This window comes from Streptococcus sp. 27098_8_73, from assembly GCF_041432495.1.
GTDB lineage: Bacteria > Bacillota > Bacilli > Lactobacillales > Streptococcaceae > Streptococcus.
Genome location: NZ_JAPVZT010000002.1, coordinates 173,014 through 230,684, shown reverse-complemented (window position 1 = coordinate 230,684; position 57,671 = coordinate 173,014). Strand labels below are relative to the sequence as shown.

General features: G+C 42.3%; 57 protein-coding genes, 1 tRNA gene, 1 other RNA gene and 1 riboswitch (2 of these 60 only partly in view). Of the genes, 10 read left to right on the top strand and 49 right to left on the bottom strand.

Features of this window, described 5'->3' with window-relative positions; all coding sequences use genetic code 11:
• Nucleotides 1–647, bottom strand: the 5' portion of a protein-coding gene (gene miaA, locus O3651_RS02455; RefSeq protein ID WP_371609454.1) for a tRNA (adenosine(37)-N6)-dimethylallyltransferase MiaA. It extends 238 nt beyond the left edge of the window; the window shows 647 of its 885 coding nt (coding positions 1–647); it begins with the start codon at nt 645–647; its stop codon lies beyond the left edge, outside the window.
• Between the two features lie 82 nt (nt 648–729).
• Between miaA and O3651_RS02450 the strand changes: the two genes are divergently transcribed.
• Complete coding sequence (locus O3651_RS02450; RefSeq protein ID WP_005590510.1) at nt 730–900, top strand: DUF3042 family protein; 171 nt, start codon at nt 730–732, stop codon at nt 898–900.
• 245 nt (nt 901–1,145) lie between these two features.
• Here O3651_RS02450 and O3651_RS02445 read toward each other — a convergent pair whose 3' ends face one another.
• The 7 genes from O3651_RS02445 to O3651_RS02415 all read right to left on the bottom strand — a co-directional run bounded on the left by O3651_RS02445 (nt 1,146) and on the right by O3651_RS02415 (nt 8,241).
• On the bottom strand, nt 1,146–1,544 hold the full coding sequence (locus O3651_RS02445) for a hypothetical protein (RefSeq protein WP_371609453.1): 399 nt from the start codon (nt 1,542–1,544) through the stop codon (nt 1,146–1,148).
• A 350-nt stretch (nt 1,545–1,894) separates the two neighbouring features.
• Nucleotides 1,895–3,055, bottom strand: a complete 1,161-nt coding sequence (locus O3651_RS02440; protein WP_371609452.1) for an ABC transporter permease subunit — start codon at nt 3,053–3,055, stop codon at nt 1,895–1,897.
• Nucleotides 3,052–3,915, bottom strand: a complete 864-nt coding sequence (locus O3651_RS02435; RefSeq protein ID WP_371609451.1) for an ABC transporter ATP-binding protein — start codon at nt 3,913–3,915, stop codon at nt 3,052–3,054. Before O3651_RS02435 ends, O3651_RS02440 begins: the two co-directional genes overlap by 4 nt.
• 1,128 nt (nt 3,916–5,043) lie before the next feature.
• Nucleotides 5,044–6,378, bottom strand: coding sequence for a sensor histidine kinase (locus tag O3651_RS02430; protein ID WP_371609450.1), 1,335 nt, complete (start codon nt 6,376–6,378; stop codon nt 5,044–5,046).
• 32 nt (nt 6,379–6,410) lie between these two features.
• A complete protein-coding gene (locus O3651_RS02425; RefSeq protein ID WP_125405508.1) occupies nt 6,411–7,142 on the bottom strand; it encodes a response regulator transcription factor in 732 nt (243 codons plus the stop codon).
• Nucleotide 7,143: 1 nt separating this feature from the next.
• Nucleotides 7,144–7,485 (bottom strand): LytTR family DNA-binding domain-containing protein, encoded by a 342-nt coding sequence (locus O3651_RS02420; protein ID WP_371609449.1) that lies wholly within the window; start codon nt 7,483–7,485, stop codon nt 7,144–7,146.
• Nucleotides 7,486–7,668: 183 nt separating this feature from the next.
• Complete coding sequence (locus O3651_RS02415) at nt 7,669–8,241, bottom strand: TetR/AcrR family transcriptional regulator (RefSeq protein WP_015605159.1); 573 nt, start codon at nt 8,239–8,241, stop codon at nt 7,669–7,671.
• A gap of 126 nt (nt 8,242–8,367) precedes the next feature.
• Between O3651_RS02415 and O3651_RS02410 the strand changes: the two genes are divergently transcribed.
• Both O3651_RS02410 and O3651_RS02405 read left to right on the top strand, forming a co-directional pair.
• Nucleotides 8,368–9,210 carry a DegV family protein gene (locus tag O3651_RS02410; protein ID WP_371609448.1) on the top strand — a complete coding sequence of 281 codons (843 nt, stop codon included), beginning with the start codon at nt 8,368–8,370 and terminating at the stop codon, nt 9,208–9,210.
• Nucleotides 9,211–9,300: 90 nt separating this feature from the next.
• A complete protein-coding gene (locus O3651_RS02405) occupies nt 9,301–10,077 on the top strand; it encodes an XRE family transcriptional regulator (protein ID WP_371609447.1) in 777 nt (258 codons plus the stop codon).
• A gap of 17 nt (nt 10,078–10,094) precedes the next feature.
• Here the strand turns inward: O3651_RS02405 and O3651_RS02400 are convergent, their stop codons facing one another.
• The 6 genes from O3651_RS02400 to O3651_RS02375 form a co-directional block, all read right to left on the bottom strand.
• Complete coding sequence (locus tag O3651_RS02400; protein WP_371609446.1) at nt 10,095–10,577, bottom strand: hypothetical protein; 483 nt, start codon at nt 10,575–10,577, stop codon at nt 10,095–10,097.
• A 64-nt stretch (nt 10,578–10,641) separates the two neighbouring features.
• Nucleotides 10,642–10,776, bottom strand: a complete 135-nt coding sequence (locus O3651_RS02395) for a hypothetical protein (protein ID WP_371609445.1) — start codon at nt 10,774–10,776, stop codon at nt 10,642–10,644.
• A 340-nt stretch (nt 10,777–11,116) separates the two neighbouring features.
• Entirely contained in the window at nt 11,117–11,662 is a 546-nt protein-coding gene (locus O3651_RS02390; protein ID WP_148888498.1) for a DUF1697 domain-containing protein, read from the bottom strand.
• Between the two features lie 35 nt (nt 11,663–11,697).
• Nucleotides 11,698–12,195 carry an N-acetyltransferase family protein gene (locus O3651_RS02385; protein WP_371609444.1) on the bottom strand — a complete coding sequence of 166 codons (498 nt, stop codon included), beginning with the start codon at nt 12,193–12,195 and terminating at the stop codon, nt 11,698–11,700.
• A 21-nt stretch (nt 12,196–12,216) separates the two neighbouring features.
• Nucleotides 12,217–14,205, bottom strand: coding sequence for an excinuclease ABC subunit UvrB (uvrB, locus tag O3651_RS02380; RefSeq protein ID WP_371609443.1), 1,989 nt, complete (start codon nt 14,203–14,205; stop codon nt 12,217–12,219).
• Between the two features lie 159 nt (nt 14,206–14,364).
• The gene (locus tag O3651_RS02375) at nt 14,365–15,291 is read right to left on the bottom strand and encodes a CPBP family intramembrane glutamic endopeptidase (protein ID WP_371609442.1); all 927 of its coding nucleotides are present in this window, start codon (nt 15,289–15,291) and stop codon (nt 14,365–14,367) included.
• A 166-nt stretch (nt 15,292–15,457) separates the two neighbouring features.
• Here O3651_RS02375 and O3651_RS02370 point away from each other — a divergent pair, with 166 nt between their 5' ends.
• The 3 genes from O3651_RS02370 to O3651_RS02360 all read left to right on the top strand — a co-directional run bounded on the left by O3651_RS02370 (nt 15,458) and on the right by O3651_RS02360 (nt 20,268).
• Nucleotides 15,458–17,632 carry an ABC transporter substrate-binding protein/permease gene (locus tag O3651_RS02370; RefSeq protein ID WP_371609441.1) on the top strand — a complete coding sequence of 725 codons (2,175 nt, stop codon included), beginning with the start codon at nt 15,458–15,460 and terminating at the stop codon, nt 17,630–17,632.
• Nucleotides 17,632–18,372, top strand: a complete 741-nt coding sequence (locus tag O3651_RS02365; RefSeq protein ID WP_223367432.1) for an amino acid ABC transporter ATP-binding protein — start codon at nt 17,632–17,634, stop codon at nt 18,370–18,372. Before O3651_RS02370 ends, O3651_RS02365 begins: the two co-directional genes overlap by 1 nt.
• 369 nt (nt 18,373–18,741) lie before the next feature.
• Nucleotides 18,742–20,268, top strand: coding sequence for an ATP-binding cassette domain-containing protein (locus tag O3651_RS02360; protein ID WP_371609440.1), 1,527 nt, complete (start codon nt 18,742–18,744; stop codon nt 20,266–20,268).
• Nucleotides 20,269–20,343: 75 nt separating this feature from the next.
• Here the strand turns inward: O3651_RS02360 and O3651_RS02355 are convergent, their stop codons facing one another.
• The 7 genes from O3651_RS02355 to O3651_RS02325 all read right to left on the bottom strand — a co-directional run bounded on the left by O3651_RS02355 (nt 20,344) and on the right by O3651_RS02325 (nt 28,654).
• Nucleotides 20,344–22,080: an ABC transporter ATP-binding protein gene (locus tag O3651_RS02355; RefSeq protein WP_371609439.1), complete on the bottom strand. Its 1,737-nt coding sequence runs from the start codon at nt 22,078–22,080 to the stop codon at nt 20,344–20,346.
• Complete coding sequence (locus O3651_RS02350) at nt 22,070–23,812, bottom strand: ABC transporter ATP-binding protein (RefSeq protein ID WP_371609438.1); 1,743 nt, start codon at nt 23,810–23,812, stop codon at nt 22,070–22,072. Before O3651_RS02350 ends, O3651_RS02355 begins: the two co-directional genes overlap by 11 nt.
• Before the next feature lie 96 nt (nt 23,813–23,908).
• A complete protein-coding gene (locus O3651_RS02345) occupies nt 23,909–25,096 on the bottom strand; it encodes an MFS transporter (RefSeq protein WP_371609437.1) in 1,188 nt (395 codons plus the stop codon).
• Between the two features lie 156 nt (nt 25,097–25,252).
• Nucleotides 25,253–26,599, bottom strand: coding sequence for an asparagine--tRNA ligase (gene asnS, locus O3651_RS02340; protein WP_371609436.1), 1,347 nt, complete (start codon nt 26,597–26,599; stop codon nt 25,253–25,255).
• Between the two features lie 20 nt (nt 26,600–26,619).
• Nucleotides 26,620–26,988 (bottom strand): VOC family protein, encoded by a 369-nt coding sequence (locus O3651_RS02335; RefSeq protein WP_313963153.1) that lies wholly within the window; start codon nt 26,986–26,988, stop codon nt 26,620–26,622.
• Nucleotides 26,989–26,990: 2 nt separating this feature from the next.
• Nucleotides 26,991–28,169, bottom strand: a complete 1,179-nt coding sequence (locus O3651_RS02330) for a pyridoxal phosphate-dependent aminotransferase (RefSeq protein ID WP_371609435.1) — start codon at nt 28,167–28,169, stop codon at nt 26,991–26,993.
• Entirely contained in the window at nt 28,166–28,654 is a 489-nt protein-coding gene (locus tag O3651_RS02325) for a DUF5590 domain-containing protein (RefSeq protein ID WP_371609434.1), read from the bottom strand. Before O3651_RS02325 ends, O3651_RS02330 begins: the two co-directional genes overlap by 4 nt.
• An 85-nt stretch (nt 28,655–28,739) precedes the next feature.
• On the opposite strand from O3651_RS02325, the gene O3651_RS02320 reads away from it, so the two are divergent.
• Entirely contained in the window at nt 28,740–29,186 is a 447-nt protein-coding gene (locus tag O3651_RS02320) for a MarR family winged helix-turn-helix transcriptional regulator (RefSeq protein WP_371609433.1), read from the top strand.
• 87 nt (nt 29,187–29,273) lie between these two features.
• Entirely contained in the window at nt 29,274–29,822 is a 549-nt protein-coding gene (locus O3651_RS02315) for an NADPH-dependent FMN reductase (protein WP_371609432.1), read from the top strand.
• A gap of 55 nt (nt 29,823–29,877) precedes the next feature.
• Here the strand turns inward: O3651_RS02315 and O3651_RS02310 are convergent, their stop codons facing one another.
• The 13 genes from O3651_RS02310 to O3651_RS02250 all read right to left on the bottom strand — a co-directional run bounded on the left by O3651_RS02310 (nt 29,878) and on the right by O3651_RS02250 (nt 39,860).
• Complete coding sequence (locus tag O3651_RS02310) at nt 29,878–30,573, bottom strand: LrgB family protein (protein WP_061422692.1); 696 nt, start codon at nt 30,571–30,573, stop codon at nt 29,878–29,880.
• The gene (locus tag O3651_RS02305) at nt 30,566–30,946 is read right to left on the bottom strand and encodes a CidA/LrgA family protein (RefSeq protein WP_005590547.1); all 381 of its coding nucleotides are present in this window, start codon (nt 30,944–30,946) and stop codon (nt 30,566–30,568) included. The genes O3651_RS02310 and O3651_RS02305 overlap by 8 nt, the downstream gene beginning before the upstream one ends.
• Before the next feature lie 210 nt (nt 30,947–31,156).
• Nucleotides 31,157–31,244 (bottom strand) — tRNA-Ser (locus tag O3651_RS02300).
• A 38-nt stretch (nt 31,245–31,282) separates the two neighbouring features.
• Nucleotides 31,283–32,107, bottom strand: a complete 825-nt coding sequence (locus O3651_RS02295; RefSeq protein ID WP_371609431.1) for a DUF695 domain-containing protein — start codon at nt 32,105–32,107, stop codon at nt 31,283–31,285.
• Between the two features lie 27 nt (nt 32,108–32,134).
• Nucleotides 32,135–32,483: a transfer-messenger RNA gene (ssrA, locus tag O3651_RS02290) on the bottom strand.
• Between the two features lie 108 nt (nt 32,484–32,591).
• Nucleotides 32,592–33,077, bottom strand: coding sequence for a thioesterase family protein (locus O3651_RS02285; protein ID WP_371609430.1), 486 nt, complete (start codon nt 33,075–33,077; stop codon nt 32,592–32,594).
• A 247-nt stretch (nt 33,078–33,324) separates the two neighbouring features.
• Nucleotides 33,325–33,660: a YlbF/YmcA family competence regulator gene (locus O3651_RS02280; RefSeq protein ID WP_048765128.1), complete on the bottom strand. Its 336-nt coding sequence runs from the start codon at nt 33,658–33,660 to the stop codon at nt 33,325–33,327.
• 18 nt (nt 33,661–33,678) lie between these two features.
• A complete protein-coding gene (locus tag O3651_RS02275; RefSeq protein ID WP_371609429.1) occupies nt 33,679–34,785 on the bottom strand; it encodes a prephenate dehydrogenase in 1,107 nt (368 codons plus the stop codon).
• Nucleotides 34,786–34,801: 16 nt separating this feature from the next.
• Complete coding sequence (aroC, locus tag O3651_RS02270) at nt 34,802–35,968, bottom strand: chorismate synthase (RefSeq protein ID WP_371609428.1); 1,167 nt, start codon at nt 35,966–35,968, stop codon at nt 34,802–34,804.
• A gap of 89 nt (nt 35,969–36,057) precedes the next feature.
• Nucleotides 36,058–37,125 carry a 3-dehydroquinate synthase gene (gene aroB / locus O3651_RS02265; protein ID WP_371609427.1) on the bottom strand — a complete coding sequence of 356 codons (1,068 nt, stop codon included), beginning with the start codon at nt 37,123–37,125 and terminating at the stop codon, nt 36,058–36,060.
• Nucleotides 37,126–37,178: 53 nt separating this feature from the next.
• Nucleotides 37,179–38,033: a shikimate dehydrogenase gene (locus O3651_RS02260; protein ID WP_371609426.1), complete on the bottom strand. Its 855-nt coding sequence runs from the start codon at nt 38,031–38,033 to the stop codon at nt 37,179–37,181.
• Complete coding sequence (gene aroD, locus O3651_RS02255; RefSeq protein ID WP_371609425.1) at nt 38,023–38,700, bottom strand: type I 3-dehydroquinate dehydratase; 678 nt, start codon at nt 38,698–38,700, stop codon at nt 38,023–38,025. The genes O3651_RS02260 and aroD overlap by 11 nt, the downstream gene beginning before the upstream one ends.
• Nucleotides 38,697–39,860 (bottom strand): class I SAM-dependent rRNA methyltransferase, encoded by a 1,164-nt coding sequence (locus O3651_RS02250; RefSeq protein ID WP_371609424.1) that lies wholly within the window; start codon nt 39,858–39,860, stop codon nt 38,697–38,699. Before O3651_RS02250 ends, aroD begins: the two co-directional genes overlap by 4 nt.
• Nucleotides 39,861–40,221: 361 nt before the next feature.
• Here O3651_RS02250 and O3651_RS02245 point away from each other — a divergent pair, with 361 nt between their 5' ends.
• Nucleotides 40,222–42,423: an LTA synthase family protein gene (locus O3651_RS02245; protein ID WP_371609423.1), complete on the top strand. Its 2,202-nt coding sequence runs from the start codon at nt 40,222–40,224 to the stop codon at nt 42,421–42,423.
• 134 nt (nt 42,424–42,557) lie between these two features.
• Here the strand turns inward: O3651_RS02245 and pulA are convergent, their stop codons facing one another.
• The 4 genes from pulA to O3651_RS02225 all read right to left on the bottom strand — a co-directional run bounded on the left by pulA (nt 42,558) and on the right by O3651_RS02225 (nt 48,413).
• The gene (gene pulA, locus O3651_RS02240) at nt 42,558–44,855 is read right to left on the bottom strand and encodes a type I pullulanase (protein ID WP_371609481.1); all 2,298 of its coding nucleotides are present in this window, start codon (nt 44,853–44,855) and stop codon (nt 42,558–42,560) included.
• A gap of 14 nt (nt 44,856–44,869) precedes the next feature.
• The gene (locus O3651_RS02235) at nt 44,870–45,829 is read right to left on the bottom strand and encodes a diacylglycerol kinase family lipid kinase (protein ID WP_371609422.1); all 960 of its coding nucleotides are present in this window, start codon (nt 45,827–45,829) and stop codon (nt 44,870–44,872) included.
• Between the two features lie 8 nt (nt 45,830–45,837).
• Nucleotides 45,838–47,796, bottom strand: a complete 1,959-nt coding sequence (gene ligA / locus O3651_RS02230; protein WP_371609421.1) for an NAD-dependent DNA ligase LigA — start codon at nt 47,794–47,796, stop codon at nt 45,838–45,840.
• Nucleotides 47,797–47,897: 101 nt separating this feature from the next.
• Complete coding sequence (locus tag O3651_RS02225) at nt 47,898–48,413, bottom strand: QueT transporter family protein (RefSeq protein WP_371609420.1); 516 nt, start codon at nt 48,411–48,413, stop codon at nt 47,898–47,900.
• Nucleotides 48,411–48,533: riboswitch (PreQ1 riboswitch) on the bottom strand. Its footprint overlaps the gene before it by 3 nt.
• A 28-nt stretch (nt 48,534–48,561) precedes the next feature.
• On the opposite strand from O3651_RS02225, the gene O3651_RS02220 reads away from it, so the two are divergent.
• Complete coding sequence (locus O3651_RS02220; RefSeq protein ID WP_371609419.1) at nt 48,562–49,002, top strand: GtrA family protein; 441 nt, start codon at nt 48,562–48,564, stop codon at nt 49,000–49,002.
• Between the two features lie 71 nt (nt 49,003–49,073).
• Here O3651_RS02220 and O3651_RS02215 read toward each other — a convergent pair whose 3' ends face one another.
• The 11 genes from O3651_RS02215 to O3651_RS02165 all read right to left on the bottom strand — a co-directional run.
• Nucleotides 49,074–49,781 (bottom strand): B3/4 domain-containing protein, encoded by a 708-nt coding sequence (locus O3651_RS02215; RefSeq protein WP_371609418.1) that lies wholly within the window; start codon nt 49,779–49,781, stop codon nt 49,074–49,076.
• Between the two features lie 8 nt (nt 49,782–49,789).
• Nucleotides 49,790–50,239 carry a MarR family winged helix-turn-helix transcriptional regulator gene (locus O3651_RS02210; RefSeq protein ID WP_371609417.1) on the bottom strand — a complete coding sequence of 150 codons (450 nt, stop codon included), beginning with the start codon at nt 50,237–50,239 and terminating at the stop codon, nt 49,790–49,792.
• A 418-nt stretch (nt 50,240–50,657) separates the two neighbouring features.
• On the bottom strand, nt 50,658–51,461 hold the full coding sequence (locus O3651_RS02205; RefSeq protein WP_371609416.1) for a hypothetical protein: 804 nt from the start codon (nt 51,459–51,461) through the stop codon (nt 50,658–50,660).
• Between the two features lie 13 nt (nt 51,462–51,474).
• On the bottom strand, nt 51,475–51,627 hold the full coding sequence (locus tag O3651_RS02200; protein WP_371609415.1) for a hypothetical protein: 153 nt from the start codon (nt 51,625–51,627) through the stop codon (nt 51,475–51,477).
• 47 nt (nt 51,628–51,674) lie between these two features.
• Nucleotides 51,675–52,493 carry a hypothetical protein gene (locus O3651_RS02195; RefSeq protein ID WP_371609414.1) on the bottom strand — a complete coding sequence of 273 codons (819 nt, stop codon included), beginning with the start codon at nt 52,491–52,493 and terminating at the stop codon, nt 51,675–51,677.
• An 82-nt stretch (nt 52,494–52,575) separates the two neighbouring features.
• On the bottom strand, nt 52,576–53,424 hold the full coding sequence (locus O3651_RS02190) for a hypothetical protein (RefSeq protein ID WP_371609413.1): 849 nt from the start codon (nt 53,422–53,424) through the stop codon (nt 52,576–52,578).
• Between the two features lie 10 nt (nt 53,425–53,434).
• Nucleotides 53,435–54,355 carry a YihY/virulence factor BrkB family protein gene (locus O3651_RS02185; protein ID WP_371609412.1) on the bottom strand — a complete coding sequence of 307 codons (921 nt, stop codon included), beginning with the start codon at nt 54,353–54,355 and terminating at the stop codon, nt 53,435–53,437.
• 47 nt (nt 54,356–54,402) lie between these two features.
• Nucleotides 54,403–55,260 carry a methionyl aminopeptidase gene (locus tag O3651_RS02180; protein WP_371609411.1) on the bottom strand — a complete coding sequence of 286 codons (858 nt, stop codon included), beginning with the start codon at nt 55,258–55,260 and terminating at the stop codon, nt 54,403–54,405.
• Nucleotides 55,261–55,274: 14 nt separating this feature from the next.
• Nucleotides 55,275–56,552, bottom strand: a complete 1,278-nt coding sequence (gene spxR, locus O3651_RS02175; protein ID WP_371609410.1) for a CBS-HotDog domain-containing transcription factor SpxR — start codon at nt 56,550–56,552, stop codon at nt 55,275–55,277.
• Entirely contained in the window at nt 56,545–57,096 is a 552-nt protein-coding gene (locus tag O3651_RS02170) for a GNAT family N-acetyltransferase (protein ID WP_371609409.1), read from the bottom strand. The genes spxR and O3651_RS02170 overlap by 8 nt, the downstream gene beginning before the upstream one ends.
• Nucleotides 57,097–57,129: 33 nt before the next feature.
• A protein-coding gene (locus O3651_RS02165; protein ID WP_371609408.1) for a UDP-N-acetylglucosamine 1-carboxyvinyltransferase crosses the window boundary here: on the bottom strand, nt 57,130–57,671 show its final stretch. 718 nt of this gene lie beyond the right edge of the window; the window shows 542 of its 1,260 coding nt (coding positions 719–1,260); its start codon lies beyond the right edge, outside the window; it ends in the stop codon at nt 57,130–57,132.

Sequence of the window (57,671 nt, the reverse complement as noted above, 5' to 3'; positions counted from 1 at the left end):
TCATACAGCCAGCGGGCTTCTTCTAAAAGTTCGGCTTCTAGCATCAGATCTACTCGCTGATTAATTCGCTCATAAAGTTTTTGTCGCTCATCATCTAGACAAATCAGCAGGGCTTCATAGTCTGGTTGATTGTTTTCTAACGAACCGCCCAGATGGGCAATTTCCAGCGTCCTCATAGCTCTGCGTCGATTTATCTGTGGAATCTCGATACCCAGCTCTGCTATTTTCCCAAACAAAGCCTCATCTGACCAAGTATCCAGCTGCGCCCGATAGGCTAGAATCTCCTCATGAGAGGCAGAGCCGCCCAGATGATAGCCTTCGAGCAAGCTCTGGATATAGAGCCCCGTGCCACCGCAAATGATGGGAAGCTGACCTTGAGCCTCAATCTCACGAATAGCCTGAGCCGCCTCAGTCACAAAATCATAGGCCGAGTAGCTTTCTCCAACCTCCCGCACATCCAGCAGATGATGGGGAATGCCCTCCTGCTCCTCCGGACGAATCTTAGCCGTTCCAATATCCAAGCCACGATAAACCTGCTGGCTATCACCGCTGATAATTTGGCCATTGAAGCGCTTGGCTACCTCGATACTCAGAGCCGTTTTTCCGACCGCCGTCGGCCCCACTATCACAATTATTTTGGTTTTCATCTTTTTTCCTTGAAAAAATTTTGATTTTTCGTTACTATTAATTATAACATAAATAATAAAAGTTCAGAAAAGGAGAAATCACATGGCTAAAGGATTTGGAAAAGGCGTTCTTACAGGTGTAGCAGGTACTGTCGCTGCTCTTGCTGGTGCAGTCTATGCCTTTAAGAAAAAAGTTATCGAACCTGAGGAACAAAAAGCAGCTTTCATCGAAGAAAACCGTAAGAAAGCCGCTCGCAAACGTGTAGCACACTAAGCCTGCACATTTTACAAAAGAGAGTGGGAAAAAAATCGGTAATTCGTTAGAATTCGATTTCGTCGTCCCACCCTCCGCACAGTTGAGTAGGGCTGTAAAAGCTGATGAAATCAGCCTAGTAGAGCCCACTCAACCACTGCGTCTTGCTCGACATTCCAAAGACAATTGAGAGGCTAGGACTTTTGTCCCAGCCTCTTTTCTTTTTTAGAAAACAGCAAGCTGAATAACTGCTACAGATAAAACAATTAATCTTTTACATCAGTCTCTTTTTTAGATGGCTGAATGCCATGAGTGCTAAAGATATAATTGCTTAAGAGCGAAAATACTAACAACCCAAGCACAAAAAACAAATCATAAGTGGGGTCAGAAGACAGGGAAACGAAAGGAATCGAAAGACACAAAATTGTGACATAAAAGATTTTCAACTGCTTGATATAGAGACAAAAGAGTTCAATACTCCGACTGCCACTGATCTGCGACTTAGACTTACTTTTCGCGTACCAGATGATAAAGGCTTCCGCATAACAGAATAGACTTAGCAAAAAGACCATGCTCCCAAAGCGAATCCGCAGTAGAATTCCCACTGCTAACAATAAGATGAAACCTAAGCTCGTAGCAACTACTGCTCGCCTAGTATTCGTCATAAAATCAACTCCTTTAAAGGATAAATTCAAAGAATGTCTTTAACAGTTTTTCTCTTTTTATTCTCAAGTAATCAAAAAATCAATCCTTATTTCTATGATGAGAACTAAAAAAATATAAGCAAAACCATTAAAAACGAGACAATTAGACCTACCGTAGTTTGGTTTAAAAACGGATAATTAAAAAATAAATAATTACAGAGTGTTAATAATAGACCTCCTGCCGTTAACACAAAAGATATAAGCAGAGAAATTTTTAAAAACAATTTCTTTTCCATATTAGTGATCTCTTTTTTCCTTGTATATTCCATTAGAAAAGCGGAACTGCTTTTCTAAAATAGACAACAGTTAGTTTAAAGTCCTCTTTTTCGGATGATCCGATAAGTCATCAGACAGCAGAGGAGCATGAGAGAGAGCCGGATCATGATCACGCTGACACCATTTGCGGTAAAATCATTGAAGAAGAATCCTTTGCTATTGGAAAGTTTCAATAAGATTCCTTCCGTTCCATCGGTTGAAATTGAAAAAATAGTTAGTATCTTATTCATCAGACCATCTCTGAAGATATTCATCAAAAAGTCTGGAGCCAAGAACATTCCTACAGAACTCGCAAATGTTGCTAGAGGCGACTTTGTCACACTAGATATGAGGACCATCACCCCAATAATAAAGAGCAAACCAACAAACTGGAATAGGATAAGGCGAATTAACAATTCTGAGAGATTCATCTGGACAGGAAATTGCAAAATATTATAAATAGTCGAAATCCACTCCAAGTTCATCTGGACGCTGGTATCCCAACCGCTCCAACCGAAGTAGGTCCCAAACACCAGCAAAACAAGGCTATTAATAAGGACAAATGTTACAATAGCAATTCCAAATACAGATAAGATTTTTGCAATCGTTAACTGATTGCGACCATATTTAGTTGTCAAAAGTAATGAATCCATCTTTCTTGCTCGATCACCTGAGAAAACAGAGCAGCAAATATAGATCACAAATACCACCATTAAGCTAAAAGCAGCAGTTAAGGTATTAAACAACTTATGCCAAGGAGCAAAATTTCCCAGCTTTAACGTTTTTAAAGGGAAATGAGACTGCAGCTCTTCTTGCGACTTGAGGCTAATCCCGTCATAATGTAAGACATCGTCAGATTTATAGGTATCTGTTAGAATTTCTTGAGAATTTGAGACGAGGCGATCAATGGCATACCAGGAAAACATATCATACAAATCATTCTGTTTAAAATAGGGCATATTAGCTGCATAGTCATTAACGATTTTACCCATTAAATCATCCGATAAATAACCAGTATGCTCTTCAGCAATCTTTTGTTTGATCACAACTGCTTGTTTTCCATGTATTCGATCAGCTGAAGATCCGCTAATTTGACCATCATTAAAAAAATTTGCATAAAACAATCCAGCTAAAACCAACATAATAGCCAAGACTGCACCTAAAACTGATTTCTTTTTTAATAATTTTTTCAATTCAAAAGGAACTAAAGCTATCATCCATTTACCTCCTCTCTAAAGTAATAAATATACAAATCTTCCAGACTTGGCACTATCCGTTGCGCCCCTTCGACAGGACTATCATCGCTAATAACCCGCAAGACGATACCGCCTGGTTCTATCCGCTCATTCACAATGACATAATCCTTTGCAAAACGCTGCCAATCACGCTCGGAAACACGAAATTCCCAAACTTGCCCCTCGATAAGTGAAAGAAGTTCCTTGGCACTTCCTCTCTCCACAAAGTTTCCATCTTTTAGGATTAGGATTTCCTTGGCTATCGCTTCTACGTCCGATACGATATGGGTAGATAAGAGGATGATTTTATCAGCCGATAGCTCACTGATAATATTTCTGAATTTCACCCTTTCCTTGGGATCCAGACCCACGGTTGGCTCATCTAAAATCAATATTTTGGGATTATTGAGAAGTGCCTGCGCAATGCCGAGTCTTTGCTTCATACCACCCGAATAGGAAGCAATCTTCTTTTTCCGAACATCATATAAACCAGTAAGTTTCAAAAACTTATCACTCTCTACTCTGGCTTGTTTCTTCGTCATTCCCTTAAGAGCAGCCATATATAAAAGGAAATCGACCCCAGTAAAGTTATGATAATAAGAAAAATCTTGAGGCAAGAATCCGAGATACTGGATATACTCTTCGGCATGCGAGGCGTCATCAAACTTTATCCTTCCTTGGCTCGGCTTTATGAGATCACAAATGATATTCATCAAGGTCGTCTTACCTGTACCATTTGCCCCAAGTAAACCATAGACTCCCTCAGTAAATTCACAGGAAATATCTTTGAGCACAGACTTAGAGCCATAGCTCTTGCTAATGCCTATCATTTCTAACTTCATAGATGCCCTCCATTCCAAAAAGCGCCATTAGAGATAGCAAACCACCTTTTTCCAAAAATCACAAACATTATTATACTGTTATTATAACATAAATTTTTGATTAAAAGTTTTTTTAATAGACTTCAACCATTTATAAAGTCAATCTTAACCTGCTTAGATTATAGCGCACTTTCTTCAAATAACAAGCCGAAAATCATAAACAGTCAGTATTTCATCCTAAATGGTCATTTGAAGAAAAAACAGCACTTGCTGGAAGCAAATGCTGTTTTTACTAAAATAATAAAATTTAAATTACAAAGAGCATAAGAAAGAATTGACCAGCAAGCATTCCACCTCTTCCAGTAGATATAAGAAAAGCACTTGGCAGGATATTCCATATCGTCTTCTTGGAAAAATTCTATAAGAAATATTCTTAGAAAACATTACGAAAAAGTAAGACAGAGAGAGTATAGCGATATTCCGTTCAATTAGCAAATTTAATTTGTTTTATGTTTTCTACTAGCTACCTTGGCATATTTTATTCCCCAAATAAGTAGAATAAGTAAGATAAATAATAAAATAGTGGATATCAGAGTAATTAATTTTTGAAAGTCATCACTAATCGTTATCAGTCTGTAAGAACTAAATATAAACAGAGCCAAAGTCAAAATAGTAAAGAAAATTTGGTTTGATAAGATGTCGGAACTACTTTCTTTTTTTATTTTGTTCATAAAATAAAGATTCAACACAAGATTGCTCACAAGTATCAAATAAAAACAAATCTGGACTAGAAGCGATGCTTTAAAAACCTGGTTACTTAAAATTATAATGAATAGAGCCAGACTAGGAAGCTGGGCAGTTAAAAATCGCATTAGATATGTATTGCTATATAATTTCTTCATTTCTTGTCACTCCTAACAATTAAATAACAAAAAACCAGACAACAGTTTGAGTTTAAGTTATATTTGTCTCTAAACAAGGCATTTCTCTTATTTCCTTCGTATTCTTAAACCCTATATTAATTATAGCACTTTTAAACAGGTGTGGCATTCAAAACCTTAAATTGTCTTTTTTTACTCATAAACAGTTGTTGTTACTCTCATTGAGTTAAATCAAGTGGCAAATCTAATCATTCGCAATCTAATAAATTCATTTTATCTCCAATTCTTGTCTAAAAGAGTAATCATGACTAGTGGTACGCAGAGAAACATTGGGATAGTGGCTGATAATATTTTGAACATTGGAGAGACCAAGCCCTCTATTTTCTCCTTTAGTGCTAAATCCCTTTTTAAAAATAGTATCGGAATGGATAGAAAACTCTTTTATAGTATTCTCAACAATAAAAATCTGTCTATTTTCCTGCTCCAAAAAGGCAAAAGAAACCACTGGATGACTAGTCTCCACTGCTGCTTCCATAGCATTATCAGCCAATATGGAAACAATCGTGATAAAATCAAGCAACTCCATTCCTTGAGGTTTGATTTCTTGCGGAACTTCCAAGCCAATTTCTATTCCCTTGCTCTGAGCTTCTAGAAATTTTGCTGACAAGACGCTCTTGAGAGCATCATTGTGAATATTGGACAGGCGACCTAAATCATATTTAGATTGGTTGAGTGCTTGACCTGAGTCTTTAAGAACTTGGTTATAAATCTGCTCGATGGCTGGTAAATCATGCGTATCAATTCCCAACTTCAGACTCCTTAAAATATTGATGTAATCATGCCGGAAACTTCGCAACTCATTATAAAGTTCTTCGATATGCTGACTGTAATCGGACATATTTCTCAATTGTAACTCTCTTTGTTCACTTAACTGCTGTTGAATTCGCTCTCGCAAATTACGGTCTAGGATATTTACTGAACTGAGAAAAAGAATAATATAAATTATCACAATTAATTTTCTATATGGCAAATTAACCACATTATGAGTTATTTCTAAATAAGAGAAAAATTGTACAAATACAATATAAAAAATCATGGATATATTAAGGAAAATGACTAGGTGTTTATCAGCCTCATTTAATCTAAATTCTCTTAACCGCTTAAATTTATAATGTAGTAAACTTGGGATCCATAACGATAGTAAACTAGCTACAAAAGCCGTAATATTTAAAATAAGCTGTTCTTCGTTTATTAGTTGGTTATATTCCAAACCGAAAATAGGAATAACAAAAAAAGTTAATATACGATATAGAAGATTCCAAAGAACAACTGGGAAAAGACCATAAAAGATAGATAACGTTATAGGAATAGAACTCTGTCTAGTTAATAATAAAGAAAAAATTAAAAAATAAACTGGAAGATCTAAGTAAGTTAAAAAAGTTTCACTAAATAAGATAAAAAGTAGAATATTAAAAAATATATAAACAAAAGGTATTAAGACGTACTTAATCCATGTCAACTTAATTCCACTGATACGTGAAAATAAGAAAGACAGAGCTATCATTTCGAAAACAAGTAAAATAACTTGTATTATTCTTGGCATAATTCCTCTCCCACTTCTATCATCCTACTTCCCTACTGCCTTAAAGCTGTCCGTAATCCTTTCATCTTGAGGCGTGATACATAGCAGCTAGCGCCATTCGGGAAATAGGCTATGTTTTCTATCTTATCCAGCTGAGAGATATTCGCTGGATTGACCACATAAGAGCGATGGCAGCGATAGAGACGCTTGTCCTGCTTTGTAATCTCAGAAAGCTGTCCGTAAAATTCGATGCGCTCTTTCTTGGTATAGAGAACTAGTCTATGAGGCACTTCTGATGTCTCAAAATAATAGATCTCATTAAAAGGCACCTGAAAATCCGACTTAGAATTTTCAAAGAGAAAAGTTTCCTCTGCTTGAAAACTGTCCTTTCTCTCGTAAAGATAGGCCAAGTCCTGCTCAATCTGCTTGATAAAATCCTCCTCAGGCAAACCTTTATCAATAAAGTCAAAAGCTGATACCTGATAACGAAAAGTCAAGGGCATAAATTCTGAGTGAGTCGTCACAAATACAATCAGAGCATAGGGATCCAACTTGCGAATCTTTCCTGCCACCTCGAGTCCCTTCTGCGTCTCTTGCTTAATCTCAATATCCAAAAAGAAAATCTGATGACTCCCCCGTTCCCTTACTGCATCAATCAGCATGTCCGGCTTGCCGTAGATTTCTAAAAACTGACATTCCCAGCCGTTCTTTTTCAAAATTCCCTGAATGGTTGACTCCATATAGGCTTGTTGCTTAAGATCATCTTCTAATACAAAAATTTTCATCTTATTTTCTTCCTTCCTGAGACCAGCGCTTGATGAGACTGGATAAATGGCGCCTTGAGCAGACAATATCTCCTAAGTCAGACTGCACAAAGAACAAGCTTTTACGCTCCCTGTCAAATCCTTGAACCTTAGCTAAATTGACCAGTGTTTGACGATTACAGTGAGACAGCTCATCAGGATAGAGCTTAGCCAGCTCAGTCAGAGAAGCCCTAAGGCTGTAGTCGCCTTGTCCAGTGACGATAAGAACGATGTGAGGCTTTTGAGGATGGGACTGGATATAGTAAATTGTCGAAAGATCCAGCTTTCGAAGAGTGCTGCCGTCTTTGATTATGATAGTAGCCATTTGTCTACCTCCTTTGCTCTAGCATAGCACAGGTCGCATAGCAAATGACTCCCAAATCCTAAATGGTAGCTGAGAAGTCTTAAATGGTCTCAGAAGCGCTAAGTAAAAACTTACTTGTTAGGTAAGCTTTTACAATCTATTATTTCAGTCTGATGTATTGATGCCAAACAGTTATACGAACTCTTATTTTTTCTTTTTCTGTGGAAAAAGTGGCATGCCCAAAGCAGCAATCTTTTCAGCTGGAACCTTCATGCCTTCTTTGATCCATTTGGAAAGTACGGAGACAACCGCAGAACTCCAGAATGAATTCATATAGGAATTGGCTGTCTTCTTCCCACCTTTGCTGCGTTTTTCAAGGAAATCAAAAACCGCCTGCGTCAGCAACTTTTCAAAATTATAGTCAATGGCCAGACTAATGACACGCGCTTCCTTCTTGGCTTCCTTAAAAAGAAAAAGCCAAATCTGGTACATTTCTGTCTTGAAATTAAACTGCTCCAGCTTGTCGACAATTCCCTGAACCGTATTTTTGAAAATTCCCTCTAGAATTTCTTCTTTGGAGCTATAGTTACGATAAAAGGCTGCGCGCGAAACCCCAGCTCGCTCGACTAATTCAGAGATGGTAATCTTTTTCAAATCTTTCTTCTCTAACAGTTGCATTAGAGAAATTTCCAAGGATTCCTTTGTAATTCGATTAGATTCTTGATTATAAGTTTTTAAATTTGCAAGGGATTTTTCTGATATTTTCTTTTCCGCCATAACAATTTCTTTCTTCCTGTATCAGCTGAGAATTAAGGCTTTATATCAAAGCATCTTCATGTTATAATTGTAAGAAAAGACATGTTTTTTGTCAATGTAGAGAACTGATAGAGCAGGAGAAACTAAATGACTTGGAAAATTGTTGCCGATTCTGGCTGTGACTACCGTGAGATTGCTGATTTGGCTAACCAGACAAGGTTTGAGAGTGTGCCACTGACCATTCAGATTGATAATGAGATTTTTGTGGATAACGCTCATCTCGATATTGATAACATGATGGAAAAAATGTACGCTACTTCAACCGCTTCAAAATCAGCCTGCCCAAGCCCTGATGACTACCTCAGAAGCTTTGAAGGAGCTGAAAATATCTTTGTCGTGACGATTACAGGCTCCCTTTCTGGTAGCCACAATAGCGCCCAGCTAGCCAAAAAGCTCTTCTTAGAAGAACATCCAACATCAAATATCCATGTCATTGATAGCCTTTCGGCTGGTGGCGAGGTCGATCTGATTGTCAAAAAATTGAACGACCTCATCAAAGAAGGGCTTTCTTTTGAGCAAGTCGTGGAAGCCATCACCCACTACCGAAAAAACACAAAGCTTCTCTTTGTACTGGCTAAGGTAGATAATCTGGTCAAAAACGGTCGTCTCAGCAAGCTTATCGGTGCGGTTGTCGGCCTCCTCAATATTCGCATGGTCGGCGAAGCCAGCGATACCGGTACTCTGGAACTTCTTCAAAAGGCTAGAGGCGCTAAAAAGGCTCTGACTGCTGCTGTCAATGAAGTTCTGAAAGCTGGATATAAGGGTGGCCGCATTATCATTGCTCACCGCAATAACGAGAAATTTTGCCAGCAATTTACAGAAGTTATCAAGGAAAAATTCCCAGCTGCCGACATTTCATTCCTACCAACTTCTGGACTTTGCAGCTTTTACGCAGAAGAAGGCGGCCTCTTGATGGGCTACGAAATTTAATCCTCTCCTTTTGAGCTGAATATCCGTATTCAGCTCTTTACTTTTTCGATTTAATTCGTTAAAATAGAAGAAAGAAAAGGAGTGAATATCATGGCAAGAGGACGCGGTGTAGCCAGCCCCCAAGATAAGGAGGCAATGCGACTCATCTCTAAAAAAATTAAAACTTTATTGAAGCAAAAGCAAATCAAACAAATTGAACTTTCCCGAGGAACAGGAATCCCAGCCAGCACTCTTACTGGCTATATCAAAGGAAATTCCCTGCCTGTCCTCGAGAATATGCAAAAAATTGCAGACTTCTTTGATATGGATGTTCAAGAGCTGGATCCTCGCTATTTATCAGTTCATAGCCCTACACCATTTTCGCTAGAGTTCACGGATATTTTCCAATCTCTAGACCAAAGCCGCAAGCAAGCTGTGACAGACTTTGCTAAAAAAGAGCTGGAAAATCAAACGACTGAGGAAAGATTAAAAGATGATTATTTTCCTTACAAGGTCTATGAAAGCTACCAGACTTTCTTGAATAAGCCTGAACAAGCTGACATCGTCTGGTTAGACAAAGAGCTTGACTATGATATTGCCCTCTGGATCCGGACAGATTCGCTGGAACCCAAGTATCCGCAAGGTTCTGTAGCACTCATCAAGAATACACACTTTGAATTTGCAGGCGCTATCTATGCAATTGATTATGACGGGCAAACCATTTTGAAAAGAGTTTTCAACGATCCAACTGGCATTCGCCTCATCTCTCTCAATAAAAAATACAGCGACAAATTCATCCCGCATCAAGAAGAACCCAAGGTCATTGGCCGTGTCATGGCCGCCTTTATGCCCTTAGATTTATCAGAACAAGAACAAAAGCCACTTTAGTACATGAAGCGGCTTTTCTATTTCTTCTTACTCCCTTTGCTTGCAATCATGATGACTGCTGCTATCAGAAAGAAAATAATATAAGTGGCAATCGGGAACCAGATATAGCGATGATCCAAAGTAAGCAATGGTAACAAAATAGTTCTATGACGGCGGCTCTTCACTCCAAAGTAATGAAACAAAAGAGCTAGAGGATTGATATAAAGAAGGGGTGTGACTAAGTCTTTCAAAGAAGTGACCCTCTTTGTACTATTTTCACGTAGGATAGAACCATAGGCATAGTACAGTAAAACAAGAATATTTATAAACAAAGGAAAAACATAATTACTCTTTAAATATGTAGGAAGAAAGGGAATTTGAAAAACTAGGATGCCCGTAATCATTGTAAAAAGCATAAGGACGGAGAAATCCAATACCCAAGCTAGAAAACCATGGCGCTTGAGCCATGTATTCACTTTATCTAGCCACATCCACTCGTTCCTATTTTTATTCACATCCATATACCTCCCTCTACTAGCTTGTTTGAACGGACTTTGGAACTAGATTCCATTGACAAGACCTGCATCAATCAATATAACGAACACGATTGACCTTGGTTTTCATGATATAGGAATTGACTAAATCATGGTATTCATCATATTCACCTAATAAATAGCCTTTTCGTAAAATAACTTCTCTCCCCTCTATCCCGTAATCCATATTGATTGGGACAGAATTTTCTGATTTGACTATAGAGAAATGAAAGAAAATTGCAAACCATATAAACAATGCAAGAGGTATACTCAGGATCCCCCAGATGAGATGGAACCAGCGAAGCTCTCTCTTTTTCAAAAAAAGAAACCACAAGTGACAAAATACGACCACTGACAGAAGAAAAAGCCAATTGTTCCACAGCAGGGGAGTAAAGGATAGGCCAAACGAACTCAAACTAAAATGCAGCAAGACAAAGATAAACAACAAGATATAGAGCACTAGCCAAATAACTTTAGAAAACTTCCAGCGCTTCACTTTTTCTCACCTCTCATCTTCCAAATTTAGCTTACTCATTTCCAACCAACTCCACAATCTTTTGGAAAGTCTTGCCATTTCGGATGGTCAGCTGCTTGTAGAAACTGGACTTGAGCAGTTTCTTATGGTAGTTGGACTTGAGATAGTCCGCTTGGTCAGCATTGCTATAAAAGAAAGCCGTCTGCCCAAAATGTAGTTGCTCCTTGTCATTCGCCCAGCTGCCTGCCAGCTCTTGAACGCTCTCCCTATCTGTCTCTGGCAAATAAAAGAGAACATCGCGCCGAAAGGCTGTCTCATCTTGCCACCAAGTAGGCAGATTTGCTATTTCTTTTTCAAGCATGGCAGAGCTGACAAGGACAAAAGGCAGCGGAAAATCGTAAGACCGACTGAAATAAGCCGACAAGATCTCCCGAATCCTCTCCTCCCGCTCCTCGCTATCAAAGAAAAGATTGCCGCTATTGATGTAGGAAACTGGATTTTCAAAACCCAACCCAGCCAAATCTTTCTTCAAATCAGCCATAACGACCTTGTTTTTTCCGCCAACATTGATGCCGCGGAGTAAAAGTGCATAACGCATGTGTGCTCCTTAAAAATATACCTATTATTTTCAGACTAACTGCTCGAGTTTCTCATGTAAATCATCCGTTTTTCTTTCACGGCTTTTCCTAAGTCAATGACCTTTTCCTCGCCGTCAAAAACAAAACCCATTTTTCCATAGAAAGCGATGGCACGTTTGTTATCCTCTAACACCCATAATAAAATCTCTGGATAACTATCCAAGGCAGCAAATGCAGCCTGCATGAGCTGATGTCCTACACCCTTGCCATAATAATCTTTTAAGACATACAAAGCGATAATTTCACCCGCTATCGTAGCTGGATCTCGAAAATCACCGTAGCTAACAAAACCGACCACTTTAGCATCATCCAAGGCGATCAAGGTATTTTCAGGATACTTTTGACTATAAAATCGGCACTTATCTAAGGTCATTTGCTCTTGAAATTCCGCAGGCAAAATCTCATCATAAGCTTCTCGCCATGTCTGCCAATGAACTCTGGATTTCCCTTCTATCTCCTCAGCTGTTTCCATTGTTTTGATAGTGATGACCATTATTTTTCTCCTTGATATCCCTCAATCCATCGCCTTTATTTCCAGAATCATATCGCGAATCTGTGCCGCCAGCTCGAAGTCCAGAAGTCCGGCAGCTTCTTGCATTTGGCCTTCCAGTTTCTTGATCATGTCCTTGCGTTCTTGCTTGTTAAGGCTTTCGATTTCGACAGTTTCTTCCTTGTCTGGCAGGGCTGCCTTGGTCACACTGATCAGATCTCGGATTTCTTTCTTGATGGTCTGCGGTACAATGCCATGCTCTTCATTATATGCCATCTGGATTGCCCGACGGCGAGCCGTTTCATCAATAGCGCGCTGCATGGACTGGGTCATGGTGTCCGCATACATAATCACATGCCCTTCACTGTTACGGGCTGCCCGTCCGATGGTCTGGATAAGACCACGTTCGTTGCGGAGGAAACCTTCCTTGTCTGCATCAAGAATTGCCACCAGACTAACCTCAGGAACGTCGATTCCCTCGCGTAGCAGGTTAATCCCAACCAAAACATCAAAGACACCCAAGCGCAGGTCTCGGATAATCTCGGTTCGCTCCAAGGTCTTGATATCTGAGTGCATATACTTGACCTTGACCCCCATTTCCTTGAAGTAGTCCGTCAAATCTTCCGCCATCTTCTTGGTCAGGGTTGTGATAAAGGTCCGCTCATTCTTTTCGACACGAGCATTGATTTCGCCCAAAAGATCATCGATTTGCCCCATGGTTGGACGGACTTCCACTTCTGGATCCAGAAGCCCTGTCGGCCGGATAATCTGCTCAATAACCGTATCTGTCTGCTCTTTCTCATAGTCACCCGGCGTAGCCGATACATAGACAATCTGGTGAACATGGCTTTCAAACTCCTCCCGACGAAGCGGGCGGTTGTCCAAGGCAGATGGCAAGCGGAAGCCATAATTAACCAGCATCTCCTTCCGAGAGCGGTCCCCATTGTACATACCCCGAATCTGTCCCATGGTCATGTGACTCTCATCAATCATAATCAAGAAATCATCAGGGAAAAAGTCCAGAAGGGTATAAGGCGGCTCTCCTTCGCTCCGACCATCCATATGGCGGGAATAGTTCTCAACGCCATTTGTATAGCCCATCTCGCGCAACATTTCGATATCATACTCCGTACGTTGCTTCAAGCGCTGAGCTTCCAGCAGTTTGCCTTCCTTCTCAAAGGTAGCAAGCTGCTCCTCCAGCTCCGCCTGAATTTTGGCAATGGCTACTTCCATGTGGTCTTCATTAGTCACGAAGTGAGTGGCTGGGAAGATGGCCAAATGATCCACCTCACCCAAGACTCGACCTGTCAAGGCTTCAACTTCACGAATTCGGTCAATCTCGTCTCCGAAAAACTCCACCCGAAAGGCATGCTCATCCCGAGAAGCTGGGAAAATCTCCACCACATCGCCTCGAACTCGGAATTTCCCACGCTGAAAGTCAATGTCATTACGCTCAAATTGAATATCCACTAGATCATTGAGCAGCTTGTCACGGGAAATTTCAAGGCCTGGACGCAGACTAACCACGCTATCAGAGTATTCCTTAGGCGATCCTAAACCATAGATACAAGAGACCGAAGCCACGACAATCACATCATTGCGCTCCAAGAGGGCTGATGTCGCTGAGTGACGGAGCTTGTCAATCTCGTCATTGACCGAGCTATCCTTTTCGATATAAGTATCGCTGGAAGGCACATAGGCCTCAGGCTGGTAGTAATCATAGTAGGAAACGAAGTATTCCACCGCGTTATTGGGGAAAAACTCCTTAAACTCGCCATAAAGCTGGCCAGCCAGCGTTTTATTATGGGCGATAACCAGAGTCGGCTTGTTGACCTGAGCGATAACCTGACTCATGGTATAGGTCTTACCAGTACCAGTCGCCCCCATGAGAATTTGAGCTTTCTCGCCACCTTCGATATTGTCCACCAGCTGCTCAATGGCTTGAGGCTGATCTCCTGAAGGCTCGTACTTGGAAACCAATTCAAATTTATTATCTGTAATTCTGTTAATCATCTTTTATTCCTCAACTTGTGCTTCTATCATTTTACCATATTTGACATATTTTCTCTGGGTTTGGCTCTGGTTTAGTAGCTACATCTCCAAGAACGGCTAGTCTTGCATTCTAATCATTCATTCGCATCAAAAATCGCCCAGCTAAGCTGAGCGATGTCTTTATTTCTTAAACATCAATGCCTGAGGTAGGCGATTTTCCTTCTTGAGCGACCAGTAAAGATAGACAATGCAGCCAATCAGGACGATACTGGAAAAAATAGATCCTTCAGCACCGAAAGCTCCACCGGACAGCAAATCCACAGAAGATTGTGAGCTATAGTTCAAGATTGAGGTAGATGCTCCTTGGCCACTGACCTGAATGCCATAGATATTTCCTTGCACAAAATTCCAAGCGCCGTGCATGCCAGCCAGTACCCACATATTGTCATACTTGAGCATAAGGAAACAAGCAAAGATACCGTCTAGTATGATATTGACAATCGAAAGAATGGTCACACCAGGGTTAAAGAGGTGCAGAGCCCCAAATAGAGCACTGGAAATCAAGATACCAATGAAGATATTTGACTTAGCGCTAACGGCTGGAAAGAGCCAACCACGCGTTACTAGCTCTTCTGTCCCACCTTGAAGAATCCAGAAAGGAATGATAGCTAGGACGAAAATAAAATCTTTCAAGTTAACCTGACCAAATTTCAGACTGCCTGTCCCCGTTACCAAGAGCAAGACAACAACCAGTGAAAACTGAACGGCTCCAATAAGGAAGCCTCTGCCCAGTTCTTTCAGCCATCCTTCCTTAAAGAAACCCAGGCTGGAGAAAGCTCTCTTTTCTCGAAACTTGACCCACAGAAAAACAAGTAAGGCCATAAAGAAAAAACTACCCAGCTGAAAAAAGATATAATAATGCCCGAACACTTCCATAAGTGTAGCCCGGTCAGCTATCGGATTTACCATGGCAAGCACAGTTCCAATGATGATCCCTGCAAAGATTTCTCCTACGTGGATAAAGCCAATGGAGATCAGAATTGCTAACCAAATAGGAGGAATGTAGCGCGACAGCTTCACATTATCTAACATGCGTGATTTAAACATAGAAATCTCCTTTCATCATTTATTTATTATAACATATTTTATCATAATAGTATAATAGGTAATATTCATCGTTATGTCAGAAAATATAACATCAAAATAGAAAATATTTGCCTTTCTTAAATTTTTCTGATATAATCAAAAAATATTCAACTAAAGGAGAGAAAATATGAAGAAAAAGATCATAGCTTTTCTGCTAGCGTTATTCCCTATCTTTGGACTAGGGACAACCACTCATGCAGATACCATCAAAATCGTATCTGACACGGCTTATGCCCCATTTGAATTTAAAGATTCCGATCAAACCTATAAAGGAATTGATGTTGATATTATCAATAAAGTAGCTGACATCAAAGGCTGGGAATATGAAATGTCCTTCCCCGGCTTTGATGCGGCTGTTAATGCCGTTCAAGCAGGACAGGCCGACGCCATTATGGCTGGTATGACCAAGACTGCTGAACGCGAAAAAGTCTTTACCATGTCTGACACATATTATGACACAAAAGTTGTCATTGCAACGACCAAGGCGAATACAATAAAGTCTTACGATCAACTCAAAGGAAAAACAGTCGGTGTCAAAAACGGTACTGCCGCGCAACGTTTCCTTGAAAAAATTAAGGACAAGTACGGTTTTACTATCAAAACGTTTGATACAGGCGACCTCATGTATAACAGCCTAACAGCCGGAGCAGTTGACGCAGCTATGGATGACCAACCTGTTATCGAGTATGCAATCAGCCAAGGACAAGATTTGAAAATCTCAATGAAGGGTGAGGCTGTTGGTAGCTTCGCATTTGGTGTTAAAAAAGGCAGCAAATACGAATACCTAGTCACTGAGTTTAACGAAGCCTTGGCTCAGATGAAAAAAGATGGCACCTTGAAGGACATCATCAACAAGTGGACTGCTGCTTCCAAAACTTCAACAAATTCAGCAGTACCAGAGACCACAACCAAGTCTGGACAAAAAGCCACTCCAGTCAAAGCTAAATATACGATTGCCAGCGACTCATCCTTTGCTCCTTTCGTTTTCCAAAATGATAGCAACCAATACACTGGTATTGACATGGACTTGATCAAAGCCATTGCCGAAGACCAAGGTTTTACACTTGAAATTTCTAACCCTGGCTTTGACGCTGCCATCAATGCCGTTCAATCTGGACAGGCTGACGGGATGATTGCTGGGATGTCCGTGACAGAGGCCCGCAAAGAAACCTTTAATTTCTCTGAACCATACTACACTGCTAACTCTATCCTTGCGGTGACAGAATCAAGCACTATTAGCTCCTATGAAGACTTGAAAGGAAAGACCGTCGGAGTCAAGAACGGTACAGCCTCTCAAACCTTCCTCGTCGAAAATCAAAGCAAATACGGCTATAAAATCAAAACTTTTTCAGACGGTTCTTCTATGTATGATAGTCTGAATTCTGGCTCTGTCGCTGCCATTATGGACGATGAGCCCGTAGTAAAATATGCTATCAACCAAGGCAAGAAAATGAAAACGCCAATCGAAGGAACCCCTAGTGGTGAAGTTGCTTTTGCAGTAAAAGCAGGCACTAACCCTGAGCTTATCGAGATGTTCAATAACGGTCTGGCTAATCTGAAAGCCAATGGTAAATATCAAGAAATTCTTGATAAATATCTCTCAGCTGAGAAGGATAATTCCACAACCGTTGATGAAACAACTATCTGGGGACTTCTCCAAAACAACTACAAACAACTTTTGAGCGGACTTGGAATTACCATTGCTTTAGCACTGATCTCCTTTGCCATTGCCATGGTGATCGGGATTATCTTTGGAATGTTTAGCGTCAGCCCTATCAAAGCGCTTCGCATTATTTCAGAAATTTTTGTTGACGTTATTCGTGGTATTCCACTTATGATTCTGGCTGCCTTCATCTTCTGGGGAATTCCAAACCTCATTGAATCTATGACTGGTCAGCAAAGTCCAATTAACGACTTCGTTGCAGGAACAATTGCTCTATCCCTCAATGCTGGTGCATATATCGCTGAGATTGTTCGCGGAGGGATTCAAGCCGTTCCAGTCGGACAGATGGAAGCTAGCCGAAGTCTAGGTATCTCGTATGGAAAGACCATGCGCAAGATTATCCTGCCTCAAGCAACCAAGATCATGCTACCAAACTTTGTCAACCAGTTCGTCATCGCTCTCAAGGATACAACTATCGTATCAGCTATCGGACTTGTTGAGCTCTTCCAAACAGGTAAAATCATCATTGCCCGTAACTATCAGAGCTTCAAGATGTATGCTATCCTAGCAGTTCTTTACTTGGTCATCATCACACTCTTAACAAGATTGGCTAAACGCTTAGAAAAGAGGATTCACTAATGGCTAAATTAAAAATTGATGTTAATGATTTACATAAATACTATGGGGAAAATGAAGTCCTAAAAGGGATTAGTGCGAAGTTTTATGAGGGAGATGTTGTTTGTATCATCGGTCCTTCTGGATCAGGTAAATCAACTTTCCTACGCAGCCTAAACCTGCTTGAAGAAGTGACCAGTGGAACCATTACTGTCAACGGTTATGATTTGACAGACAAGGCTACCAATGTGGACCATGTTCGTGAAGATATTGGGATGGTCTTCCAGCACTTCAACCTCTTCCCACACATGACTGTCTTGCAAAATATCACCTTCGCTCCTGTTGAGCACAAGCGAATGAGACAAGCTGATGCAGACAAGCTTGGTATGGAGCTCTTGGAGAAGGTTGGGCTGGCAGACAAGGCTGATGCCAAACCAGACAGTTTGTCAGGAGGACAAAAACAGCGGGTGGCCATCGCTCGAGGATTGGCTATGAACCCGGACATTATGCTCTTTGACGAACCGACTTCTGCCCTTGACCCTGAAATGGTCGGCGACGTTCTCAACGTTATGAAGGATCTAGCTCAGCAAGGTATGACCATGCTGATCGTGACTCACGAAATGGGCTTTGCCCGTCAGGTTGCTAATCGCGTCATCTTCACTGCTGACGGTGAATTCCTAGAAGACGGCAAACCAGATCAAATCTTCGATAACCCTCAGCATCCACGTCTCAAGGATTTCTTGGACAAGGTGCTTAATGTATAAACATGACGAATCCTGGAAGTAATCTTTCAGGATTTTTATTGACTTATGCTGCCCTTTTTGCTAGACTAAGGGTAGAATGATTTCGGAGGTATACGGAGACATGAAAAATTAAGTCTATTTTTTAAAGGAAACTTTATTTAGTAGATTTTGTCATGTTTCTGCATATCCGCGGGACTTTCGTTTTTTTGTGCTTTCAAGCATCTATGCCTTATCTTTAGATTAATCCTGACACTCCTATGACAGTGCAAGATGAAAGCCTACAAACGAATGCCCTTATTTGGACACTTCTGTGTCTTATTTGTGCAATCTCAACAGCTCTGCTAAATAAAGCAGGGCTGTATTTTGTTTTAAAAAATAAAGGAGATATCTATGCTGCAAATAAGAAATCTAACCATTACCCACTTAAAAGACCTGAAGGAACTAGTCAAAGATTTGTCACTGACTGTCAACCAAGGAGACAAGGTCGCTATTATCGGCGAGGAGGGCAATGGCAAGTCCACCCTGCTCAAGCTCCTGCTAGACGAGCGACTGGTCAGCTCCTATGTCAGCTACAGCGGGCAGATTGATAAGTCCTATACTGCTGCTGTCTACCTGCCCCAGCAGCTGCCTTCAGAGGATGCCCAACTGACGCTCAATGACTATTTCTTTGCTGATTTTGAGACAGAACTGGACTATGCCAAGCTCTACCGCTATGCTGGAGAGCTCAACTTTGACAGCCAGCGTTTTGCCAGTCAGCAGCAGCTCTCTAGCCTATCTGGAGGAGAAAAGCTTAAAGTTCAGCTCATCAAGAAACTAGCCAGTGATTGGGATATTCTCTTTCTTGACGAGCCCTCTAATGACCTTGATATCGAAACTCTGACTTGGCTGGAGAACTTTATCAGCCACAGCCAGAGAACGGTCCTTTTCGTCTCTCACGACGAGCACTTTCTCGCTCAAGCTGCGACCAAGATTGTTCATCTGGAGCGAATCAAAAAGAAACAAGAGGCTAGAACCAGCGTCAAAAGTCTGGACTATGAAAATTACCGCCATCAGCGTCAGGAGGCTTTTGAAAAACAAGGTCAATTGGCACGGAAAGAGCGGGAAGAACATGCTAAGACCATGGAAAAACACCGACAGGTTAAGCAAAATGTTGAGAATGCCTTGAGAAATACCAAAAATGATGTCCAAGGCCGACTACTAGCCAAGAAGATGAAAAACGTCCTCTCGCAGGGCAAACGATTTGAAAAGGCAGGTGCTGAAATGACCGAAATCCCGACACAGGAAGACGCCATCAGCCTTCACTTCTCAGACATAGAAGCTCTGCCATTGACCAAAAGAATCCTAAAATTAGAAGGAATGAAACTGGAAACAGACGGACGACAGTTAGCGGAAAACCTGACTCTGGAGGTCTGCGGTCAGGAAAAAATCGGACTGATTGGTGCTAACGGGGCAGGGAAATCTACTCTACTTAAGGGAATATGGAAGATTCTGCGTGAGCGGACAGACATGCGAGTAGGCTACATGCCCCAACATTATGGAGACTTGCTGACTGATGAGATCAGTCCTTTGGACTTTCTGGCTCCCTCTGGCGACAAGTCCCTTGAAGAGAAAATCCTGACCCATCTAGCCAGTCTCCAGTTCACGCGCGACGAGGCTCGCCACCCGATTGGCCAGCTTTCCGGCGGTCAAAAAGCCAAGCTCCTCCTGCTCAAACTAGTCCTAGACCGTCCCAATGTCCTCCTTCTGGACGAACCAACCCGCAACTTCTCTCCCACCTCTCAGCCTCAGGTTCGCCAGCTTTTGGCGACCTATCCTGGCGCCATCATAGCTGTCTCCCACGACCGCATCTTTCTCAAAGAAGTCTGCCAGAAGATTTACCGACTGACGGAGGCTGGGTTGGAGGAAGTTGAACTATAAGCAAAAAGAGTTGGAAATTCCAACTCTTTTAGTTTTATTTAGTATCAATCTGTGAGCTTTAATAAAGCTCCCCTTCTACTCCTGCGCCGTCTGCATTTGGTAATAAATACCTCTGGCTGCCATGAGCTCCTGATGATTCCCATGTTCGACGATATCACCGTCTACCATGACGAGGATGATGTCAGCATTTTGAATAGTAGACAGGCGGTGGGCGATAATAAAACTAGTACGCCCCACCATGAGCTTGCTAAAAGCCTCCTGAATCAAGACTTCTGTCCGGGTATCGATTGAGGAAGTCGCTTCGTCCAAGATTAGGATTTTAGGAACAGCCAGGAAGACGCGCGCAATGGTTAAGAGCTGCCGCTGACCTTGAGAAAGGGAGGCCCCGGCATCCGCCAGATAGGTATCATACCCCTGAGGCAGTTGCTGAATAAAGAAATGAGCATTGGCCGCCTTGGCAGCTGCAATGACCTCTTCTCGGCTAGCGTCTGACCGGCCAAAAGCTATGTTGTCATGAATGGTCGCCGTCTTAAGCCAAGTCTCTTGCAGTACCATACCGAACTGCTGACGATAAGAAGCTCTGGTGTAATGCGTGATGGGAATACCGTCTAGCGAAATAAGACCACTGTCTACATTGTAAAAGCGCATGAGGAGATTGATCAGGGTTGACTTGCCAGCACCAGTCGGCCCGACAATGGCGACCTTGCTAGCTGCTGGAATCCTTATATTCAAATCCTGAATCAGCTCTTTGCCAGGCTCATAGCCAAAAGCCACATGCTCAAAGCTAATCTGTCCTTTGACATCTTCAGACTGGAGGATTTCCTGACCAGATTCCGCTATTTCTTCTTGGTCCAAAACGCTGTAAATTCGCTCCGCACAAGCTAAAGCGCTCTGCAATTCTGACATGACTGACGATATATCATTGAAAGGCTTGGTGTACTGGTTGACATAGTTGAGAAAGGTTACCAGCTGTCCAACCGTAAAGCCTGTTCCCTGAATGATTCGGACAGCCCCAAAGCCCACAATCAAAGCATAGATCAGGGCATTGATAAAACGAGTCGAAGGATTGACCGTCGAAGAATAGAAAATGGCCGCCTGAGAATAGTCTGCATAAGTTTGATTACTGCGAGTAAAAGCTGAGTCAAACTGCTCCTGAGCATTAAAAACCTGTATCAGACTTTCCTGGGTCAGACTTTCCTCAATCAACTGGGTCTGTGCCCCTCTAGCCTGCGTCTGCCGTTGGAAAAAGCTAAAACTCTTTTTTGCAATAAAGCGAGCTAAGAAGAGAGAAAGGGGCGTCAAAAGCAAAACTAAAAGCAAGAGGAAAAAGTCCAATCTGGCCATGCTAATGATAGTCACTAAAATTGTCAGCAAACCCACAAAAAACTGATTAAAAACCATCAGTAGGCCATTGCTGAGCTGCTCCAAGTCCGTCGTCACCCGACTAACCAAGTCACCGGTTCCCTGCCGATCCAGATAGGCCAAAGGCAGATAGTGAACTTTCTTGATGACACCTTGTCGGAGCTGCTGGCTATAACGATAGACCAGCTGATTATAGAGCAAGGGATTGATCCACTGAATCAGCGTATTGGCTAAGATAACCAGCAACATCTGGCCCAAAATCGGCATCAAATGTTGCTCCGCTTGAGGAAGAAGAACACTATCAACCGCATTCCCGATTAAAACTGGGAGAAGAACAGTCAGAGCCACTTGAGCCACCGTTCCCAGACTAGCTAGGAGAAAGAGCCAGCGCGCCTGCAGCAAATCTCGAGTCAAACGCCTCAAGCTGCTAGATGATTTCTTATGCTTCATGCTTGCCCTCCTCTCCTTGACTATGCTGTGAGTGATGAATTTCTCGGTAAATGGCAGAGCTGACTAAGAGTTCCTCATGGCGACCAAGAGCCACCTGTTCTCCCTTATCCAGGACCAAAATTTGATCCGCCGAGCGCAAGCTATTGGTTCGCTGAGAGATTAAGACCAGACTGGTCTCTGTCAATTCTTTCTTAATAGCCTGCAGGAGTCTAGCCTCTGTCAGATAGTCCAGAGCCGAGGTTGCATCATCTAAAATCAAGAAAGGCGCCCTCCGCAAGACAGCTCTGGCAATGGTTAAACGCTGACGCTGACCTCCAGAAAAATTCCGTCCAAAGACCTCTACAGTCGCATCCAAGCCACCTTCCTTCTGAGAGACAAAGCCTGCTGCCTGAGCAATCTCTAGAGCCTGCCACAAGTCTGCGTCTGTTGGCTTGTTTGACAATCCTAAAGTCAGATTGGAACGGACGGTTCCTTGGAAAAGCTCCGCGTTCTGAGGCACCAGACTAATCCAGGACCTCCATTCGCTCAGATTTTTAGGACTGCGTCCTTGGGAAAAGATGGTCAACTGACCAGCAGCCACAGGATAGAGATGAGCCAGCAGCTGAACCAGAGTAGACTTCCCTGAACCTGTCCCGCCGATAACACCTAAAGTCTGGCCGTTTTTCAAATCAAAAGTCAGACCAGTCAAGGCTGGACTAGCTGCATTTGGATAAGAAAAACTAACCTGCTGGACTTTAATGGCTTGATTTGGCAGAGCTGTTTCCTGCACTAATTCCTGCAGGACATCTTCTTCTGCTTGCTCGAAGACCTGATTGATGCGCCCTGCACTGATATAGCTTTGATTGAGAGAATTGACCAGCATAGCCAGCTTGAGCAATTCCACCAAAATTTGCAATAAATAATTAACCAAGGCCACTAGCATCCCTTGGGTCAGCAACCCTTTGCCAATAAAAGCATTTCCCTGCCAAATCACAGCAATCAGAGTAGCATTGACCGTAAGAAAGGTCAGAGGGCTAATCAGACTAGCCAGAGCTCCCGTCCTGATTTGCCAGGTTTTATAGAGCTCGTTGCGATTGCGAAAGGTCTGAACCTCGCGTTGGGTCTGACCGAAAGCTCGTATAACCCTCATGCCCTGTAGCTGCTCACGCGTCAGATTGACCAGCTGATCAGTCAGCTGACGAATTTGGGCATAGAGAGGATTCATCAGACGAGACATGAGGACAATAATAGCCGTTAAAATTGCCACCATGAGCAAGAACCATAAGGTAATGGCTGGACTGATAGTAAAGGCCATGATGATAGAGCCAAAAACGATAATGGGCGCCCGCAGAAAGAGACGAAGAAATTGATTGATGCCCGTCTGGATCTGATAGGTGTCGCTCGTCAGCCGGGTCACCAAGCTAGAAGTCGTCAGCTCATCCCGACTAGCCTTAGGCAAACGCAGGACTTTTTGATAGAGGTCACTTGTCATCTGGCGAGTAAAGCCCACAGCTGCCTTTGACGAATAATATTGGGCTACGACTGCTACCACCACTCCCAACGCAGCCAAGCCCATCAAAAGAAAAACCATCCAGTAGAGATGGGAGCTGTCGCGTCTAGGAATGGTCTCGTCCACAATCCCCGCAATCAAAAGCGGAACCAAGAGTTCAAAACTAGCTTCCAAAAGCTTGAACAAAGGCCCCAGCAAAGACTCCCTGATATAGCCTTTGAAATATCTCAATAAATCTTTCATACTGCCTACTTCTCCATTAAACTGTTTCTATTTTATCATAATTTTCAAAGGGAAAAAAATATTCTCCTTCTGACCAGCAGAAAGAGAACATTGATATTAGACTTCTTGTAAGTTCTGGCTTATTTTCTTTAGACCCATATGCAAAAATGGCGTTACAGCTAGTAAGAAGCCACCTAAAACTATAAAAGTCGAGTCGAAGCCAAGATTATCAATCAGCCAGCCAGTCAGAGGGAAAATGACAATCATGCTCAGGCTGAACATCATAGAATAAACACTGAGCATGGTCGCCCGTACTTCACTTGGCAGCTGCTTTTGTAAATCATTGTCAAAAATCGGCTGGAAAAGAGCATACAAGGCGTTGCTGATTAGATAAATCAAAATATAGATGATTGGCGTTCCAAAATAGGACAGCAGGTAGCTTGCTCCAGTTAAAAGAACTACTGAAGGAAAGAGTTTTAAGGCAGAATACTTCTTTCCAATCATACTCGCCAGATAGACCGATAAAATATTCAAAGCACTGCCAATTAGCATGACTACCGAAATCTGCCAATCTTTTAAGTCGAGCAATTGATTTTGATAATAAAAATAAAACATACACATCAGTGTTCCGATGATTTGAGAAAGAATCATCCAGATAAAAAGGCTGGGATTTCTCTGCAACTCCTCTTTGACTGCCCAGATAATCTTTTTCATAGTCAGGCGTTCTGCTTTCTCTGCTTTGACACTTGGCTCTTTCAGCATCCAGGTCAAGAAAAGAACGACGATAGAGGTGCCAATCATGATATAGTAGGTCAGATGCAATTGTCCATGGACAAAAAATCCAGCCCAGACCGTTCCCAAAGACCGAGTCGCTTCAGCCACCCCCGACATAAAACTGGAGATGGATAAGTAACGTTCCTTGAGTCCGGCCTCCACAGATGAATCATAGACCATGGCTACGCTTGTCCCCGAATCAAAATTATAGGACCAAGCACTAATCACCATAGCCAATGCATAAACCCAAAAGTTCCCCTGCCCGGCCAACATGAGAACAGAAGACACAATCCCAGCTATCCGACTCAGATAAAGATTGGTCTTGTAGGAAAAACGATCCGCCAACATCCCAGAAGGAATTTCACAGATGACACTAGTGGCATGAAAGATACTTTCCAAAAGGCCAATCTGCCAAAGGGACATGCCATTTTGACTTAGAAATAAAATCCAAAAACTAGTAATGCCTAGAAAGGCAAAAAATTCTACTCCGGCCATCAGGCCGATATTTTTCCGATAACTTCTTTTAAACATTTTTTCTCCTTTAACAAGTGTTTTTTAATTTCTATCCTTTATCACTTGTTAATCTGCTGTTTACATGACTCCTACCTCTTCTTTCTCTAAAATTTTGTATTTGGATTATTTCATAGTTTACTGTTGAAAAAACGCCCCATGGGCGTTTGATTCGTTTTACGGTTTAATACGGTGCAACATACGTGGGAATGGAATGGCTTCACGGATATGCTTGGTACCTGCTACAAAGGTTACCATACGCTCGATACCGATACCAAATCCACCGTGTGGAACAGATCCATACTTACGAAGATCCAAGTAGAATTCATATTCTGTCGTATCCATACCAAGCTCATTCATCTTGGCAACGAGGGCATCGTAGTCTTCCTCACGCATAGAGCCACCGATGATTTCACCATAGCCTTCTGGTGCCAGTAGGTCCGCACAAAGGACACGGTCTGGATTTCCAGGAACTGGTTTCATGTAGAAAGCCTTGATGGCTGCTGGGTAGTTCACAACAAATGTTGGTACACCAAAGTGGTTTGAAATCCATGTTTCATGCGGTGAACCGAAGTCATCACCATGTTCCAGATGCTCATAATCAGCATCCTCATCATTTTCATGCGCTTGCAAGAGGTCAATCGCTTCATCATAGGTAACACGCTTGAACGGCTCAGCAACATAGCGTTTCAGGAGTTCTACATCACGTTCCAATGTTTCCAAAGCTTGAGGAGCACGGTCCAATACACCTTGAATCAAGGCTTTGACATAAGCTTCCTGCAAGTCGAGTGACTCATCGTGAGTAACAAAATTATACTCCGCATCCATCATCCAGAACTCTGTCAAGTGACGGCGGGTTTTTGATTTTTCTGCACGGAATACTGGACCAAAGTCATAAACACGTCCCAGAGCCATAGCCCCCGCTTCAAGGTAGAGCTGACCAGATTGACTCAAGTAAGCTGGAGTTCCAAAGTAGTCAGTTTCAAACAGTTCAGTTGAGTCCTCTGCCGCATTTCCTGACAAGATTGGACTGTCAAACTTCATAAAGCCATTCTTGTCAAAGAATTCATAAGTAGCATAGATAATCGCATTACGGATTTGCATCATGGCCACTTGCTTGCGAGAACGCAGCCACAAGTGACGGTTGTCCATGAGGAAGTCAGTTCCGTGTTCTTTCGGCGTGATTGGATAGTCATTTGACTCACCGATGATTTCGATATCTGTAATGTCCAGCTCGTAGCCAAATTTTGAACGCTCATCTTCTTTGACAATCCCTGTCACATAAACAGACGTTTCTTGGCTCAAGCGTTTGATAGTATCAAACTTTTCAAGTCCTACTTCTTCGCCAAATTTCTCGATGAAGTTAGGTTTAAAGGCTACACCTTGGAAAAAGGCAGAACCATCACGCAACTGCAAGAAAGCAATTTTCCCTTTTCCTGACTTGTTGGCCACCCAAGCACCAATCGTTACTTCTTCACCAACATGATTTTTTACATCAATAATTGTTACATTTTTCTTCGACACGTTTTTTCTCTTTTCTATTTTTATTCTTTGTGGCAGACTACTTCGACATTATTTCCATCTGGGTCAATGATGTAGGCAGCGTAATAACCTGGATGATACTGACTGCGCTCACCTGGAGCACCATTGTCCTTGCCACCAGCTGCCAAAGCTGCTTGATAGAAGGCTTCCACTTCCTCTTCATTCTGAGCACTAAAGGCAAAATGCTCAGGCTCTTGTTGACCAACATTTAACCAAAAATCACCTGTCGGATCAGCGTTTCTTGGCTCTGCAAAACTCACTGCCTGAGAAATATCAAAGGCTATTTTATACCCCAAAGGAGCTAAGGTTTTCTGATAAAATAACTTGCTGGCTTCCAAATTCTTTACTTTAATCCCAAAATGATCGATCATTCCTACTTCTCCATGAAATCCTTGAGACGTTGAACCGCTTCTTTTAGTGTATCCATATCAGTCGCATAGCTGAGGCGGACATTTTCTGGCGCACCAAATCCATCCCCTGTCACCAAAGCAACTCCTACTTCTTCTAAAATCGCTGTGGTAAAGGCTGTAACATCGGTATAGCCTTTCATTTCCATCGCTTTTTTAACATTTGGGAAGAGGTAAAAGGCTCCCTGAGGTTTGACGACTTCAAAACCAGGCACTTGAGCCAGCAAGGGGTAAATAGTATTCAGGCGTTCTTCAAAGGCCAATCTCATATTTTCGACCGTATCCTGACTACCCGTCAAGGCTTCAATGGCCGCATATTGCGCCACCGCTGTCGGATTAGAAGTCGTTTGCCCTGCAACCTTGCTCATGGCTGAGATAATTTCAGGCTCCCCTACAGCATAGCCAATCCGCCAGCCCGTCATAGAGTAGCTCTTAGAAACCCCATTGATGACGACCGTTTGCTTGCGAATTTCCTCTGACAGACTGGAAATCGGCGTAAACTTATTACCATTGTAAACTAAACGACCATAAATATCGTCAGCTAAGATCAGGATATCATGCTCAACAGCCCAGTTTCCGATAGCTAGCAGCTCTTCTGCTGTATAAATCATACCAGTCGGATTGGACGGCGAGTTCAGAACCAAGACCTTGGTCTTCTCAGTGCGGACGGCTTCCAGCTGGGCAACTGTCACCTTAAAGTTGTTTTCCTCTGTCGCTTGAGCAAAAACAGGCTTTCCTTCAGCCATCAAGATCTGATCGGCATAGCTGACCCAATAAGGCGTCGGAATGATGACTTCATCCCCTGGATCAATCACGCTCATAAAGAAGGTGTATAGAGTGAACTTAGCACCCGTTGCTACTGTTACTTGATTTGGCTGAATCTCATAGCCATAATACTTGGCAAAATAGTCTACAACTGCTGCTTTCAGCTCAGGCAGGCCACTTGTTACCGTATAAAAACTGGCTCTGCCATCTTCAATCGCTGCCATCGCTGCTTGCTGAATATTCTTAGGCGTCGGAAAATCCGGTTCTCCCAAGGTCAAAGAAAGGATATCCCTGCCTTCAGCCTTTAAAGCTTTCGCTCTGGCTGCCGCCGCCAAAGTCACACTTTCTTCCATATTTAAAACACGATTGGATAATTTCATAGCCCCTCCTTGCTGAGCAATGTCTTGCTTTCAAATCCGATATTGTAATAAGTGCTTCCAGACTTAATTTCCCAAACAGGCTGACCGTCAAAGTAACCAAAAGTAGTCTTGTCAATAGAGGTCGCTCCATTTTTCTTGGCTACTTGCTCTGCCTCTGCCTGACCCATTCCATCTTGCAAGCGATAAACATAGATTTTGTTGGAATTTTTGGAAATCAGAACAGCTTCTTCCTCTTTTTTACTATTTGTCCCAATCAAGCTATAGTAGGACTCTTTGCCATTGTAAATCGAAAAGCTTGTCAGACTTTCCAAATCTGCATATTCCTTAGCGATTTTTTGAGAGCCTTCCTTGGCTGACTGCCAAGGCTTGATAGCAAGGTGCAAGATCGTAAAAAATGAAAAAACAAACGCCGTGAGGACGAGGAAAAGCCCGATGGCATAGTGCCTTATAGGAAATTTAGTCCTTTCTTTAATTTTAGGTTTCACTGAATCATTATACTACAAATAGCCTGATTTTTCTAGGACTTTTATTACATTTGCATTTATTACTACTTATTGATAAAATATTGCTATGAAAATAACTGAAAACCTAGATAACGAGACTCTACTTGACCTCAAGACAATTATCGTTCTTCATAAGGCGGAGCGCACCATTCGTAATCTCGAAGCTCAAATTTTTAAAAAGCACAATTTGACGCCTACCCAATTTTCCGTCTTGGAAACCTTATATAGTAAAGGAGAACTGCGGATTCAAGATTTGATTGATAGCATGCTGGCTACATCGGGAAATATGACGGTCGTTATCAAAAACATGGAAAGAGATGGCTGGATTAGTCGTAGCTGCGATCCCAATGATCGCCGCTCCTTCCTCATCCAACTAACCGCTCAAGGTCAGAAAAAAATCGAGGCTGTCTTGCCAGAGCACATCGCCAATATCCGCCACATGACTGCCCACCTCTCCCAAAACGACAAAGAAGATTTGGTACGGATTTTAAAAACTTTCAAAAAGCTGAGCTAAATTATTGCTAATTAGTGACAATTGTTGTAACATAGATAGTAACAAGAGGGGTACCTCTTAAATAAAGATAAAATGGAGGACACATTTATGTCTAAAGTACTATTTATTGTTGGCTCACTTCGTCAAGGTTCATTCAATCATCAGTTGGCAGCACAAGCAGAAAAAGCTCTAGCTGGTAAAGCTGAGGTATCTTATCTTGATTACAAGGATGTACCATTCTTTAACCAAGACCTCGAAAGTCCAGCTCCAGCTGCTGTTGCCAAGGTTCGTGAAGAAATCCTTGCAGCTGATGCTATCTGGATCTTCTCACCTGTCTACAACTGGGCTATCCCAGGCGTTGTAAAAAACTTGCTCGACTGGACTTCACGCGCACTTGATTTGTCAGACCCAAGCGGCCCTTCTGCCCTCAATGCCAAAGTGGTGACTGTTTCATCTGTTGCTAACGGCACTTCACCTGAAGAAGTCTTCAAGCACTACCGTAGCCTCCTTCCATTTATTCGCATGAATGTGGTTGACCAATTTACTGGTGTCGGTATCAACCCAGAAGCTTGGGGAACTGGCCAATTAGTCCTTTCAGAAGACAAGCTTGCCGAGCTTTCTGCCCAAGCAGATGCCCTCCTAGCAGCTATCCACTAAGATAAAATGAAAAACATGAAGCAAGATTTCCGAGAAATACTTCTTCATGTTTTTTTTATTTTAAGATAATGGCTGCGACGATTGGACTGACAATCACATACATGATCCCTGTCACTCCGATTGCAAGACCTGCCATGGCTCCAGCAACATGTCCATATTTGAAAGCTGTTCCTGTACCAACTGCATGCCCCGTGCCACCTAAGGCCAAGCCAACTGCTACTGGATCCTTAATTTTCAGCAGTTTAAGAATAGTCGGTCCCATGACACTTGTCAAAATACCTGTCGCTACAACAACCACCAAGGTAACAGTTGTCAAGCCCTGCATTTTATCAGTAATTCCTACTGCCATCGCTGTTGTGACAGATTTTGGGAATAGGGAAATCGCTAAAAAGAAGTCCATCCCAAAGAATTTTGCAAGCAGCGCTGTGAAAGTCGTATTGACCACTACAGCCACAAAGGTCCCTAGCAGGATACTGCGAGCGTGGTGTTTCATCAGGTGGAAGGTTTTATAAAGCGGAATTCCTAAAGCAACCGTAGACGGTACGATTAAATTGTTCAAATAAGCCCCACCGACATAGTAGTCCTTATAAGAAATTCCCGTTAATTTCAAAAAGGCAATGACCAAAATCGCTGCTAAAAGGAGAGGCGTTGTCAAAGGATGAGGAAATCTGCGGAAAATCAGCATCCCGATGAGGTAGGCCAAAATGGACAAGGCGAGGCCAAATAGCGGGTTACTCCATAGATTAGACATGATCCATCCCTCCTTCCTCATAATCGCCTTCAAAATGCTGCTTGATGAATTGTACGACAAGGGCAATGACGATCACATTTAAAACAATGGCACCAAGAATAATCAAGATAATCGGTAGCAGATAAGGAGCAATCACATGGAATTTATCCATAATACCAACCGCTGGCGGCAGAAAAAGAATAGTCATATTGGCTAACAGGAAGTTGCCGACCATACTGACATGGCGGAGCCGCAATAACTTAAACTGCAAAGCAAGAAACAGCAAGATCAAGCCGATAATACTACCTGGAATTGGAAGATGGAAGACACTTGATATCCCCTCTCCAATGATGGAAATCGAGAAAATAATCATCAACTGGACATATAACTTCATGCAAAACCTCCAAAACTTTCTATGTACAGTTTACTCTTTTTCAGAAAAATTTCAAGGTTTTTCTCAAATAAAAAAGATGGAAACGAATCCATCTGATTGCTTGCATACTATCCTCACTTCTATCTTCTGCGGGTCTAGCATTAAACAAAGTGATTATCGTTCTTCGTCCTGCTATCAAAAAAACGCCTTTAGGCGCTTCTTGAAATACAACGGAAGACATGGGATTCGAACCCACGCACGCTTTTACACGCCTACTGCGTTTCCAACACAGCCTCTTAAGCCTCTTGAGTAATCTTCCATACAAGAGAAAGACTTGCTTTCTCAAAACTTTATCCATTATACCACATTGCAGCTCCAGCCGCTATACTTTCCGTTATATTTTTTCGAAATTTCTATTAATTCCCAAACCTGTTGATTAATACTATGGAGCTCTGCAGTATCGAATCGTGATATTTCCAGTTTGTAAGGTCGAGGATCGCCTTCTTCTTTTTTCTTAGAAGAAATATTATAATCAAGAGCAGAGGCATCCCCCATAAAGGAAACACGATCATCGTAAGTCTCAAAACTAAACTGATGCCTGATTTCCCGTAGTTGACTATGGTCGTCCCCTTCTTTTTCTAGACGATACCAGATACGCTGGTTTAAAATAGATTGGTACTCATATTCATTTGGATACAAGAAGTCAAAGTATTGTTTCCAGTCAGGATCCACCAAGGTAGCTGAACTATATTGATATTTCGAAAATTGCTCCATTACTTGAGCAATAATCGGCATGTGCCGCTCTCTATCTTTCAAATAGTAATAAAATTCTATATGACCATCTGTGATGACTACTCCGACATAGATAGCCGCAATGCGCTTCATCGCTTCTGAAAGACGATCTTCGATGAGGTTCAAATCAGAAAATTCGTCATAATCTGGAAAACCTGTTTCTGGATCAACGTTCAAAATAGCAATTCTCAAACGTAGTGCATAAGTATAGGATGGATAGGGAGCGATAGAATTCAACGCTAAATTTAGACGGATACTAGCCATTCGGTCATCAATAAGGGTCGAAAAAGAGCCCCATTCATTCGGAAGATTCTCTAAATCAACAGAAACTTCCGCAATGGGTAGATGACTATCTTGACTCTTCCCTAAGATTTTTCCAAAAAAACTCATATCATCAAAAACCTCATTTACATATCCCTATGGAGCCGGTGGGAGTCGAACCCACGTCCAAACACCTGCCAACACATTTGTCTACGACCATAGGCCATGTCTTCATTTAACTCAGCTTTGACACATGGCTCAAGCCCAAACTAAGCGAGTCTATCAATCTCTTATAAAATCCCTAGACTTGATTTTACCGTAGCTTGCTCATAATAAGACCGGTCATCAGACACAAGCAATCCGAATCAGGTCACGCTGGCTGTTTTTTAGGCAGCTAAAGCGTAAGAATTGTTATTTTTTGCAGTTATATTTAACTGGCGTTTTACATCCGCTAGATGAGTCGCAAAATGTGCCGCATAATGCCTGTCGAATCCGTAACGACCCCAAGACAAGTAACTATTATACCAAAATAATGTCCTAATTGCAAAAATCAAGATAAAATTACTCAAAATATGCTAAAATTCCCTTGATATAAGGCACCAAGGGAATTTGACTACATATGATCTTTCACTGCAACTGCTACCATTTTAGCCTTGGCTCTTGGCTGTCCTGCTACCGACATCTCCATCACTATTATAGCTTTCCTTGCTCCCAACTCCTCAAGCCGCGAAGTGACGATGATTTCCTGATCAATAGGCGTCGGGCTCTGGTAATCAACTTCTAAGCGGGCTGTGATAAAGCGTCCAATGACTGTATCTTGAGTCAAGTCCAAGCCTTTTTCTTGATGGGCAAACCAAGCTGCTGAAGCCGTTCCATGGCAATCAAAAATCATAGCAATCATGCCACCAAATAGATTGGCTGGTACACCACCAGTATAGTGAGATTCTGGTCGTATTCTAGTGACACATTCCTTCCCATCCAAGCTAGGATAAGTCTTTAAATGCAGGCCTAGCTCATTTTTCGGGCCACAACCCCAGCAATGTTGAAATCGGTCGCCATATGTATCTTGAATAGCAATCTTTCTTGTTTCTAAAGCCATACCAGTTCCTTTCAAAAATCAGATTGTAAGCGTTTTTTGATTAGTATATCAGCCTTTGGAGCAATAGTAAATAGAAAGCAAGGCCAATATATTTTAATTGTTGCTATAATCTGATTTTATAAGTTTTCTACCTCTTTCTTGAATTAAAAATACTCATTTTCAGCCTTAATAGCCTTTCTAAAGCATAGAAAAACCAAGAAGGCCCGATATGGCTTCTTGGTTTCCTCTAATTTTATAACCTCTTCTATTAAAATAGTTCCTGAATCGGTTCAAAAATAATCCGTTCAATATCAGACAAGTAGATAGAGAGTTGTTGTTGCTTATTAAAGAAAGCTGATAATAAATCATTGCCTTGGATTTTATCTCCAAAACTCTGCATTTTTTCCTGAATGTCTGGAGTCGGCATTTGACCTGTTTGAGCCAGTTGCTGCAGCTCTTTCTGGAAAGCTAGGTAGTCATCAAAAATAGCCTTGGCTTCACTATCCGCATTGATAGCCTGCTTGCTTTCTACCACAGCTTTGTATTCTGGCATTTCGCGAAGTCCTCGGCTGAGTTCATTGGCTAAATCATAAATATTTGACATAGAGTTCTCCAATCTATATTAGTCTACGGACACTAGGTAATCCGTATTTTCTTTTACTATTTTAGCAGATTTTTCCAAATCTTTACGATTTTTAAAGGTAATTTGCAGAATACCGTTGATATCTTCACGGTTTTCCTCGTTGATTCGAATATTGACGACCGAAATTCCGCGCAGAAGCTCCAAAATACCCAATATCGCATCTTCTTCGTCAGGAACTTCAATAAAGAGGTCATAAAAGCTGTCCACACCCGCTCGCTTATGAATTTCCATTTGCTTGCGGCTCTGCCGTCCTCGGTCAAAAAATTCCCAGATAGCGTTCTCGTCCTTGGCCTCAATCGCTGCGGCAACCTTGTCTAACTGGTCTTTAAAATCTTCCAGCCGCTCCAAAATGGCTTGAGGATTTGTTAATAGGATAGAGGTCCACATCCCTGGCTCGCTCTCCGCAATCCGTGTCATATCTCGAAAACCACCGGCTGCAAAAGACTGGGTCAGCTCATGCTCCTGGCTATAAGCTGCCGCTTGCTCCATAAGGCTGGAGGCTAGGATATGCGGAAAATGACTGATTTGACTGGTCACTCGGTCGTGCTCAGCTGCATCCACCTGGATAAAACGGGCATGAAGACCACTCAGCAAGTCTTTCATTTCCTCAAGCGTACCTGGCTTAGTCAGATTAGAGGGGGTGAAGATATAATAGGCATTTTCAAATAAATTGACATGAGCAGCCTTGGCTCCTGTCTTGTGACTTCCGGCCATCGGGTGAGCTCCGACAAAGCGGACGGGCTTATTCTGCAGGTACTTTTCTGCAGCTGCCACAATCTCAGCCTTGGTTGAGCCAGCATCTGAGATGATAACATTTTCCTTCAGGTTCAGCTCCGCTAAGTCCTTTATAAATGCTATGGTCTGCTTGATGGGCACAGCCAGAATAATCACATCAGCCAATGAAGCAAAGGCGGCAAAATCATCCGTTACCCGGTCTACCATTCCACGTTCCAAGGCAACTCTACGCGATTCTTCACTTCGATTATAACCAAGAATCTCTATCTCAGGATGAGCTCTCCTGATACCCAGAGTCAAAGAAGCTCCAATCAGTCCCAGACCTGCGATATAGACTGTTTTTCTCTCCATGCCCTTCTCCTTACTTCTAAAAGTTCTTGACAAATTCCCGATGGCGAGCTACCGCATCCTTCAGTTCTTCCAGATTGTCCGAAGAGAACTTCTCCAGAACTTCAGTGGCTAAAACTGTTGCCACCACGCTTTCCATGACTACACCCGCTGCTGGCAGAGCCGTTGGATCGCTCCGCTCCACTGTCGCCTTATAAGGCTCGTGGGTCTCAATATCCACGCTCATCAGTGGCTTGTAAAGGGTTGGAATGGGCTTCATGACACCTCGCACCACGATTGGCTGACCATTGGTCATACCGCCCTCAAAGCCGCCTAGATTATTGGTTCTGCGAGTGAAGCCATCTTCCTCAGACCAAAGGATTTCATCCATGACTTGACTGCCCTTGAGACGACCAGCTTCAAAGCCCACGCCAAACTCAACTCCCTTGAAAGCGTTGATGGACACGACTCCTTGAGCAATCTTGGCATCCAGCTTCTTGTCCCATTGGACATAGGAGCCCAGACCAACCGGCACACCACCAACGACAGTCTCAATGACACCACCGATGGTATCCCCGTCTTTCTTAATTTGATCAATGTAGGCCTTGATTTCTTCTTCGCGCTCGGGATTGACAATGGAAACCTCTGACTGGGCAGCTTTTTCCTTGATTTCTGCTACAGTTAGATTATTCGGTACATCAATATCGATACCACCAAAGGTTACGATATGGCTGGTTACCTCTACACCGATTTCTTCCAGCAAACGCTTGGCTACTGCTCCAACTGCTACACGCATGGTCGTTTCGCGGGCAGAAGAACGCTCCAGTGAATTTCGTAAATCGTCAAAGCGGTATTTCATACCACCAACCAAGTCCGCATGTCCAGGGCGTGGTTTGGTAATCTTGCGCAGTCCTTTTTTCTTTTCATCCACATCTGCTGCGCTCATAATCTCCAGCCACTTTTGATGATCCAGATTCGTGACATTGAGAGTAATCGGACCGCCCATGGTCAGGCCATGGCGAACCCCAGACGTAATCTCGACTTGATCGCTTTCAATCTTCATGCGGGCACCGCGACCGTAACCACCCTGGCGTCGCTTGAGCTCAGCATTGATATAGTCAGCGGTCAAAGGAAGACCAGCCGGCACTCCCTCAATAATAGCTGTCAGACGAGGTCCGTGCGATTCTCCTGCTGTTAAATATCTCATACATTTTCTCCTATTTCTGGGATGGAAAAACTGGACGTCCTGTCTTTTTTCATCAAAACCGTCCAATCGTCTTAAACTCCATCTGGCACTTATTTCTTCAGAAATTCTTTCATCTCTTCCAGCGGAATCTGGTGAATGCTAGCCGAACCCAGCTCAGGCACCAGTACTAGTTTGATAGAGTTGCCTCTAGCTTTCTTATCATGGGTCAGGGCCTGATAGAGTGCATTCTCATCCCAAGGCTGGTAATCTACCGGCAAGCCAAACTTCTGACACATACTGATGATGTCTTCTGTAATTCCGGCTGGCATAAGGCCTTGCTTTTCAGCGACGCGGGAAACCTGTACCATGCCAATCGCCACAGCTTCACCATGCATAACCTTCCCATAGCCCGCCGTCGCTTCAATAGCATGCCCAATAGTATGACCGAAATTCAGATAGAGGCGGACGCCATTATCCAGCTCGTCCTCGACCACAATCTTACGCTTGACATCGCAGGAATGGTAGATGATGCTCTCCGCATGCTCCAAAATCGACTCTGGGCTGCCATCCATTTCTGACAGCTCATCCCAGAGTTCCTTATCCTCAATCAAGCCGTACTTGACCACCTCACCCATACCTTCGATCAGTTCCCGCTGACCTAAAGTATGCAAGACTTCTGGATCAATCAGAACCCCGTCAGGCTGGGTAAAAGTTCCGACCATATTCTTGGCCCAAGGTGTATTGACGCCTGTCTTACCACCGATTGAGGAGTCCACTTGGGCTGTCAGACTGGTCGGAATCTGCACGAAATGAATCCCCCGCATGTAGGTCGAAGCAACAAAGCCTGCCAAATCACCAACAACGCCACCACCCAAGGCTACAATGCCATCACTACGGGTCAGACCAACCTTGACCAAGAATTCATAGGCTTTGTTGACAGTCTTTAAGTTCTTGCTGGCTTCGCCCTCCAAAAAGTCAAAGACAAAGGCCTCAAAACCAGCCGCTTCTAAGCTCAGCTTGACCTTTTCCGCATAGAGTCGAGCGACTCGATTGTCCGTGATGATGACTACTTTCTGAGGCTGCCAAAGCTGACTCAGCCAGCTGCCAGCCTGAGACAAAGCCCCCTTTTCGATGAAAATATCGTAGGGATGATGGGGGAGATTTACATTCAATTTCATAAGCGCCTCCTTGTTTTTCCTGCTCCAACCATAGAGGAGTTGAGTACGAGTAACTATTTATACAGAGCTTCCAACTGCTGCCAAATTTCCTGACAAGGCATGGGTTGTCCTGTCCAAAGCTCAAAAGCTTCTGCGGCCTGATAAAGCAACATACCCAGACCATTCACTGCCACTACCTTCTGACTTCGAGCCCACTTTAAAAAAGGTGTTTCAAAAGGTTTATAAATCACATCCGCAACTAAAATCTGGCTCGGCAGCTGAACACTTTCTGCTAATGGCAAAGTCTTGCCATCCATACCCACACTTGTTCCATTGACCAGAAGATCTGACTGGTTAATTTTATCCTGCAAGGTAGCCAAGTCTTCTAAGTTCAAAACATGAATCCTATTCTTAGTCTGGCGGCTGATAACTGCCATCTTACTGACAGTATTAGCAAAGGAAGTCTGCCGAGTAAAGACAAAGATTTCCTCTGCCTGATCCAAAGCTGCTTGAGCAATAATCGCTGTCGCTGCTCCGCCTGCACCCAAAATGGTCATTTTTTTGCCCTGAATAGCAAAAGACGGCAAGCTCTTAAAAAATCCCTTGCCATCCGTATTATATCCTATCAATGTACCATTTTTATTCACCACTGTATTCACAGCCCCGATAAGACGGGCACTGGGAGCCAATTCATCAAGATATTGGATGACTTCCTGCTTGTAGGGCATTGACAAATTTATCCCAAACATATTATACCTTCGGATATTAGCAACGGTCGCTTCTAAATCCTCTGCTTCAATTTCCAAAGCAAGGTAGACACCATTGACAGCAGTCTTCTCAAAGGCTGTATTATGAATAAATGGTGAAATGCTATGCTTAATCGGCTTAGCAACCACTGCAGCTAGACGAGTATGGCCATCAATTTTCATTTAAAATCTCCCGAACAACCTTCATGTTTGCGAGGGAAACCTGACCTGGTGAACTCGGCTGTTCAACGCTGGCAAAAGACCAGCTCGAACCTGTCAAATCTGCAGCTAAGCGAGAAATCTTTCCGACTTTTCCCATAGAAATCGTTACATACTCTTGTTCAGGATTCAAAATCTTAAATCCACGAGTGTAGTTCATCAGATCCAACACATCCTGCTCATTGTGAGCCATAACAGAAACTTTGACCACTTTTGGTGCCAAACTCGTCAATTCTGACAAAATTTCCATCATATTTTCAGGCGTTTCCTCAAAATTATGATAGCTGAGAACTAAATTTGGAAACTCGAGCATTTCTTCAAATTTATCTTTATGCGAATAGTATTCAAAATCAACATAGTCTGGCGAATAAAAATTAGCTACTTCTTTGATAAGAGTAACATATTCATCATCTGACAGTTCAATTTCGCCACCTTCTCCGCGACTTCGCAGCGTGAAGAGCAATTCACGGCCAGCAAATTTCTCGAAAATAGCAGGAGCAACGTTGAGAATGCTCTCTTTCGGCAAAAAGTCCGCGCGCCATTCGATAATGTCAGCATCATCATAACGACTCACATCAATTGCTTTAGCCTCTTCTAAACTTCTGGGCATGATTGAAACGACTAATTTCATTTGTCCACCTTAATAGTAAAGACCTTGAGGTAATTACTATTCTCATCTTTCTTATTGTATACAAAGTCTGCTGGTAGACCATATTCCGCCAGATAGCGGTGAGGGACTCCTGCAAATCCTTTTTCAATTTCTTTTTTAAACTTACTTTTAGAAACATTAGCTGCGTTGGTCGAAAGGATCAATGTTCCTTTCGGACTCAAGATTTCCAAGGCCTGAGCCACCAAACGATGATAATCTTTCGCAACAGAGAAGGTCTGTTTCTTATTGCGAGCAAAGCTCGGCGGATCTAGGACAATTACATCATACTTCAATTCGTGACGCTTGGCGTATTTGAAGTAATCAAAGACGTCCATGACCACGAAACGATGGGGCTCTAAATCCAATCCATTGGCTTCAAAATGCGCTTGGGAAAGCTCGCGGCTACGTTTGGCCAAATCCACCGAAGTTGTTTGACTGGCACCGCCCATGGCAGCTGCCACCGAGAAAGCTGCTGTATAAGAAAACATATTGAGCAGGCTTTTTCCGCTAGCTAAGCCGTCAACCAGACTCCCCCGCACCTCGTGCTGGTCCAGAAAAATCCCAGTCATCAGGCCATCATTCATGAAGACTTGATAGCGCACGCCATTCTCCAAAACCGTAAAATAGGCTGGCGCTTCTGCTCCGTAGAGATGGGCAGACTCATAGTCCAAGCCCTTGAAGCGAATCTTCTCATAAGCTCCAGCGACCTCAGGAAAGACCTGCTGGAAAGCAGCCACTATCTGATCCTTAATTGAAAAAACAAAGGAATTGTACCAAGAGAAAACGGCGTATTTCTCATAGATATCAACCGTAAAACCGCCAAAACCGTCACCTTCTTGGTTAAACAGGCGATAGGCTGTCGTATCCTCCGCATGACGGTAATAGAAACGCTTGTCTTTGGCTTTTTCAAACAAATGCTGAAAGAAAGCGGAGTTCAGCTCTACCTTAGCATGGGAAATTAGCCAGCCAAGTCCCTTATTTTGCAAGGAGAGATAAGCCGTTCCCAAGAACTTCCCCTGCTGACTATGCAATTCCACACATTGACCGGTGAATGAAAGAGTTAGAAAATCATTCTTATCTAGAACTAAAATTCCTTTTCTCAACTTTTCCTCTGTCTGTTTATTAACAGTAAGTTTCTTCATAAGCATTATTATACCAAATATTGTGAAAATTCTCAAAGCATATTTATTATTTTCAAATAATACTTGTTTTAGTAGAAGAAATTTTCAACATTTTATATATTAAATATTTATTTTATCAGGCGGACTTTCAAGCAAGCTTCCTTACTCCTACTTTCCACTATCTATCATGAAACAAAGCCAGTTTAATTTTAGATATTCTTGCGAACAATCCTGAAGCTAGGAAATGATTGCCCTTATTAAATTACCTTACAAATAAAATAAACTAAACACTAAATCACCTCAATTTTTCCTCAACTTGAAAAATTGTGATATACTTAGAAGAAGAGAATTTTTAGGAAATAAGACAAGGAAGTATCTTTCTGTGAAAAAAATAACCAAGAATTTACTCAATTTTATGAGTACAAGGCTCGGTTTCGTCTTGAGCTTGCTCACGATTTATTGGTTAAAAACCATGTGGGCTTATACCGTTGATTTTAATTTAGATATTCAAGGAGCCTATCAAATTTTTCTGGCTCTGATTAACCCTTTCCCAATTGGACTTTTACTGATTGGACTCGCTCTTTATATCAAGCCGACGAAGATTTTTTATTGTGTCAGCACGGCTATCTACATCATGCTCTTTGTCTGGTTGGTCTCAAACTCCATCTACTACCGTGAGTTTACCGACTTTGTGACAGTCAATACCATGTTGGCCTCCAGTAAGGTGTCTGCAGGTCTCGGAGCCGCAGCCATGGAACTCTTCCGCCCTTGGGATGCTATCTATATCATTGATTTCCCCATTCTAGGCTGGCTTTTTTATAAAAAATATATCCGCTTGGATCATCGTAGGTTTAATTTCCGCGCTAGCTTTGCTGTAACGTCCCTATCAGCGATGCTCTTTTCGGTCAATCTTTTCCTAGCAGAAATTGATCGTCCTGAGCTCCTGACACGCGGATTTTCAAATTACTATGTCGTTCGCGCCCTTGGTCTTCCTGCCTTCCTGGGCTACAGTGCCAATCAAACCTATGCTGCTAATAAAGAGCGTTCCAAAGCCTCTGCCAAGGATCTAGAACCCGTTCAACAATATATCCAATCCCACTATGCTGAGCCAAACTCTGAATACTACGGCATTGCCAAAGGTCGCAATGTTATCTATGTCCATCTAGAGAGCTTCCAGCAGTTTCTGATTGATTATAAACTACAGATGGAGGGCAAGGAATACGAAGTTACGCCTTTCCTTAACTCCCTTTACCACTCCAACTCTACTTTAGCCTTTTCAAACATCTTTAACCAGGTCAAGGCTGGAAAGACTTCCGATGCTGAGACCATGATTGAAACAGGCCTCTTTGGTCTCAACCAAGGCTCCTTCATGGTAAACTACGGCGGTACTAATACCCAACAAGCAGCACCTTTTATCCTATCAAAAAATGGAGACTACACATCTGCTGTTTTCCATGGAAATACAGGTAGCTTCTGGAACCGCAATACAGCCTACAAGCAATGGGGTTATAATTATTTCTTCGATGCGTCCTACTTTACCAAGCAAGACGAGACCAACTCCTTCCAGTATGGCTTGAACGATAAAATTATGTTCAAAGATTCCATCAAATATCTGGAACATTTGCAGCAGCCTTTCTATGCCAAATACATCACCGTCTCTAATCACTATCCTTATACCACTAGTCTGATTGGCGATGAGATTGGTTTCCCACTGGCAGATACCAAAGACGAAACCATCAATGGCTATTTTGCAACAGCAAACTACCTCGACTCAGCTGTCAAAGCCTTCTTTGACTACCTGAAAGAAGCTGGACTCTATGAAAATTCAATCATTGTCCTCTACGGAGACCACTATGGAATTTCTAATTCCCGTAATCCAGCTCTGGCACCTCTGATCAATAAAAATTCTGAGACATGGTCTAGTTACGACAACGCCATGTTGCAGAGAGTGCCATACATGGTCGTGATACCTGGAATGGAAAAGGGAAAAATCATCGATACCTTTGGCGGACAAATCGATATGCTGCCAACCTTGGAGCATTTATTGGGGATTGACTCCAAAAATTACCTCCAAGTCGGGCAAGACCTCCTCTCACCTCAGCACCAGCAAATCGTGGCCTTCCGCTCAACCAATAACTTTGTAACACCAAAATACACAAGTTATAGCGGCCGCATTTACAACACACAAACTGGTGAGGAGATCACTCTGCCAGACGAGTCAACAACGGCTGAACTAGAAGCTATCCGAACAGCCGCAAATACACAGCTGAAAATGAGCGATGCTATTCAGACAGGGGACCTATTCCGCTTTTATACGGGCAATAACCTAGGAAAAGTCAATCCTGATGATTACAACTACATCAACTCTTTGAAAGCCCTCAAGGCCATTGAGAAAGAAAAAGGTGATCAATCGACTAGCCTTTATTCCAAACGTGGCGGTGTATCCTCTGTGGATCTCTTTAATTCACCAAGTTATCGAGTACTTCACCCAGAACAATTTCACTCTAGCACTAGTAGCGAAGAGGGAACTAGCGGAGAGGCCTCCAGCTCTTCTAGCTCCTCCAGTTCAAGTGCCAGTCCCTAATCTATGAGGCTACTCAACTCTTCCTAAAACATTGAAAAATGTTGAGGGAGAGTTTTTTTTTTTTGAAGCACAAAAAAAGATTGAAGACTTAAGCTGCAAAGCCTGTCTTCAATCTTTTCTTATTTTTATTCATATTATGCAATCACTTCAAAAACGGAAGCTGTTAGATTCTCCACATAGAAGGGTCTCTTATGACGACTATTTCCGACCAATAAACGTAGATGATCCGCATTCTCAAGGTAATAGGGCAGTCCACTTGCATTAAAAATGATTTCATAATGTTTTTCGTCTTTAATCTCAAAAATGACGATACCACTGCCGGCAAAGGCTTCTCTTACAAAGACATGCTTGTAAATCTCTTCATAGGTTTGATAAGAAAATTCCTTCTGACTTGTCTTTAAGTGAATAATCTGCTTGATATAGTCAATACTCTCCTGATGTTGACTGATCAGTTCCCAATTCACTTTGTTGACAGCATCGGGAGCATTGTAGCTATTCATGGCTCTGTCACGGTCGCTAGGCAGGACTTGGCCCTCTTCGCCTGTTCCTACTAGTTTCGTGCGAGAAAATTCTTGTCCCAATTCCATAAATGCCATTCCCTGCATGAGCAAGTTCATAGCTGTTGCCAGCTCAATTCTTTTCGTCCGAGTGACCTCATCATCATCTGGGTGCAAGTCAACCAGCAAGTCATGCAGATTGAAATTATCATGTGCCTCCACATAATTCAGAACCTGAGTTGGTGTCAAATAGGAGCCTAACTCACTGCTGCCCAAAATGGCTTTAGCTATAATATCCTCAGTCGCTTGTCCGCTCACATAACCTGCTTTCAGACCACCGTAGACTTCAGCACCCTTTATCGCATCGCGCTGGGTATCATTGAAAAAGCCAATTCGCGGCAGTTGATAAGCATTGTCTTTCTTAGCCTTGTCCTCTGGCATCAGGCCTGTTCCCATATCCCAACCTTCACCATAAAGCAAAATCCGTGGATCAATTTTGTCCATTTCTTCTCGGATGATATTCATGGTGGTGACATCATGGATTCCCATCAAATCAAAACGGAAGCCATCCACATTGAATTCTTCTACCCAATAGCGAAGTGAATCAATCATGAATTTGCGGAACATTTCATGCTCACTGGCCGTCTCGCTACCAACTCCGGTACCGTTTTGGAAAGAACCGTTGGGATTCATCCGGTAGTAATAATCGGGAACCGTTGACTGAAAGGCTGAGTCAAAGGTGGAATAAATATGATTGTAAACCACATCTAAGGTCACAGAAATCCCTGCATCATGATAAGCCTGAATCATGATTTTCAAATCTCGGATAGCCTGACCTGGATCATCTGGATTAGAAGAAAAACTGGTTTCTGGTGCATTGTAGTTCTGTGGATCATAGCCCCAGTTATAAGTAACTTGGCCATTTTCGTCATAGTCCTTGTGTCGGTCAGAAACCGGCTGGAGCTGCACGACATTGATACCTAGATTACGAATGTAATCAAAAGTGGTCTGGTCTCCCTGACTATTTCTAGTGCCACGTTGACAAGCACCTAAAAAAGTCCCTCGCAAATGCTCTGCGACACCGGAACTAGGCGATTTGCTAATATCTCGGATATGCATCTCATAGATGACCGCCTGATTCGGATTATCTAAACGCCAAGTTGCCTCCTTGCCTTGACATACCTTAAAACCATCAACAGTCTTGTCCTGTTCAGCAACAATAGCTGAACGCTTGCCATCTGGACTGGTAGCAATTGTATAAGGATCGCGCGTCAAAAAATGCTGGTTTTCAAAATGAACATGATACTGGTAGGCCTTGCCAGCTAAATCTTCTGGCACTTCCACCGACCAAACTCCGATTGTATTTTTTGCATGATCGTGCGAGTAAATTTCGCCCTTTTCCATAGGGAATTCTTTATAAACAGCTGCTTGATTATCCGAAGTTTCATAGACTAGCAATTCAACTTTTTTGGCTGTCGGAGCCCAAACTTTAAACTCATTTACTTGCCCCCGCAGACGATGCCCAAGCCAACCTTGGTAGCCCCAGCATTCATCAAAATAATCCGACCGCATGGCCACATCGAAATTATGAGGACGTCGCCGCGAATATTGGTGGCTCGTCGTCGCCGCTTGCAAGGAATAGTAGACCTGGTGATCTCCTTCAATCAACCACACCTCTGTAGGCAAATGAACTGGCAATAAGTCAATGTGATAATCGCAAGATTGGCTGGACCAGTCTGAACGCTTGACAATCACATGAGCCTGACTAAGGGGCTCCCAACTTTTAAAAGATAGTTCTCCCTGAATACCAAAATAATCTAGTTTAGAAAAAGGTGCTTCTTTTCCCCACTGATCTGTCTGCCACTGCCACAAATCATAAGAAAAGTAATCTCCCTTAGGATTGTGGTAATGGACAATGACCTTATAGTCTAGCATTTTCATTTATCTCTTCATTCTAATTTTTCTAAGGAAAGAGCGCTCTCATCTATTTCATCTATATTGGCGAAAAACTCCAGATGATTGTGCAAAACTTCCAATTCTACTGGTGTATCTCCTCCGTACTCACCATCCAAGTTCAACATAAAGGGTGCTTTTTTATCCAATACTTCTAGCTTCAATTTGCTGGTTTTCAGATATTCAACATTAGCATCCGTCACATGTTGGCCACCATTAATTGCTTGTATGATGAGACTAAGCATATCAAACAACTTGGCCGTTTTTACAAGAATCAAGGTGAAATTTCCATCGTCCAGTTTGGTATCTGGCGCTAGTTTTTCAAAGCCTCCGATAGAATTAGTCAAGGCTGCAAAGACAAGCGAAATCTTGCCCTCAAAAACACCATGGTCATGCTCAATCCGTACCTTACGGGATTTGGAACGTGGCAGCATTTTGGCTCCTTCGGCTACATAAGCCAGATAGCCTAGACGGGTCTTGACTTCACTAGGGACACTATAAGTCAGCTCTGTCAGCGTGCCCGCCGCCGCAATGTTGATAAAGTATTTGCTGCCATAAGCCCGGCCGATATCCATCTGAATCGTCTGGTTTTTCTCGATAATACGAGCTGCAACCACTGGATCTCCCATAGGAATTTTCAAGGCACGCGCATAATCATTGGTTGTACCAGTTGGGATGAAAGCCAGCTTAGGGCGCACATCTAGGCCCGCAACCCCATTCACCACTTCATTGATAGTCCCATCTCCACCAGCTGCTATAACCAAATCAAAACCTGCTCTTGCTACTCTTTCAGCTTCTCGCTGAGCAGAGAAAGGCTCTGGAGTTGTCTGGTAGGCACTGGTCTCATAGCCAACATCTTCCAAGACGTCCAAGACTTCGGCAATATTTTTTTTGATAATTTCCTGCCCAGAAGTTGGGTTATAAATTAATCTTGCTTTTTTTATTTTATTTTCCATACTCAGCCTCACAAGCTATCTAGCCAGTCCTCGTCTCGAATCTCGATCCCAAGTTCTTGAGCTTTGATTAATTTGCTGCCTGCATCGGTACCTGCCACCACCAAATCTGTCTTTTTAGACACACTTCCAGCGACATTTGCACCCAAGCTCAGCAACTTTTCTTTAGCTTGATTCCGTGTTAATTTTTGTAATTTTCCGGTCAATACGACTGTTTTGCCAGCGAGAGCGGCATCAGCTGCCACTTTCTCCCCTAGATAGTCTAGGTTAACACCAGCTTCTTGTAATTCTTGCAGCAGAAGCTGACTACCTTCTTGCTCAAAGTAAGAATTCAGACTCTGAGCGATAACTGTCCCCAAGCTGTCAATAGAAGAAATTTCCTCTTGACTGGCCTGAGACAGCTTGATCATATCGTGGAATTTCTCCATCAAAATCCGACTAGCCTTGCTTCCCACGTGACGGATTCCCAGACCAAAGAGCAATTTCTCTGCTGAGTTTTCCTTGGAAGCTTGAATAGCAGTATACAATTTATTCGCTGATTTTTCCTTAAAGCCGTCCAAGGTCAGCAAATCTTCTACAGAAAGTCGGTAAATTCCAGCCACATCCTTAACCAAGTTCTTATCAAAGACCTTTTCGACAACTGCTGGACCAAGACCCGTGATGTTCATGGCATCCCGACTGGCAAAGTGGATCAATCCTTCCTTAATCTGGGCTGGGCAGAGCGGGTTGATGCAGCGCAGAGCCACTTCGTCCTCAAAATGCACAAGCTCACTCTCACAGCTCGGACAGTGACTTGGTATTTCCAAAGCCTCTTCTGAGACCCGCTTAGACTCCACCACGCGCAAGACAGCAGGAATAATATCCCCTGCCTTATAGACGATAACGGTGTCTTTCTGACGAATATCCTTCTCCGCAATGTAGTCCACATTGTGCAAGGTTGCTCGGCTGACAGTCGTTCCCGCTAGCTGCACTGGCGTCAGATTGGCTGTCGGAGTCACAACTCCTGTCCGACCGACTGTCCAGTCAACAGACAGAAGCTGGGCTTCCTTTTCCTCAGCTGGAAACTTATAAGCGATAGCCCACTTAGGTGCCTTGACCGTAAATCCAAGCTCCTCTTGCACCGCCAAGTCATTGACCTTGATGACAATACCGTCAATCTCATAAGGCAGACTGTCCCGCTCTTTGGCAATCTTTTCGATAAACTCCCAAACGGAATCGATAGAATTTGCTAGAAAATGAATCGGATTAACTGAGAAGCCCAAAGAAGCTAGCTTGTTCAAAACTGCTTCTTGGCTGCCGGCCTCAGTCGGACTGGCTTCTTGGTAGAGGAAGGTTGCTAGATTACGCTTGGCCACAACTGCTGTGTCCAACTGGCGCAAGGTTCCTGCTGCCGCATTGCGGGGATTGGCAAACTCAGGCTCACCGTTCTCCTGCCGCAGCTGATTGACCGCATCAAAGGAAGCCTTGGGCATGTAGCACTCTCCGCGAACCGTAATGTCCAGCGGCTCTTTCAAAGTCAGCGGAATATCCTTGACCCGCTTGAGATTTTCAGTGATGTTTTCTCCAACAGAGCCATCCCCCCGAGTCGCTCCTGCTACCAAGATTCCTTTTTCATAGGTCAGAGAAATAGAGAGCCCATCAATCTTGAGCTCACAAATATAGGAAACCTGGGGAAATTCCTTGCGGATTCGCTGGTCAAAAGCCATTAATTCTTCACGTGAAAAAGCATCCTGCAAACTAAAGAGAGGATACTGGTGTGGATATTTTTCAAATCCTTCTAAAATCTTCCCACCCACCCGATGCGTTGGGCTATCAGGTAGGATATCAGTTGGGTACTTTTCTTCTAACTCCACTAACTCGCGATAGAGTCTGTCATACTCGCTGTCCGATACACTTGGCCTGTCTGCCGTATAGTATTCATGGGCGTATCGATTAAGCAATTTGACTAATTCTGACATTCTTTCTTTCATACTTCTATTTTATCACAAATACACAAAATCTTCCTCTATTTGTTCCGAATTCTCACTAAAAAAGAGGACATAAAAAGAGCGGAAATCCGCTCTCTGCTGTCTTATTTTGTCAAATCAATCCTTTTCGCAATCTGGTTAATAATGATAGCTCCAACTATCAAGGAAGCAAATTCTCCAATAGCCGTTGTGAACCAAGTCAGGAAGAATGGCAAGCCCTGTAAGAAATACAACTCTGCCGCAATCGTCACCATCGAAATAGAGAAGAAAATGGCAAAATAGAAATGATCCAAGCGAAGCAAATCTTTAATCAAGTACTGATTCTTATAGCGGCTGAAAAGGTAGACACCTAATGATAGGAAAACTAAAGTTGACCAACCACCAACAAAGACATCAATGATTCCAAAGCTATAGAGATTGGCAATCATACAGCCAATGGTCACTCCCAGGATGTATTTACGATTGTAAAAGGCCATAAAGTTCATCGTTTCAGAAATTCTAAACTGATAAGCACCGTAACTAATCGCATTTAAGGGAGGCGTGACGGTTAGGGCTACATAAATGGCAGCAACGATGGCAATGTGTGTCAAATCACGAACTGATAAATTTTCTTGTTTCATGTTTTCTCCTTTAGCGCATGAGCGCGTGTAATATGCTTGGCGAAAGAAGTTAAGCGCCAAGGGTTGCCTCAGATGGAAAAGCTATCTCCTTCAAATCGACAACCTCACTAGTATAGCATAAATCCTAGAAATGTGATAGACTATGCTTATGAAAACTTTGATTAAAAAATTCTTTGACAATGAAGTCCTATCCTACCTCTTCTTTGGTGTGGCAACCACTGTCGTATCCGTTGTCAGTCGGATGCTCTGCTATGAACTGACGGGAAATGAACTACTGGCTACGATAATAGGTGATATTCTGGGCATTCTCTTTGCCTTTGTGACCAACGATACTATCGTTTTCAAGCAGACAAGACAGGGCTGGCCAGTGCGATTAGTCAAATTTTTCACAACCCGCCTGGCTACTATGGCCTTGAATTTACTGCTAACCTTTATCTTTGTCACTAGTTTCCCACAAATCATAGGCCAGTTTGTCAATAACAATATCAAAATGGTCAATACCATCGAAACTTTCATTGCTCAAGTGCTAATTATCATTCTCAACTATGTCTTCAGCAAGATTTTTGTCTTTAAAAACAAGGCAAAATAAGAATAGATTAGCCTATTTCCCCAAAACAAAAACATCTGGACCAGATATTTCTGATCCAGATATTTTTATTTTTAGACTTCCAAGCTGGCATTGTCAGCTGTCAGGTGAGTAATATCACCCTTAACCCCAAAATAGTCCTCAATCAGAGTCTGGAGTTCAGTCATGGCTGCTTGGGCACGCGCCGCCTGCTCTCCATTGATGGCTTCGATAACCAAGATGGCATCTTTGGTCTCTTCTGTCAACATGGTTCGTTGTGCTTCTCGCCAGTTAAGACAACGGCAAACCGCCCCCTCTTCATCATAGTAGATGATTTCTTCTGCCAAAGCTGGTACATCAGTCTCAGCTCCCAGTGGGAAAAATGCTTCGCCACCCTTGGCTTTTCCTAGATAAAGACCACCGACAATCTTGTCCAAATCCTCACCGCCACAAGGAACAGCATAAGAAAGGGAAACACTATTATAAATATCTACTAAAGGATTGATGGGGTTAAATTCCCGTCCTTGACTGACCCGCTTGAGTAGGGCTTCGATAGAGGAACGCGCTCCTTTCTTGGTCTTAAATTGGCCGAAAGCCTGCCGCCACTCCTGAATGACATCATTCTGAGTGAAGTTCTCATCTGGAATAAAGTCTGCTGCTCGCTTCGCTCCCTTATCCAGCAGGGATTTGAAATAAGGATCCTTACTTTCATCCACTCTATTATCCAACCCCTTGACCACTAAAACACTAATCTGAGCTTCTGGAAACAAAGCCCAAAATTCATTTTCAACTGTAACTTTCATGTTCTACCTCAATAATTTCTTTTCTGGCCTTTTTTGACCAGCTCCCAGTCCTTGGTAATATTCTCTCGGACACGAACCAGCAACTTTTCTAACTCTTTTCGCTCGTTTTCTGAAAATTTTTCCAACGAAACCTGCTCCGAATATTCGTTTTCCGCTATGATAAAAGGATAAAGTGTTGCCCCCTTATCAGTGACGAACCATTCCTTGTTCTTGCGGTTATTGGCTGCTGGCCGCTGCTCCACTAAGCCTTTATTTTCTAGCTTCTTGACTGAACGAGCCACCGTTGAGCGATCCACCTTGAGCAAGTCTGACAGCTCCTCCTGAATAATCCCAGGATTCTCCGCAATCCGCACCAGATAGAGATACTGCCCCCGCGCCAAATCTATGTCACGAAACTCAATATTAGCGATGGAATCCAAAGCCCGAGCAATGATTCCAATCTCACGTAAAATTGACATACCTCCTCCTTCTGAAGATAGTATAACAGATTTTTATTGCAAATGCAATAAAAATTATTCAAAAATACTTACCTTAGAAAAATTCTATATTGAACTAAATCTCCGCACAGAACTATTTCCGCCTTTCCCTTATCTGCACCATCAAAGAAGAGGCTCGGAAAAGGTCTTTGCCTCACTTTTTGTTAGAAATAGATACTGGGAAGGTTAGCTGATTACTTGTTAAGCAATCTCTTGATATGTTTTGATAAAGGTCAGTACAATCACTAGCTAGATTCTCTCGAGTATAATCTTCACCTTTAAAATCCATTAATGCAACCTTATTAGTCACATCATATAATACTACAATATCAAATCGGCTTGAGAAGAGCATAGAAAAACCACCTGAAGTCAACCCAGGTGGAAAGCTTAGGATAGATATTTATTTACTAATGCCTCGTTGCTTCTTAACATATTCTTTGTACATTTTTGACTTCTTTCCATACCATTCCTCGATGGTATAGCCATACTCTTCACGGTATTTCTCTTGGTTTTTATTGACTTCATGAAGATTAAATAGTGAAGAGAATGTTGATTTACTCAATGATATTAAAATAATAATGAGAAAGATTGGAGCGATGGGTAATAAAGCCAAAAGTAAATGAGCAAGTAAATTTTTAAAGCCTGAAATAAGAATACCCGCAATAAAATTTATGAACCATAAAGCCAAGATAACATTTGTATATTTCTTTATTTTCTCCTTATCAATATCAAAAACTCTAGTATATGTCTTTGTTATGAGACTATAAACAATATAGACAACTGCTACGGAATAAGCTAGCCAATAAATAATCCGAATGATTAAAAAAGGAACAAAGAATTGCAAGCCTAAAATTAGTCCAAAAATGCTTGAATGAATAAGAGTGAATAAGACGAGTAAATTGAGTATATAAGCATAAATTCTATTTCTTTTTGAAATGATATAAATAATCATATACATCGCCCAATAAACTAAAAATAAAATACCAAAAACTTTTTCTGGGATGATTAGTTGATACTCTAATTCAGTAAGCGGCTGCAAAAAAGTTATACTATTCTTACTCATAGATGTTCCTAAACCAATCGCAAGCCATGGAGCAAATATACATATAACAAGAAATAATGGCATTACGAAAATCATTACTAATATATTCCATCCTCGCGTTGTTTCTAGTGCATCATTAATATCTTTTTGTTTATCATCCATTTATTTTCTCCTATTATCCAAACAAGGATGAGGCCGCCTTCAGACCACCATTGAAAAAATCAGAAACATTCTTGCCTACACTTTTGACAGTCTCCAAGCCTTGGTGGAGTCCTTTCCCGATAGATTCCACTCCTGATTCTACCATGTCCACAGCACCGCAAGCCAAATTTTTAGCTCCTTCATAAAGAAACTAGAAATATTGTTTATCAATCTTTATCTCTTCTTAGACTTCTTCACATGTTCCTTATACATTTTTGACTTTTTCCCGTACCATTCTTCGATGGTATATCCATACTCTTCACGGTATTTCTCTTGGTTTTTATTGACTGCATTCAAGTTCTCTAGAGTTACTACATTGGACTTGAAAAATGATACCAAAAATAGTCCTAGTAAAATAGGTGCAATAGGTAATAAAGCAAGCAAGAGATACGCTAGGAAATGATTAAGCCCGTGGGTAAAGAGATTGATTCCATACATCAACAACCATAAGAATAAAATCACATTCAAAAAATTTTTATAATATTCTGAGGAGAAATAATCCTTTCTAGCGCGTTGCTTTGTGGCAAGGATATAGATAAGGTAAATCAGTGATAAGACAAACCCAATCCAGTAAACGATACGAACTGCTACTAGAGGGATTAAATACAAGATGGCTACAAACCAACTATAATATGTAATTACGAGCAAAAACAATTGAAAAATCTGAGTCATTAAATAGGCTTTAATGCGATTTCTTTTAGAAATAATATAAAAACAAGTAAAATGACCGCAACAAAGAAAAAATAGAAAGCCAAAGAAACTATCTGGGGGAATGAGCCCTGTTTCCACTGATGTTAGCTGTGTAACCATTGAGGTCAGTGGAATAGCTGGGTCATACCCAGCTTCACTAGCCATTCGAAATAAACTTATCGGTAAAGACGTACCAATCATAACCATAAGAGAATATAGAGATAGTCCAAAAATCGCCTTTACTAAGCTTAATCTTCGTGCTGTTTCAAGTGCATCATTAATATCTTTTTGTATCTTATCCATTTATTTTCTCCTATTTTTTTCAGGTTACATTGTAAAAGGAGGCACCATCGCCATAAAAATCGAATGGGTAAACCAACATTGACTAAACTTCCTGATCCAGCGACTCTTTGTATCTTTTCGATTCTTTCCCATACCAGTCTTCTATTGAGTAGTCAGATAACTGGCGGTAATCTTCCAAATATTTTTTGAGATAGTAGCCTTGAAAATTGTTCACACTTAAAACATACAGAAAGTAAAGGAAGGGGACAAATATTATTGGATTAATGGCTACAAAAATTGAACGAAAGGTACCATTTTGCTGAATAAGATCCGAGTTTGGGAAAAAGATACGGAAAATAACTATTAGGAATAGGATAAGCCCTCCGTACCTTTTTGCAAATACAACAAAACGGTCGAGAAAATCCGCTCCTCTATTTGAGTAAGTAGACTCTTGATACAAAATTTCGAGCGTATTCTTCTGAAAATTTTGAAATAGTCTAATAAAGTACAAAATAAAAGCAACCGTATATAATGCGCCAGATAAAATCATTCCTATTATCGTTCCTGCTCCAGCTATACCTATTACTAGACATTGCAAAAGAAGAAGAAAAGTCATAAAACCGACCCATTTATTAAAGTAATAATAGGATAGGATTGACTGATTTTTTATTTTGGTTAGATCAATTAAATAGCCAACAAACCCTACAAATCCCAATCCAAAAAAAGCACCATTTATGAGGCTTACTTTCATAAATAAAAACTGCAAATTTTGAGAATCAACCCAAATACTAAAAAGAAAGATTAGAAATAGGATAAACTGTATTGTAATAAATCCTAAAAGCTTTCCCTCATAACCTTTTTCATTGAAATCCTCAAATGAAGTTTTGATATACTGATCTGTCACTAAGTTCATACTTTCCTCTAACGAGGCATTAAAAATTGTTTGTTTCATATTTCACCTATTATACATTTGTCTCCTTATCTGCTTGTCCTTCGTCATCAAATCTCAGAATAAGCTCACCACTACGACTTTCAAAGTGCGATACGAAGCGGCTTTGGATGCTTGCATTGAGGACAGCACCGACGATTAGCACCTTGGCAATCAGGATAAACCAAAACATGATAATCACAACCACCACTGAGCCGACAAAACGCACATCTAAAAAGCGATCTAGATAGGCTTCAATATAAACAGTAAAAAGGTTCATGAGGCTATAAATGATAACAAGAACCAAGGTCGCACCTGGTAGCACATACCGGATTTTGGGAATCTTCACATTGGGTAAAGAAAAATAAAGCAGAATCAGCGAAAGAAAGAGCATCAGATAAATCGTAGGCTCTGTCATGGTCAGCAACTGCTGGTAGAGGCCACGGTCAAACTGCCAGAAATTATAAAGAATCCCAACCAGCATTCGACCAAATAGGGTCAAAACGAGCGACAAGCCTAGTAAGACTTGCAAGCCTAGACTCATGATAAAAGCAAAGATCCGCTCCCAGATAAGCCCCCGCCCTTGCTTCGTACCATAGCATTTATTAAAAGCCTTTTGCAGAAAAGTCATACTCTGGGAAAAAGTCCACAGGGCAGATAGGATAGAAATACTCAGCAAACCTGTCGATGGCTTGGTCAGCACATCTCTGACAACCTTGGCGATCGTCAGATACAATGACTCCGGCAGTAAGTCTTTCAGCGCAACCAAGATCTCATCTGGCTGGATTTGAAAATAGGGCAGAATATTTGCCGCAATCAATAACAAGGGGAAAATCGAAATCAGAAAATAGTAGGCCACAGCAATGCTGGTAATATCTGCCTCCGATGCCTGATAAAAATGGAAAAAAGCTCTGAGAAATTCATTTTCTTTCATCTTCTTGATGAATCCTGTCACATCTCTCTCCTATTCAAAAAGGCTGGGACAAGCCCAGCCCTCTATGCTTAATAAGTCCCTTCTTCTCCCTGGCTGGTTAGAATCACAGGACCATCTTTGGTAATGACAAATTGGTGCTCATATTGGCAAGAAAGACCGCCATCTAGGGTTTTATGCGCCCAACCGGTTTCAAAGTCCGTGTCAATTTCCCAAGTACCTGTATTGATCATTGGCTCGACAGTCAGAACCATTCCCTCCCGCAGGCGCAAACCGCGTCCTGCACGGCCGTAATGCGGCACCATTGGCTCCTCATGCATGGTTGGGCCAACTCCGTGACCAACCAAATCACGCACCACTCCATATCCATGGCTTTCAGCATATTCTTGAATGGCTGCGCCAATGTCTCCAATGCGATTGCCAACTTGTGCAGCTGCAATTCCTCGGTAGAGACATTCCTTGGTCACATCCATGAGCTGCTGCGCTTCTGGACTAACCTGACCAACTGCATAAGCCCAGCAAGAATCTGCGACACCGCCACGGAAGTTTTCTGTGTATTGCTTCATCTGCTCAACATTGTCAAAGTCCAACTTAGAGACATCCAGCTCAGCCTTGTCGACTAAACCAACAACCATGTCCACACAGATGATATCACCTTCTACCAATTTTTGATGGCGAGGAAAGGCATGGGCCACCTCGTCATTAAGAGAACAACAAGTCGCATAAGGATAATCCATGATGCTGCCCTCTACACCAATCTGAAGGGGCAAGGCATTGGCTTCTTTACAGCGCTTGCGGACATATTCTTCGATGTCCCACATGTCAATACCTGGCTTGATCAAATCTCTCAAGCCGATATGAACAGAAGCTAGAAAATCTCCGCTCTTGTCCATTAAATCAATTTCACGTTGTGATTTTATAGTAATCATTATTTACCTCTTTACTAAGTAATCTTTACAGTAATCGTTGCTTTGGCAACGATGAGCGAATCTAAGTAGATATCATAGTCAATCACTGCTGTCCGCCGCGTCTGATGAATAATACGTGGCCGAATCTGCAGGACATCATCAATCTGAACAGCCTGAAAGAAATGAATCATCATCTGATCGACGATTAAGCTCTGACTATTCGTCGTCATCAACTGCTGCGTAATCCGAGTGATAATTTCCGTCAAGACGCCATTAGCCAAGACTCTATTTTGCTCCAGCATGAAAGGCTCGACAGTGAAAGAAAAAACATCCTCTTGGCGATGAAGCTTCTGGCCCACCTGCTCGCTGAAGGTCGGTAGACTGGAAATCTGTGAGCGGCTCATTTTTTCCATAATATCCCGACGTGTAATCACTCCAAGGAGAGTCTGATTGCCACGCACTACCGGAATCATCTCAAAATCCTCTGCAATCATGCGCTGACTGATATTGGCAATATTCGCCGACAGTCCAGTCATGAAGATCTTGCGAGTCATCACCTTGTCCAAGGTGGTCAAAGGAGACTTATCTCCCGCATCCCGCATCGTCACGACACCAACCAGCATTTGATGCTGATTAACGACTGGAAAACGACTGGTGCGATTACGACGAACCAAGTCCAGATAGTCACGAACGGTATCTGTGTCATGCAAGAAACCATATTCGTGACTAGCTCTATAAACCTGCTCTACTGTTAAAATATCTGTTTTAATCTGGATATTGGACAGGGCGCGGTTAATCATGGTCGCCACGGTATAGGTATCGTGCTTGGTTCTTAGGACGGGAATTTCAATACGATTGGCCAGTTTTAAAACCTCTGGATCGACTTCAAAACCTCCCGTTACCAGCACGGCATTCTCATTTTCAAGAGCCAAGATCTGAATCTGCGTCCGATCTCCGACAATAAGAAGACCACCTTCGTTTAAGTATCGTAGGATATTTTGCTCGGTCATAGCTCCGATGGAGAACTTGTTAAATTCTTTTTCCAGTCCTTTTGCACCGGCAAGCACCTCTGATCCAGTAATATCCGCAATTTCCTTGTAAGTCAGGTGCTCTAAAACAACTTTTTTCGACTTCACGCGGACAGTCCCACTTCTAGGTCTGGTCTCGACAATTCCTCTATTTTCAGCTTCCTTGATCGCTCGGTAGGCAGTTCCGTCGCTAACACCCAAGTAATTTGAAATACTCCGAACGCTGACCCGCTTGCCAATTGGAAGATTTTCAAGATAAGCTAAAATTTCCTGGTGTTTACTCATTGAAATCTCCTTTTTCGTAGCGATATTCGGTGTAATCTCTCATCCTTCTCGTGTAGCGGTCGCTCCCCTTAAACTGGCGGAAGAGCTTAAAACCAGCTTTCAGTGCAACTTTCTGACTAGCAATATTCTCTTCATGCGTGATAATGGTCAGGCGCTTAAAATCGAATTTCGTAAAGGAAAGAAAAACCAATTCACTGACAACTTCGGTCATCAAGCCCTGTCCCCAGTAGTCTTTCCTCAAAAAATATCCTAGTTCAGCTTCTTTTTTTATTTCGTCCATTTTTTCAAATTTAATGGAACCAATCATTTCATTCGTTTCCTTATCACAAATTGCCCAAATTCCCAAGGGATTTTTCATAAAATAATTGGCGATAACATATTCACTTTCCTGTAAGCTACTTTCAGTCGGAAAAATAAACTCGGTATTATCCGGATTAGAAGCAATTTTATAAAGGGATTCTGCATCTCCAAAAAGAATCGGGCGTAAAAATGAATGCTCTGTTTCAATAAAAGAAAAAGCTGCTAATTGTGTCCACAAATTCATAGGCTTCCCCTATAAAAAATAAGCGATGAACGCTTATTCTTCGATGAGCTGGATGTCAGCACCCAGCCTTCTTAATTTTTCAATAATATTGGAATAACCGCGTAAAATAAATTCAATATTGGTAATTTCTGTTCGGCCCTGCGCCATCAGACCAGCAATCACCAAGGCTGCACCCGCACGCAAATCCGTTGCTTTCACAGAAGCACCTTGCAGCTGATTTGGTCCTTCATAGACGATTTGATTGCTAGCGGTTGAGATTTTACCAGTCATTTTTGCTAATTCAGCGACATGGTTAACCCGTTTCTCATAGATAGTATCAACAATTTTCCCATGGCCATGAGCTGTCAGCAAGAGCGGAGTGATCGGCTGCTGCAAATCCGTAGCAAAGCCAGGATAAGGCGAAGTTTTGATGTTAATAGCTTTTAAATCCTTCTGCCCTTCTACAAAGATGCTATCCTCTGAAATGGTCATGCGCACACCCATTTCCTCTAGCTTCGCAATGAAACTTTCTAAATGTTCATAAAGAACATTATTGATCTGGACACCTTGTCCAATTGCTGCCGCCAAAGAAATAT

What these genes read in the sequence shown, in the direction of transcription:
- O3651_RS02450 (WP_005590510.1), top strand. Translation starts at nt 730, where the DNA reads ATGGCTAAAGGATTTGGAAAAGGCGTTCTTACAGGTGTAGCAGGTACT.
- O3651_RS02445 (WP_371609453.1), bottom strand. Translation starts at nt 1,544, where the DNA reads ATGACGAATACTAGGCGAGCAGTAGTTGCTACGAGCTTAGGTTTCATC.
- O3651_RS02440 (WP_371609452.1), bottom strand. Translation starts at nt 3,055, where the DNA reads ATGATAGCTTTAGTTCCTTTTGAATTGAAAAAATTATTAAAAAAGAAA.
- O3651_RS02435 (WP_371609451.1), bottom strand. Translation starts at nt 3,915, where the DNA reads ATGAAGTTAGAAATGATAGGCATTAGCAAGAGCTATGGCTCTAAGTCT.
- O3651_RS02430 (WP_371609450.1), bottom strand. Translation starts at nt 6,378, where the DNA reads ATGCCAAGAATAATACAAGTTATTTTACTTGTTTTCGAAATGATAGCT.
- O3651_RS02425 (WP_125405508.1), bottom strand. Translation starts at nt 7,142, where the DNA reads ATGAAAATTTTTGTATTAGAAGATGATCTTAAGCAACAAGCCTATATG.
- O3651_RS02420 (WP_371609449.1), bottom strand. Translation starts at nt 7,485, where the DNA reads ATGGCTACTATCATAATCAAAGACGGCAGCACTCTTCGAAAGCTGGAT.
- O3651_RS02415 (WP_015605159.1), bottom strand. Translation starts at nt 8,241, where the DNA reads ATGGCGGAAAAGAAAATATCAGAAAAATCCCTTGCAAATTTAAAAACT.
- O3651_RS02410 (WP_371609448.1), top strand. Translation starts at nt 8,368, where the DNA reads ATGACTTGGAAAATTGTTGCCGATTCTGGCTGTGACTACCGTGAGATT.
- O3651_RS02405 (WP_371609447.1), top strand. Translation starts at nt 9,301, where the DNA reads ATGGCAAGAGGACGCGGTGTAGCCAGCCCCCAAGATAAGGAGGCAATG.
- O3651_RS02400 (WP_371609446.1), bottom strand. Translation starts at nt 10,577, where the DNA reads ATGGATGTGAATAAAAATAGGAACGAGTGGATGTGGCTAGATAAAGTG.
- O3651_RS02395 (WP_371609445.1), bottom strand. Translation starts at nt 10,776, where the DNA reads ATGGATTACGGGATAGAGGGGAGAGAAGTTATTTTACGAAAAGGCTAT.
- O3651_RS02390 (WP_148888498.1), bottom strand. Translation starts at nt 11,662, where the DNA reads ATGCGTTATGCACTTTTACTCCGCGGCATCAATGTTGGCGGAAAAAAC.
- O3651_RS02385 (WP_371609444.1), bottom strand. Translation starts at nt 12,195, where the DNA reads ATGGTCATCACTATCAAAACAATGGAAACAGCTGAGGAGATAGAAGGG.
- uvrB (WP_371609443.1), bottom strand. Translation starts at nt 14,205, where the DNA reads ATGATTAACAGAATTACAGATAATAAATTTGAATTGGTTTCCAAGTAC.
- O3651_RS02375 (WP_371609442.1), bottom strand. Translation starts at nt 15,291, where the DNA reads ATGTTTAAATCACGCATGTTAGATAATGTGAAGCTGTCGCGCTACATT.
- O3651_RS02370 (WP_371609441.1), top strand. Translation starts at nt 15,458, where the DNA reads ATGAAGAAAAAGATCATAGCTTTTCTGCTAGCGTTATTCCCTATCTTT.
- O3651_RS02365 (WP_223367432.1), top strand. Translation starts at nt 17,632, where the DNA reads ATGGCTAAATTAAAAATTGATGTTAATGATTTACATAAATACTATGGG.
- O3651_RS02360 (WP_371609440.1), top strand. Translation starts at nt 18,742, where the DNA reads ATGCTGCAAATAAGAAATCTAACCATTACCCACTTAAAAGACCTGAAG.
- O3651_RS02355 (WP_371609439.1), bottom strand. Translation starts at nt 22,080, where the DNA reads ATGAAGCATAAGAAATCATCTAGCAGCTTGAGGCGTTTGACTCGAGAT.
- O3651_RS02350 (WP_371609438.1), bottom strand. Translation starts at nt 23,812, where the DNA reads ATGAAAGATTTATTGAGATATTTCAAAGGCTATATCAGGGAGTCTTTG.
- O3651_RS02345 (WP_371609437.1), bottom strand. Translation starts at nt 25,096, where the DNA reads ATGTTTAAAAGAAGTTATCGGAAAAATATCGGCCTGATGGCCGGAGTA.
- O3651_RS02335 (WP_313963153.1), bottom strand. Translation starts at nt 26,988, where the DNA reads ATGATCGATCATTTTGGGATTAAAGTAAAGAATTTGGAAGCCAGCAAG.
- O3651_RS02330 (WP_371609435.1), bottom strand. Translation starts at nt 28,169, where the DNA reads ATGAAATTATCCAATCGTGTTTTAAATATGGAAGAAAGTGTGACTTTG.
- O3651_RS02320 (WP_371609433.1), top strand. Translation starts at nt 28,740, where the DNA reads ATGAAAATAACTGAAAACCTAGATAACGAGACTCTACTTGACCTCAAG.
- O3651_RS02315 (WP_371609432.1), top strand. Translation starts at nt 29,274, where the DNA reads ATGTCTAAAGTACTATTTATTGTTGGCTCACTTCGTCAAGGTTCATTC.
- O3651_RS02310 (WP_061422692.1), bottom strand. Translation starts at nt 30,573, where the DNA reads ATGTCTAATCTATGGAGTAACCCGCTATTTGGCCTCGCCTTGTCCATT.
- O3651_RS02305 (WP_005590547.1), bottom strand. Translation starts at nt 30,946, where the DNA reads ATGAAGTTATATGTCCAGTTGATGATTATTTTCTCGATTTCCATCATT.
- O3651_RS02295 (WP_371609431.1), bottom strand. Translation starts at nt 32,107, where the DNA reads ATGAGTTTTTTTGGAAAAATCTTAGGGAAGAGTCAAGATAGTCATCTA.
- O3651_RS02285 (WP_371609430.1), bottom strand. Translation starts at nt 33,077, where the DNA reads ATGGCTTTAGAAACAAGAAAGATTGCTATTCAAGATACATATGGCGAC.
- O3651_RS02280 (WP_048765128.1), bottom strand. Translation starts at nt 33,660, where the DNA reads ATGTCAAATATTTATGATTTAGCCAATGAACTCAGCCGAGGACTTCGC.
- O3651_RS02275 (WP_371609429.1), bottom strand. Translation starts at nt 34,785, where the DNA reads ATGGAGAGAAAAACAGTCTATATCGCAGGTCTGGGACTGATTGGAGCT.
- aroC (WP_371609428.1), bottom strand. Translation starts at nt 35,968, where the DNA reads ATGAGATATTTAACAGCAGGAGAATCGCACGGACCTCGTCTGACAGCT.
- aroB (WP_371609427.1), bottom strand. Translation starts at nt 37,125, where the DNA reads ATGAAATTGAATGTAAATCTCCCCCATCATCCCTACGATATTTTCATC.
- O3651_RS02260 (WP_371609426.1), bottom strand. Translation starts at nt 38,033, where the DNA reads ATGAAAATTGATGGCCATACTCGTCTAGCTGCAGTGGTTGCTAAGCCG.
- aroD (WP_371609425.1), bottom strand. Translation starts at nt 38,700, where the DNA reads ATGAAATTAGTCGTTTCAATCATGCCCAGAAGTTTAGAAGAGGCTAAA.
- O3651_RS02250 (WP_371609424.1), bottom strand. Translation starts at nt 39,860, where the DNA reads ATGAAGAAACTTACTGTTAATAAACAGACAGAGGAAAAGTTGAGAAAA.
- pulA (WP_371609481.1), bottom strand. Translation starts at nt 44,855, where the DNA reads ATGCTAGACTATAAGGTCATTGTCCATTACCACAATCCTAAGGGAGAT.
- O3651_RS02235 (WP_371609422.1), bottom strand. Translation starts at nt 45,829, where the DNA reads ATGGAAAATAAAATAAAAAAAGCAAGATTAATTTATAACCCAACTTCT.
- ligA (WP_371609421.1), bottom strand. Translation starts at nt 47,796, where the DNA reads ATGAAAGAAAGAATGTCAGAATTAGTCAAATTGCTTAATCGATACGCC.
- O3651_RS02225 (WP_371609420.1), bottom strand. Translation starts at nt 48,413, where the DNA reads ATGAAACAAGAAAATTTATCAGTTCGTGATTTGACACACATTGCCATC.
- O3651_RS02220 (WP_371609419.1), top strand. Translation starts at nt 48,562, where the DNA reads ATGAAAACTTTGATTAAAAAATTCTTTGACAATGAAGTCCTATCCTAC.
- O3651_RS02215 (WP_371609418.1), bottom strand. Translation starts at nt 49,781, where the DNA reads ATGAAAGTTACAGTTGAAAATGAATTTTGGGCTTTGTTTCCAGAAGCT.
- O3651_RS02210 (WP_371609417.1), bottom strand. Translation starts at nt 50,239, where the DNA reads ATGTCAATTTTACGTGAGATTGGAATCATTGCTCGGGCTTTGGATTCC.
- O3651_RS02205 (WP_371609416.1), bottom strand. Translation starts at nt 51,461, where the DNA reads ATGGATGATAAACAAAAAGATATTAATGATGCACTAGAAACAACGCGA.
- O3651_RS02195 (WP_371609414.1), bottom strand. Translation starts at nt 52,493, where the DNA reads ATGGATAAGATACAAAAAGATATTAATGATGCACTTGAAACAGCACGA.
- O3651_RS02190 (WP_371609413.1), bottom strand. Translation starts at nt 53,424, where the DNA reads ATGAAACAAACAATTTTTAATGCCTCGTTAGAGGAAAGTATGAACTTA.
- O3651_RS02180 (WP_371609411.1), bottom strand. Translation starts at nt 55,260, where the DNA reads ATGATTACTATAAAATCACAACGTGAAATTGATTTAATGGACAAGAGC.
- spxR (WP_371609410.1), bottom strand. Translation starts at nt 56,552, where the DNA reads ATGAGTAAACACCAGGAAATTTTAGCTTATCTTGAAAATCTTCCAATT.
- O3651_RS02170 (WP_371609409.1), bottom strand. Translation starts at nt 57,096, where the DNA reads ATGAATTTGTGGACACAATTAGCAGCTTTTTCTTTTATTGAAACAGAG.